The following is a 56,523-nucleotide window of genomic DNA, read 5'->3' on the forward strand; positions in this document are numbered from 1 at the left end:
GGTCCGTGACTGTACGTGTGAGCGTGGGTCGCTGATTCCACTCATAGGTTGGTTCGCGGGAGGCTCGTTTGATCACCCCCGCACCCCTCTCGGGGGTTCATAAACAGGACGGCGAAGCGTTCGGCAACGTATTTGACAGTTGCAACGTACTGTCCAGGTATCTCGGAATGGCTGTACTGGACGACCTCTCAGGGTTCGAGTTCGAGGACGTAATAGAGGATGTCTTCCGCAATCTCGGCTACGAGAACGTCCGTCAGGCCGACCGAACCGCCGACGAGGGTCGCGACGTTATTATGGAGGAGGTCGTCGACGGCACCCGGCGCGCGATCATCGTGGAGTGCAAGCACACGGGGACGGTCGGGCGGCCGGTCGTCCAGAAGCTCCACTCGGCGATCGCGACGTTCGACTTCGACGGTCCGAAACGCGGGATGGTCGTCACGACCGGCCGGTTCACGAACCCTGCTCAGGAGTACGCCGACCGCCTCCAGCAGAACGATGATCCCCATCCCATCGAGTTGCTTGACGGCGAGGACCTCCGGGAGATCGCCGACGAAATCGGCCTCGACCTCTACAACGGTCGCATCGAGATCCTCTGTGACGAGACACTACGGCCGTACGACCCGGCGGCGGATGTCGACGCGGCCGTCGAAGAGGCGTTCCGCGACATCGAGAACATCGAAGCCGCCGACCTCCCAGAACCGCACTCATCGGTGACGTTCCGCCCGGTGGTCGCGGTCACCGCGGACACGAACGCCGTCTTCGAGACGTCGGTGGGCGTCATCCACCGGATCAACGACCGGACCCGATTCGTCGCCCACGCCGAACGCGGGCAGCCGCAGGTCGTCGACGAGGACGTCGCGACGCTGGTCACTGAGAACCTCCACGCGACTGTCGACCTCGACGCCGAGCAGTTCGGAGAGGTGTTCGACGACGTCGAGGAGCGCCGGTTCGGGCAGACCCAAACGGAGTACAAGGAGTGGGCCGTCGACCGGCTCCAGCAGCATCACACGACGACGGTGACCTACACCGGCGACAACAACGTCACGTACAACAAGACCTGCGAGCCGAATCGTTCGGACATCTCCGTGCAGTCGATCGAACCAGTGTACCTTCCTGAGATTCGGCACACCACCGACATCCAGGAGTACACCTACCCCTACGAGTACTACGCAGCGGGGCCGTCCAGAGTAACCGCCGAGGACGGCATCCATCAGTGCGTCCACTGTGACACGAGTGGCGTCACCGAGACGTACACCTACTGTCCGAACTGCGGGGCCATCGCCTGCTCCAGCCACACCAAAACGGAGCGGCTGGAAGGCGAACCGGTCTGTACGGGCTGCGCGGTGACGGAACGGTTCGCGCTGAAGACGAAGTACTTCTACGACGAGGATAATCTTGAGGCGTTCCGCGAGGAGTACGCCGAAATGCCGCTTCACGAAAAGGCGATGGAAAACAAGTGGCTGGCCGGGGGAAGCGTTGTCGCGACGCTGCTGGTCGTCGTCGGACTACTCGTCATCGGCGGCATCATCTGAGCGGGCTCGGTGTTCACGCCGGCTCAGCGACCAGCTCTTCGAGCGCGTGCTCAAGCGGGCCGTGGAACTGCCAGCTGGCCCGCTCGAAGGCTTCCTTGGTCGGACCATCCCAGCGCGGGAAGGCGGAGTGACCACTCACCTTGACGGTCCACTCGGACGGCCCCTCGAACGGGTTCTCCGTCGGGAGTTCCACGACGTAGAGGTATTCCTCGTCGCCGTGGATGCCGTCGGCCGGATTCTCGACGCCGTGGCCCAGCAGGAACAGCGGCTGGTCGAGGTGCTCCATGTTGGATGGCTCGAGGAGATCCGCTGGCTGAGCCGCGTCGATCGTTCGCTCTGGATCGCCATCCAGGTAGAGGTCGACCGTCGAGAGCTTGTCGAGGAACACGAAGGTCGCCGCCGTGTAGCCCGGGCCACGCTCTGCACGGGTCGCATCGAGCAGCTCTTTCAGCTGTGTGAGATCTCGGAGGACGCTCCCCGGATAGCCGTCCGAATGCCGGTACACCTGCGCGACGCGGTCGGCGCTGCCATCTGTCTCATCGGTCTGTTCGACTCGTTGGACGAATCGGAGTTGACTCCGTGTCGACATCGGTACTCGCCGGCGCGTGTGCGCCGGCACCCATCGCCGGCGCTGAAACAACACCACACAGTCGTAGCGGGATTGCAATCCGTTACGCGAGATGTGACACCTCGTCTGGTTCCTCCACGTCGTCGAATTCACCACGCTCGACCGGCTCCCAATCCTCCCCAGGTGCTGGACTCCACCAGTCGACTTTGTAGGCCCCCGGTGCCCCGAGGATTTTCACCCGTGCCGAGCCGTCAGGCAGGTCGCGACGGAGCTTCTCGTCGACGTGAAGGTTCCACGTCGAGTCGGTATCGAAGCACGCGAGCACAGCCTCCTCGTAGCCACGGTTTTCTCGGGACTCTCGGAGGACGACTTGCGTGTTACAGTTCTTGCAGAACACTCCCTCGAAGGGAATGTGGGTGAACACTTCCTGCCCGCAGACGGGGCACCAGAGGAACTCGAACAGTGCCTCGCTGTGTCGGTCGAGTACTTCGAGACTCATTGTTGGACCGACCCGGTTCGACCGGGTCACTCTCTCCGCCCCGGCCGAAAAACACCCTGCGTGTGTACGTTCTCAGCGTTCAGGGCCGTAGACGATGCGCGATGGGGCTTCGTACCCACAGTCCGGGCAGTCGTACCAACGCTGTACCGTCGCTCCATCAGCTGTCTTCTCGCCGACGAGAACGTCATCGTTCGGACACTCCGGACAGCTCAGTTCGGGCGCTGGCCGCTCCCGAAGTGCATCTCGGAACGTCGTCGCCTCCTTCGTCTCGAAGCCTCGCGACCAGACCGGGTAGCCGTCGACGAGGATCGCCCCGCGCCACTTGTACCGGTATGAGTCCGGCGTCCGGTGTAGGACGGCGCGTGCTCCGGTCTCGGTGTTCCGATACGCGAGTGTTGGTGTACGACTCTCCCGGGACCAATTGGTGATTCTGGGCATTGTCAGTCAGAAGTGAACGTCTGCGGGGACGATCCAGAGCGTCTGGCTGTCCTCGTCTTCCTCGAGGACACGATCGAGCTGATCGCGGTGGCGAATCCCCATCGCGTGCTGGTCGTACATCGGGACTGATGGTCCCTCGTAGGCGCCGACCTGATGGAACGCATGTCGGGCGAGATCCTCGTCGCGCATGATCGCCTCGTCGCTGAGCTCGTCGAGCGCCTCCTTCACCCGGTCGAGATTCCGCTGAAACTCCTCTTTCGTGGCCTTCCAAGCCCGGTCGAGCAGTTCACCACCCTCCTCTGAGTTTATCGGTGCTGCCGTCGGCAGATCTCCCCAGCGAGCCTTCCCGGCGACCGTCGTATCCTCCTCGTCGAAAGTACAGTAGTAATCAAACACGGCGCAGCCGTGGGGATTCGCCCCGACGAGACGGTCGAAGACTGCTTTCCCTTCGACCAGAGCGTCGTGCCGTGTCGGTGCCTCGACTAACGCGTAGATGACCATATGCATCTTTGTTCACCTCGGAGCGCCGACTCACCGGGCGCTGCTCGGCTTTGTCTGCTCGGTGCGCCGGCACCCATCGCCGGCGCTCGAAAAACCTCGCTTCGGGAGACCGCGTTCAGGAATCGGCAGTCTGCTCGACGGTGATCGTCAGGTCGCCCGACTCGTAGTCGGCCTCGAAGTCGGTGCTGAACGCGTCGGAGTCGTAGGCGGCGTGGTAGGCACGGTGCAGTTCGAGCGACCCGGTCGCCTTGAAGTGGAAGAACGCGGCCGCCGTGTAGGGTTGGCTCTGGGTTTCGATCTGCGTCTCGACAGAGGCCGGGAGCGCGATTTGTGGTGTGTCCGTATCGATACTCGTAGCGAACGCCTTCGCTTCCTCGACGGTCGCCTGCGAATGTGCGGGTGTCTCGCCGGTGAGCACGTTTACCGGCGTCTCGGTATCGTCAGTGAACAGGACATCGTGGAAGGTGCGCGTCCCGAGGACTGCGTCGGGACTTAACTCGCAATCGTGGAGTGGATCGTCGTCTGGATTCTCGGGCATCAAATCAGAGCCTGCGGTGGGGCTCAGTCTCTACTGCCCCAGACAAACTGCAAATTGTCTCGATAGAGCGCAGGAAAGTCGCGAAAGAGGAGCGTCCTGCCCGCACTTCCCGCCGCAGAGTCAGGTGTCGGAGAACCGATCGGGCTCGATTCGCGACAACCGCATCGCGTTCCCGGTGACACCGAGGCTCATCCCCATATCACCGACAACGACCGCCAACGCAACGCTGACCAGCCCCAGTGGCACGCCCAGCGCGAGCAGGAACTTCACGCCGAGACTCGCCCAGATGTTCTGCCGGATCACCCCGTTGGCCGTATGCGACAGGTCGTACAGGTACGGGAGTTTCCCGACGTCGTCGCCCATCAACGCAATATCGGCCGTCTCGAGAGCGGTGTCGGTGCCGGCCGCGCCCATCGCGATGCCGACCTCCGCGGTGGCGAGCGCGGGCGCGTCGTTGATGCCGTCACCGACCATCGCGACATCACCGTACTCTGCCTGTAACTCCTCGACAGCGTCGACCTTCTCGTCGGGCAGGAGTTCTGCGCGATACTCGTCGACCCCGACCTGCTCGGCGATTGCGCGGGCGGTGCCCTCGTTGTCGCCGGTGAGCATCACCACGCGCTCGACGCCCAGCTCGTGCAGGCGTTCGACGGCCCGCTTCGAGGCCGGGCGAACCTCGTCGGCGATGGCGATCGCACCCAGCAGTTTCGACTCCGTCCCGACGATAACGACAGTCTTGCCCTCCCGCTCCAGCGCGGAGAGGGCATCCTCGGCGAACGCCCCGTTCTCGCCCTCGGTCGCCTCTTCCGTCATAACGCCGCCGTCCGTCTCGCGGCGTGCCCGAGCGAGGTCGAAGCCCAGTTCCTCGAAGAGCGCGGGCTTGCCCGCATAGTACGTCTCGCCGCCGATCTCGCCGCGGATGCCCTTCCCAGTGAGGCTCTCGAAACCCGTCGGGTCGGGCAGGTTGCCCACGCCCGCCTCCTCAGCACGGGCGAGAATCGCCGTAGCAATGGGATGCTCACTGCGCTGCTCCAGCCCAGCGGCGCGACGGAGCAGATCGTCCTCCGTAGTGTCACCCACCGGAACGACGTCGGTGACGGCGAGTTCGCCCTTGGTGAGCGTCCCGGTCTTGTCGACGGCGACGGCGTCGACCTCGCCCATCGCTTCCAGGTAATTTCCGCCCTTGATCAGGACGCCGTTCTTCGCGGCGCTCGTGATGCCCGACACCACCGAGACGGGTGTGGAGATGACGAACGCACACGGGCAGGCGATCACCAGCAGCGTGAGCCCACGGATGAACCACGTCTGCCAGTCGCCCGCGAAGGTGAACCCGTAACCGGCTAGGTCCACCGCCACCGGATCAGCGATAACCAGCGGCGGGATAGCGGCGGTCAGGATTGCCAGCACGACGACGAGGGGTGTGTAGTAGCCGGAGAAGCTGTCGACGAACTGCTCAGACTCGGTCTTCTTCGCCTGTGCGCCCTGTACCATTTCGATAATACGCGAGAGCGTCGAATCGCCAGCGGTCGAGGTGACCTCTACCTCGAGGTACCCCTCTTCGTTGATCGCGCCGGCGTACACCTCGTCGCCGGTGGTCTTGTCGACGGGGACGCTCTCGCCCGTGATCGGCGACTGGTCGACTGCACTCTCGCCTTCGATGACCGTCCCGTCGAGCGGAATCTTGTCGCCAGGGCGGACGACGACGGTCTCGCCAACGTCGACCTCCTCGACGGAAACGGTCACTTCCTCACCATCGCGACGGACGGTCGCCTCGTCGGGCGAGAGTTCCATCAGCTCGCGCAGAGAATCCCGTGCCCTGTCCATCGCATAGTCCTCGAGCAGTTCGGCGATGCTGAACAGGACGGCCAGCGTCGCGGCCTCGACGAAGTAGCCGATGCCGGTTGCGGCGATGATCGCTGTCCCCATCAGGAGGTCGATGTCGAGGCTTCGGTTCTTCGCGGAGTAGTACCCGCTGCGGACGACCGGGATGCCACTGGCCGCGACGGCACCGAGGAACAGGACATCTGCGATGTGTAGCGGGTAGTCGAGGATGCTCGCTATCGCGACGTTCTGGCCGGTGAGAAGGAACTCGAAGACTAGACCAAGGATGACGAACGCTGCGCCGAGCCACGTCTTCTTCGCGCGAGAACTCGTCCAGACCTCCGAAGGTGGCGCGATATCGACGCCGTCGGCAGACTCGTCGGTTTCGTCGTCTGCTCCGCCGATCACGTCATAGCCGGCGGCTTCGATCGCCGCGACGACGTCGGCTTTGGTAGTCCGGTCCGGATCGTACTTGATGGTAGCTGTCCCGGTGGTCGGCTGGAGCGTGGCCTCAACGACGCCGTCGACGCGCTGGAGGCTCTTGTCGACTTTTTGCGCACACGACGGACAGTCCATCTCGGGGACCGTGAGACGGGCAGTCAACTCCCGCTGCCCGCCGCCGTTCGGTGGTCCCGCTGTATCCACATCGGAATTCTCTGTCATCACCTCACGGTAGGAGCGGGAGTTCGATATGTCTTTGTTGGAATATTCCAACCGCGGTGTCAGTGCGATGCCAGCCGTTCTTCCGCTACCCGCTCGCCGGCGACGTGTTGCTTCGCCAAATGTTCTTCCGCCCGACGGAGCCGGTAGGTAAGTGTTGACCGAGGCACGTCGAGATGCTCGGCCAACTCGCCGACATCGACCTCGCGGGGCGACTCGTAGTAGCCGTGTTCGACGGCGGCTTGGAGGGCGGCTTCCTGCGCCGGGGGTAATCCGCTCGGTGTTTCGTCGCTTCCTCCAGCTGCTGTCGTCGTGTCCGCGGTGCGGAGCATCTCCATCTGAGCGCATTCTTCGACGGCAACCTCGAGGGAGTCGAAGAATGCCGCCACGTCGCCGTCGCCCGAGTGGATGAGTCGCCACGTGTAGTGGCGGCCCTCATGACGGGTCTCGAACAGCACGCCGTCCCCGAGATGGTCGCGGGCGATGTGGGGAACCGAGGCGCAGGTGGGGGTTCGCTCCCAGTCGGAGTAGAGGACGAGCGTGTCGTCCGTGCGGTCAAGGACGCGGGTGGTCTGGGTGGCGCCGCAGTCCTCGGTGGCGAGACAGTCGGCGTAGTAGTCGCTGTTTCGAAACGCGTCCTCGATGGCGTCGAGTGCGTCCGGAGTGCCGGTGGCATGGTCGACTCGCCAAAGTTGGTCGGCAGTCGCGTGCAACGAAAGCGAGCGGACACGGGCGTCGGGGTAGTCGGCAAGGGCATCCGCCACCCTATTGCACCCCGGCTCGTATTCGAGGGCGAAGACGAGTTCGCGCATACCCCGTCTACGGCCTCCTCCGACATAACCAATGGCACGGGACTACGTCTACTGGTGAGCATCAGATCACGTCGTTCGGGTCGTGGACCTCCTGCATTCGCTGCGCTTCGGCCGCGTATTGGTCCTGGAGATCGGGGTCATCAACCGTGCCGAGATTGCCGGGCCCCGCATCGACTGCCGCTGTCGTATCTCGAATATCGGTGAAGGACGTGAGTGCCCGCTCTTTCCGATAATACTGTTTGCCGTCGGGTGTCGCGTAGGTGAGGATGATTAGGTTCTGTTCATCATCGGAGTAGGTACGTTCGACGAGCCATACTCGCACCTCGTCATCAGCCCGATCTGACATATCCAGACGTTCGTGGGGACTCAGAAAGGGATTGGCGTTATAATCGGTCGACTGACGCAGTTTTCGACGGTGATTCACCACCAGGGATGCGCAGTTCCTGGCGCTCGCCGACCCACTCGCCGAGCTTCTGTGTGAGGTACTGGCGAGCGGTCGACTGGGTGAACACACCCTTGTCGAGCATATCGCCGACGACGTCTTTGAGGGCCGCGAACTGTCCCTGCAGGTGGCCGTCGCCGACCGGCTCGCCGTCGTACCAGCGCACCGTCGCGAGCGCGCCGTTCCCGACCGTCTCTCCCTGTTCGACTGTCTCCGAGTCGTACTGGAGGCCGAACCATAGTGTCCGGTAGGCGGCTACCTCGAATGTCGTCGACACCACGAAGAACGCCTCGTGGTGGAGATAGTCGAGATGGTCCGCGACGATCTCGTCGAGGGTAAGCCCGGTGGCGCAGGGCTTCGGCTCGACGACCGTCGACGGGCGATCTTCACCGGCGAGGTAGCCATCGACGGCATCTACCTCGAGGCCATCGGCCAGTTCCGCCAGCAGCTGTTTCGCCCACTTCGAGTCGGTGTCGTCGCCACCGAACGGTGTTTCAGCCGATATTCGGTGCTTGAGCTTGAGATTCGCTGCACCCCAATGAGAGTAATGGAGCGTGTACTGTCCGTCAGTTCGTTCGTACGCAACGAGTGCGCGGTGGCCCATTGAACAATCACCTCGGAGGACGACCCACGACTGGATCGCCCCGCACCCCTCCCGGGGGACGAACAACGCTACTCGTCGATCGGGTCGGGGAAACTGAGGTCCGCGTACAGGACCTCACCGTCGCGGATGATGTACCGTTTGGCCAGCACGGGAAAGCGGCACTTGGTAAATCCGGCTGTCTGGATGTCGAATTCTTCGTCCGGTTCGAGATATTCTGCGAGCGACCGGAGGAACTCGTGGGTGACGATGCCACCGTCGTAGTCAGGAAGCCCGTTCTCACGAGCCTCGTACACGTCGAAGCTGTCGTAGCCCCAGATGATCAGTTCGCCGTCGTCGTCCACCTCCCAGTTGAGCGTCCCGAAGCAGTGGTTCTCACAGAGTTCGCGGACTGCCTGTGGATCCGATACGAGCGCGCCGGTCGATGTCGTTGCGGCTTGGAGTGTTGCCATGGGTTGTTCTCGGGAGCGGTCTCGCGCCCCCGCACCCCTTCAAGGGGGCGAACAACCGCTCACGCTGTGACGGCCACAGGATACTGCGTTGCCGACGCGTCGTGCTGTCAGGATTCTTCTTTAGCGTCACCGTCCCTCGTCGTATTCGGTTGGGTGAGAACATCCACCTGCTCGAGGAGCGTCGTCGCGGTGCTAATTCGCTCTCGATCAGCGGGCCCCAATTGGTCGGCGTCGATACTGGAGAGGCTGCTAAGCGCGCGGTGGAGTCGATAGCCTGGGGTGTCTCGTGGGTCCATGTGTGCGCCTCCGCCAATTTACGGCGCGAAAAAACACCGGCGGGCAGTCAGCGGGGCGGTCCGGGAGTGATCTCGAACTAGTCTCCAATTAACCAACAGGACGAATCGATATCGGGATTAGTTGGTTAAACTGTCACCGTCTCTATTGACCGGCTTCGGGTTCGGGCCCATAGCGAGGTGTCCCGCACCGCTGACACTCCCACATGGGCTGCCCGGTCCACTCGTCGTCGGGGATAGCCTCGAATTCGCGAAATCGATGCTTAGTCTCCCGATCACACTCCCGACACTCGAGGTGAGTTCTGTTTGGGCGCTCGCGTCGTGGCTGTTCGGTATCGGTCTTGCCAACGGATTCCTGGAGCGCAATCGCCGGCACCAGCCAGAGGTCGTCGTCTGCGTCCTCACGTAGGCTTGCAAGACGATCTTCGGAGTGAACCCCACTCCCGGTTTCCTCGTAGAGGAACGTCGTGTGCTCGCCGTCGTGACAGGACTGCGTCGTCTCTGTCCACGCCGTCCGCTCACGAGCAGCCGCGAGCAGCTGATTACCACATTCAGACGTGACCCGTGTCGCCGAGGGGAGCGAGGGCCACTGATCGACAAGCTGTGGGGCCGGTTCTTCGTCGAGATCATAGATTAGCTTGCAGTCATCGACTACTGGGTCATCATCTGCCCTCGCGAGGAGGGTGGCCGCAGCAGATCCCTTCGCGACGGCGCCGTAGAACGTCGACGCCTCAACGAGCAGCTGGATGACGTGGAGGAGAGTCCGTTCGGCATTCGACGTGCCCTGCTCGTCGGCTGCTTCGAGATGGTTCGTGAGACAGAACCGGCACTTCGACTGGCCAGCGGGGATCGACGCTCCACAGGAATCGCACTCGGTCGCAGCTGCTGTCGGGTCGTCTGGATAGCCTGCGTCGACGCCACCAGAGCGTTGCCGCCGGAGCTCACCACTACTACTGGCGAGTTGGTCGTCGGGAACGTGGGTCGCTTCGCCGAGCGGTCGGAGGGCTTCGTAGTCGGCGTACTGGTCGGTCATAGAGTGATCTGGCCGTATCATGCTTCGTCTTCGGGTTTAAATAATGGCTCTCACATCAATCAGCCTACAGACATACAACCGAAAATCAGCAGTGTGGGCGTTAGACAGCCAGTTCGTCCAGCGCATCGCGGTGGGTCCGCACGGTGACCACCGAGACGTTCGCAACGTCAGCGACGTCTGACTGGGTGAGCCACATTCCGTCTTCGCGTCCGGCCTTGTACAGACAGGCTGCAGCGAATCCGGATGGCCGAACCCCCGTTGTTGCTCCGGTCGATTCGGATGCTTCCGCCAACTGCCGAGCCCGCTGCCGGATCTGATCGGAGACGTCGAGCTCCGAGGCCAACTGCGGAACGAACGCACTCGGCGTCACGGGCTGGGCTGGCAGGCCGAGTTCCGTATTCAGCGTCGTGTATGCGTTCGTCACCCGCGATTGCTCGACGCGCGCCGACTCGGTGATGTCGTCGAGCGTTCGCGGCCGCCCGTTGCACCGACACGCTCCGTAGACACTCGCGGCGGCCATCGCCTCGATTGAGCGGCCCTGCAGGAGATCCTCGTTCTGAGCGCTGCGGAATAGCTGGCAGGCCTGGTCACGGATCGTCTCGGATAGTTCGAGCGCACTACTGATCCGGCGGACTTCACTAAGCCCGTGTGCGAGGTTGCGTTCAGCTTTCGACTGAAACCGCCCACGGGTCTGTTCACGCCGCATCCGGAACAGTCGGCGTCGCTTCTGCTCGGAGAGGCTGTTCCCGTTCGCATCGGTCCCGCGGCCGATCTCCGTCGACAACCCTCGATCGTGTCGTGCCGCCGTCAACGGAGCGCCCGTGCGCTCCCGTTCGTCGTCGAACGCCCGCCACTCTGGCCCGTGGTCGATCCGCTGCTCGTCGATGACAAGGCCACAGTCCTCGCAGACGGTTTCGACTGTGTTGGTGGTGACCCGGCCGTCGCACTCGGGACATTGGTTAGGGTTCGACTCCGTCTGGACGTCCTCGTCGAAGTCAGTTTCGTAGATGTCTCTGATTGCCATCGTTCTCACCGTGTTCAGGATACTCGCCAGTACAGCGAGCCCCTCACCCATTGAGGGGATAATAGACTCTCACAAGGCCGAAGGATCTACGCCGAGAGTTGAGCTGATTGAATCGCACCGCCTTGTCTCTCTACAATCAATTGCACGTACTATATACGACATTTTTTGGACAGTATAGAACGACTCAGGGTGAATCCGAGATCATCCAAAAAATAGCCATTTAGCCATTCGATTCCTCAGGTGCTGTGACACCCCCCACGTCTACTAGCTCCGAATATCCTAGTTGAGACTGTTACTCGAACCTATTATCACGCGGTTCGAGGTTGTTCAACTCAGTGTAACGGTCACGTTCACCTGGCGGTGTGAATTCGTGGAAAATGAGGCGCCGAAACATCGTGAGCGCTGCCTCGAAATCAGTGAACAGGTCGTCGAACGGGACGTTCACGCGGTCATTATGCACAACAGCGTTCCGTGTTCCGACGTAAAAATACGCGTTATTCCACTCCGTTGACTCATCGAATCCGGTTGAGAATGATGCGAGGTCATCCACCGGGACACCGAGCTCGTCTGCTAGATTCGCAATCACCGCATCAGTGTCACCCTCAACATCTTCGTCGAAGGCAGCGTACCGCCGGGCGAGCGTTTCGATAGCAGACGCGATTGATGCGGTCTTCGCATTTACTGTCCGTTCCTGGAGTAACGCATCGAAGTACCACGACAGGCACTCACGGTACTTGTACTCTTCTACGCGGCCTACGAACCGGTCATATCCGTGGTCGAGGAACACGAACGGATCGTTCGCCCGTACAATATTCCGCCCAGTGAATGCCGAGCCCATGTCAGCCCGCCACGTTGAGAACCATTTCTCGAATTGCCATGCTGGTTCCTCGCCGTCGATAGCTGTAATAGTTGCTCGGATTGGGGCTGGCATGGTACCTTGCGTGAATCCGAGTAACCACGCAATCGGTTCGATTGTACAGGCCGCGTGATTGACTTGGTGTACTGGCGAACCGTTGACTTCCTGCGTGATCGTCAACGTCCCAGTGCGGAGCTGTCGATGCCATTCTTTAATTTTCCCGATCCGGTCTTCAGTATCCGGGAGTTCAGCTCCGTATACTTCGAACCTATCACGTTCGAGTAGCGGAGTGTCGTTACTACGCGGCAAATATGCACTCGGCGGATCGAAATTTAGCATATCGAACCGGATTGTCACGGAACTTCCAACGATCGCTTCGTCGTCCGGTGCGGTCGTCGTCGTAACAGTCCCGGCTCGGAATCCTATCTCATCATCCTGCTCGTGGTGCTGGTCGGGGATATTTGGTGTGATGAACCCATCCGTGATTTCGATTCGGCCACCGGTCTGTTGGTCGGTTCCGGTTGCATCATGCATTTCCAAGTCTGTCCCGTCTGCTCGGTGCTGTAGGAACAACTCCATCCCACGCTCTCCCCCGGCTGTGTCCGTGACTGCACCGGTTATACGCCCGTCTTCCGTGAGGACAACGCGCACCGTGTCGAAATAGTCGTGCTCGGCGATGTCAATCGTTCGCTCGTCGATTGCGTCGGTGAACATCCAACGTATCTACCGGATCTGAGGCCTGTATCGCTGTAAATATACGCGTCACCACTCTTGGAAGAACGTACCTGTCTTCGGACTCATACTGGCAGTGTTACCCGTTCTGTGGTTCGGTAAAGAACCCGACGTTAATCCCGTCGAACGCCCCCCACGGCTCTCGTTCTCCGAACTGAATTTTCACACCGATCCACGACGAAGCCTCACTCGAATCTAATTCCGGATCGCGGAGTTCGGTAACACCGTCAATCCCGTCGGATTCGATTGCTTCGATTGCTTCATCCACGGTAAACGTGGAGGGGGCTGGTGCGAACTCCCACGTTTCACCGTCATCACCTCGCCGTTGTTCGACTCCGTCCACATCAAGTTCGAGGCGTGCTCCGGAGAGCAGTAACCGTTCTTCTTGCTCCGGGTCTCGGTTAGCGTTTCCTCTGATGTTTTGTAACGGTGCTGCCCAGTTTCTCACGACAACTTGCATGTGCCCGGTTTCTTCACCGATACCGTGTAATTCGGCTAAGAATTCCTCGGCTGTGTTCCTGTCCAAATTCACGTCTTGGTACTCTTCGTAGAGGTGGTAATGCTCGTCTGTGTACAACGGGGGGAATGGGATACGAGTCTGCGTGGCTTTTTCGATTCTATGAATGTATTCGATGAACTCTCGGTCAGTCGGTTCAGGGACTTGGATCCCTTCGAACGGCGTGTCGACTGTTCCGGTTTCCACGTTGTCCGGCCCCGGTGGATCAACTTCGATTTCTGTGAACCCGTCAGATTCGCGGATTTCGAGTAAGTCAAGGTACTGCCCGACGCTCAGAAGTTCCGGTTCAACGCTGAAGTGGAAGTGACCGGTCCCGAGCTCACGGAATACGCGGTCGATTGTTTCCAATTCCCCGGTGACACGGATCGGGTGATCCTCGGTTGGTTCTGCAGCGAGAGCGAAATCGAATTTTACGGTGCCACTGGAGTGGGAAACTGAGCACACGAGTTCGACGGTCGCTCCGTCTTCTAATTCGAACTCTCGGATCGTGTCTGGGACCGCGTCGCTCGGAATAATGACGGTACTGTCCGGGTTCTGGATTAAGTAGTACTCGTCGTCGTTTGATCGTTGCTCGTCCGGATGCTTGTAAAACTCGGGTGGTGTTCCTTCACCAGTGCTGCTAGTTGTTGATTCGTACACGTGCTGGTAGAGTCGGTGGACACGATCGGCAATATCGAGTGACCAGCGTTCTAGAAATGATGCTGGGACGGTGAGGATGTACGGGTCACCGCCTTCATCGCCGGTGGTTTTGCAGAGAAATGAGATGTACGGGTCGTCAACGGAGACGTTTACTGGCGCAATCGCCGAATCATTCTCTCCGGGATCTTCCCTCTCACCGTCAGCGTCCCCGTCATGTTCTGAATTACTCGTTGGATCCGTGTCGACCGTACTGGCACTACCACACTCGGCATTGCCCTCATTATTTCCATCGTCACTGCCAGTGGCAGACCTCAGACTGGCTGTGTCGAACGTGGACGTGTCGCTGCCGTGCTCGGGCTGCATTGCGAAGACGGACGTGTCATTCACCATGACGCGGTTCCCGTGCTTCACAGCGTTATACGCTTCCCGGACGTTCAAATAGTACGTCGCTATCGCTTGAAGTTCAGATTCGATGAACGCTTCTGAATTCTGAATTAACGTGTTAAGGGTTTCATCGTCTAGAGTCTCCACATTCTTGGACTCTGCGTGGAGTGTCACGTCACCGGACTGGATCGGTTCATACCCGAACACCTCATCGATGAATGCAGCTGTATCTCCGTGGCCTTCCCCAGCGAGGTATGCGTCAAGTTCCCCGGCCCGGCAATTTTCGAAGAACGGTTCTAAATTCCCGGCGCTGGTTCGAATCAAGAGTTCTATGAAGTTCTCGTCGGATTTGATTTCTGAGTACATATACGTCCCGAACTCTTCGACGTACTGTACGGTCGCGCGGAATAGGTCAACCGTCGCATACGTGATTGCTTCGGCTTTTTTCTCATCCGGGATATTGTCCAGTCCGGCGTCGATTGAACCAGCGAGTTTCACGATGTGGTGATACGCGATTTCCGGGTTGTGGCGGTCACGAATTGCTTCTTCCGGTGACTGCCACTCACCGTCACTTCCGAACTCTGTCCGGTTGAAGTACCCTCTATCTGTCATTACTATGTTGATACGGGTTAACCTACAAAGACCTACGCCCGACCGCACCACTGTGTCTACTGCACGTGCAGTAGATAACACTGCCATTCACTCCAAATTCGACTGAAAGACAATCGACGGGGGATTGGCGATGAACCATCCATTTATGATCAAGGTCGTGGCTGCGCGCGCAGCGAAGCGAGCACGGAGCGGAGGGTGGGGCGGTGGGGTCCGGGTCGGTCCGGCACACACCAAAAAAAAGAACGGCGCTACGCTCGCCTACTCTTCCCACCAGCGGCCGCGCTCTGGGAATTCAATCCGACTCCAGCCCGTGATGGCGAGACTGCACCGTCCCTGGTACCAGTTTTTCTTGACCGCTCTGAACCTGACTGTCTGCCCTTCTCGAACCACCGTCTTCTTGCTCTTCTCCCAGATCGTGAATTTCGTACGCCCGGTTTCGTCTTCGATGAGTCCGACTTGGGCGATTGCTGGGGAACTGGGATCCCAGAGTTCGCTCACTGTGCCTTCGACCGTCACCTCACCGACCGGGACGTCCGGCACGTCCGCGATGGGCACGATCGCCCCCGGCGCCGCCTTCAGTTCTTCGAGGGTTTCCAGCACCGCCTTCGTCACGTCCTGGCCGCGCTGCACCTTCTCGGCCAGCTGCTTCGCGACGACTGCTCTCGACCAGCCGCCCTGCACTTCGTCGCTGATCCGCATCGCCTGCTTGTTCACCGCCGCGAGTTCCTCTTGCGTCAGCTTCTCTCGGGGATCCGTGCGCTCCGCCGGCGCCGGCTCGTCACGGCCACACTGCTCGCTGACGACCTCCCGCGTGCGCTGCTCGCGACCGTCCTGCTGACTGAGTTCCGCCTGGGCACTGATGTGCTCCAGCTCGGCCTCCCGGGCCTCGATGCGCTCCTCCTGTTCGAGAGTCTTCCCGAACATGTGATCCGGGCCTTCCTCGACCCGCGCATCTGGGTGGTTGGAATCGACTTTCGCCTGCACTTCCATGTCGACCGTCGCCCGGAACTCCGGGGTCTCGTCGACGACTTCGAATCCGTCCTCGTCGACCTCGGCTTCATCGTGTTTCTCGAAAGCCTGTTCATCGACCGAAACTACTTCACTGGAGACGTTCTTACTTGACATTGGAACTCACTGGTTCCTGAAGGCGCTCACGCGCCCGACACCGCGATGCTCCAACATCGCGGATTCCTCGAGACAACGACCGACAGAACCATCTGCGCGCTCTCGCTCGCGCCTTCGCGAGCGCCCTGTGGGCGCGAGCGAGAGCGCGCCCGAGGCGGACGACCATCCAGCACCGCGCGCCGACCCGCCCGGAGCGAGCGGCCAGCGGGATATGCCCGCTCGTGTCCGGCCCGATGTGCGGGTTCGTGTCCAGAGCGACTGTCGCCGAGAACGCGCGCCGCGGTGTGGCGCGCGACAGCGCAGGCGGCACCAAGCGCTGGAACGCGAAAGCCCGCAAGGGGCGCAACCGACGGGGATACCCGCTGGCGCCGAGGGCACATGCATTTTAGCCCGGAACGGGCGCGGGCGGTGCGGAGAGCGCCCGCACGCCCGGAATGGTCGGTCGCGAGCGACGCGGAGGGCGGCAGCGGCGAGCGGGGCGGGCCGTCACGTACACACCTGTCCAGCTGGCCGCGACACTCGGCGATCCAGCTACCGTCCTGGCGGACTCAGAAAGGGCGAGGCCGTCTCGGTCGTCCCCCGACCCCGCAAGCACCACAGGCACGAGGAGCGCAGCGGTGGTCGCGGGATGCCGAGCGGCCGAGGGCTTTCAGAAACTGTATTTCAATCGTCGTGCTGCGCGTTCAATTCTGTAAGGAACTGGCCGGCTGCTGTCCCGATACGAACACCGTCGACGTTACGCATCTCGAGGTCATGCGTGGCAGTCCGAAAGGGGTAGTGGTCGACGAGGATGCGATGGATAACGGTTCGGACGGGGTCGGTGCCGTACCTGTCGACGACAGTAGCCATCATCTCGTCGAGATGCGCGTCCCGGTGCTCCGTCCGGGGATGCTGTGCGCGTTCGAGTACGAGTTCGAATACATCGTCAACTGATGCGTGCTCGGGATTCTTCGTTCGTTCACGAACGTCGTAGAGAGCGTCGTTATCGGGCATTCCAAATCACTTCGAAGGATCCTCCACGGTGTTAGGGCTCTTCGAGCAACGAGCGAGCTCGCTGCACGTAACTGTTCGCGCCCCAGCTACGGGCGTCACTGATCGCATCGAGGAGCAGCCGCGCGTCGGCAGCTGATAGGTGTTCAGTTCGAACGAGCACCGAGAGTAGTGTCGGTGTCGTGACGAGCCGGGTATCAGCGAGTGAGGCGTGGATCAAGCCAAGTTGGTTGAACTCGTCACAGAGGAAGAGCGCAGCATCGAGATTATTCGCGAGCGTCACCGCCGCGTTCTCACCGTCATCGAGCGGGAACTCGGCATCGAGGTCGACCGACTGTGTCGTGAATGCATCCACCTGGTCAAGGACGGCGGACGCGGCGTGTCCATGGACGTCATCGTAGGAGGCGATCTCTCGGAGTTCATCGATGACCGCCGTTGGGACGACGACCTCGTACCGGGAGAGACAAAGTGCGAGTGGATCGGGATCGTCGTCAGTAACGATTCCGAGACTCACGAGGGCGGAGGCGTCTGCGATAAGCCGCGACATCTAAGCGTCGGCGACCTCGTCGATGAAGTCCTCGTCCAACTGCTGTTTCAACACTCGGAGATTTGCCGCCTCCTCGGCGCCGACGAGCGCTTTGAGTTGCTCGAAGGTGATCTCATCGTCGTAATAGGCGGCAGCGATCTCCTGGGTGAGTGCGTCGTCGTGAGCGGCGTCTTGGAGGTACTCCCGAAGCGCGGTCACGAGGATGTCTGTTCGGTCTTCCCCGAGGACTGCGGCCAGTGCGTCGGCCCGGTCGATGAGCCGATCGGGGGCCCGAAACTGCACGCGCTTCTTATCGGTGCTCATAATGTGTACATTGTGAGCCAACGCACTTAGCCGTTTTCGTGTGTACGATGTGAGCCTCACTCGGCCAAGCGTCACCCATCCATGAGATGCTCCTCGAGGTCACGCGTCCAGTACGTCGCGAGCCCACCAGGGCTACAGCGAGCACACAGTTGGAGCGGCCCCTCGAGATGGCCGAGTTCGACACGGAACCGGATAAGTGCCGCGAGGGCGTCGACGACCAGTCCGCACCCGTCGCAGGCGTGGTGGTCGCGCTCGTCGGGATCCGACCGCGTCTGGGTGGCGCAGTTGACACAGATTGGGTGCGTCACCCGTTCGTCTTTCCCCCACGTATGCGCCTCGCCCATCTCTGCACCGGGCGGTGAATCGCAGAACGCACACCCAGAAAGCGTCTGTTGCATCAGTTGTCCTCCGCGTCGACGTCGGTGGCGGCCTGCCAGCCACGATGGAACACGGCGAGCTGGGTGATCGACTCGAAGGGCTTGCCACTGGGCTCGTGGACGAGCACGCGCTGGTCAGGGATCGGCGTCACCACATCGTCCTCGACGAGTTCGCCAACGAGACGACGGGCAGTCGTCTCATCGATGTCCGCCGTCGCGACCCGGGACGCATCCCGGTCCTGTGCAACGAGTTCGGTTTCGAGCCGGTCGTAGTCGCCTGTCGTGTCGTCGAGGATATCAGGTCCAGTCATGGAAGCTCTCACTGGACGCGCTTCGAGCGCGCCTCGCCCCTTTGCGGGCGCGAACGACGATCACGTGCGGCCAGCTCGCCCGGCCGTTTGCGCCCTGCTCTTGCCGGGCACGTACGCCGAACCCGTTCCTCTCCTGCTGCTGATGGGCTAGCTCTCCACCGTCGATGGCACACTGCGTATTTCGGCGGATTGCAAGAGTCGATAGCGGGGAGGCTCTCTTCTTTCGGACTGTTAGAGTGCGATCACGAGGCCGGTCACGAGTATTACGAGTCCGAGTGCCAGCCACGTCGTTCGCGCTGCGAGACGCCGCCAGCACCGCTGCCCCAGCTGGCGGAGTTGATCACGGAGGGCTGCCCGCCGTTCTGTTTCGAGGACCGCGACTTCGTCGTAGTAATCGCGGCGATCTGCGGGAAGCGTCCGGAGTGTCGTCTGGCACTCGCTGCAGGTGTATTCGAACTCTGCCCGGACGTGCTGGCGGCGGAACTCTTGCTCGCCGCCCTCGTCGTAGCCTGTGATCTCGTACACGAGGAGTTTTGAGACGAAGCGACGGTTCCCACACTCCGGACATTGGTCCATCCTGAGCGTTGGTGTTCCATCCTCGCTGCTCGTATCGTCTGGCCAGGATCTCTGTGGCTCTGTGTCCTCGGTCTCTCGGGGTGGGCTCGTGTGGTTTGCTGACGGCGATGCACTCGCTGTCTCGGAGTTACTAAACGTAGACATGGATTCACCTGTGACTGCACTCAGCTGACTCCAGGCTGGACACCACGACGACTCTCCTGGTGGTGCCCATCGCGCTGAGCGCCGTCACCCTTGGTCGGCGCGATAAACGCCACTGCGGGGGCAGTCGCTTATTCGTTCCACAGTACTGCGATCCGGTCTTCAATCTCGTCGAGGACGAGTCGCAGGACATCACGATGATCGGTCGGCCAGGAGTCATCGTCACCGGGCGTCGGGGCGGTGGGCGGGGGATGGAAGTGGTCGCGCGTATTGTGGGGGTTCGGATGCCGATCCCATCGGCATTCCCAGGTGTGCTCCGAATGAGTCTCTCGATAGTGGATCTTGAAGTCGTCGTTCGTGTACCAGCGAATAGTCAGGGTTGCTTCGTCAACGGGCGCTGGGTAGTACGATGATGCAAAGACGACCTGAAGCTCGAGATGGCCACTTGCATCCGTGATGGCCGCTCGGGAGACTTGTCCGGTGGCTTGGAGCCGTGTCTGAAGGAACTCGAGGATGGGGCGATCGATGGGGGCGGGGCTCCCGCCATCGCCTGTCGGTGGCACCATCGAGCGGGTTACCCGGATGCCTGTTCGCGCTCGCCACCCGTGCGTTGCTGGCGTGCGCGTTCGTAGCGGTCACGCTCCTCGCGGGCGGTCGCCCAGTCGGCGAGGTCGCTGTACACGTCGTCGATGGTCCGCTCGTCGCTGGCCTCCGCGGCGTCGACGGCGTCGACTGCGGCCGGTGACGCGGCGTCGTACGTCGCTTCATACTCGGTGATGCGCGTCGTCAGCTCACGAACGCGATCCTGCAGGTCCTCGACGGAGTGGTCGGCTGCGAGCTGGTTGATGCGTCGCCACTCAAAATACGCGTCATTCCGTTCGTAGGTGGCCGGATGGCCATCGTGCCGGGTGACGATTCCCAAATCGTCGAACCAGCCGAGGTATTTCCGGGCGGTCTTGGGGTCACAGTCAGCGCTGTCGGCGATCGCGCTCGCCGTCGTCGGCTCGCGGGTCTGCAGGATAGTACCGTAGATGCGTTGTTCGACGTCATCGCTGCTGAACGCGTCCTCGAAGGGGGGCGGCCCATCGGTGGCGTCTGTTTCGGACATACTCGGAATTGCAGGGCGAAGGATATAGTTCTTACTTCAGGGAATAGTTTCCTGACCTGGGTGGGCTGGGATCCACAGGTTGACAACGCCTTAACCAACATCGGGTAACCGCTTGTCCAAGTGTTGGTTAAAACATCACTCCTGAAGTCGGAGCTCTCGAGCTGGTTTCACACAGAAGCTGTCTTGACCACCGTCAACGCCATTCTGACCTACCTCACCGCCCAGTGACGACTGGTGTGTGAGCCGGCTGACCAGCTCGTCACGAACCGTTTCACGACTGACAGTCGTTTCGTGCCGGCCGAGCCGCTCGTCGAAATACCGCTTCTGGAACCGTTGGCCGACGTCATCTATGGCGATGTACTGTGTCCGCTTCTCTCCCGCAACGCTCGTCGACACGAACTCGGCTCCGACGTCTTCGTGAGTGAGTTCGACGAGCGCGCACTCGACGAGTGAGACGATGGCAGTCGGACTTCTGTTGTGCGGGATCGTCAGTTCGAGATCTGTCCACGGTTCGTCGCTCGGTTGCTCAGTTTGCTCGCCGTGAAGTCGTGATCGCTGTTGCTCGTGTTCTGAAGACATGGTTGTTGAGTGGGCGCTTACGACAGCCCCTCGCCCCTCTCGGGGGCGACAAACTCCACCGCGAATCGCATCACTATTCATTGAGTGAATTCTGATATATCGGCTATAGACGATCGTCGTTTGATGGCCCTTCGGCCCGAGAGAGCCAGCGGCATTTGCACCGTTGTACCCTAGCCTTCCTTTGGACAAATCTGGAGGTACAGAATGGGATGAAACGAGTTTAGATTTAGCAAGAGGGCCGTCGGGCAGTTCTCAGCCGTTATTGATGTCCTCGACGAGTTCTAAGATACGATGATTGGTGGAATTGTGCTCGACGGGGTGGTGAGGACCTTGAATTCGAGAGAATCGGATTCACATTGTGATTGAGACTTGGCATAACTGACTGACGGCAAGTGATGGGCTACGTGATGTTGCTTCTAGTGACCCACCCGTTCTTGTCCAAATTGGTCGATACAAGGCCTGAAAAGTGGATGACGAGATTTTAATATCTGTCACACTTCCGTCTTCTGAATAATGGTGTGGTTCCTGATAATTGACTGTCTGCGTTAGAACTCGTTTCCCTTACCCTCGGTTTCACTTAGTCGATCGTACATCTCATCCGGGAAGGGGAGACTTCCCCAGATCGAGTATGGACACTCATCCTGTCCGATGCAGTACCGCTGCATATCGTCGTTGTCGCAGTTCATCGGAAGCGGGGTGTCGCCTCCAATCGTGTTCGAGAACTCGTAGTGAATCTGGTAGTCGGTGACCTGGTCGTCGTACCACGGCCACCGCGAGAAGACGTCCTTGAGATCTGTGACAATGGTCTCGAGGTCGCTGTCCTGATACTGTGGCAGCCACATCACCATTCGGGCGAAGTTGTACAGGTCCTTTCGGACTGGTTTCTTCTCGTGGAGGCGTTCGGCCATATTCGCCATGCAGGGGAGTTCAAACAGGTCCTCGATTGATTCGACGGTGAGGGGCTGGACGCCACGCGTAGATTCCTGAATCCGATAGCGGTTCGTATTTTCGTGCTGCCGAATGGTCAGGCTCCGGTGGTCGCGCTGGGATGCGAGAAGATTCCCGAGACTCCGTGGACTCGAGATGCGATTACACACGTCTCGCTTCCAGTCTGCTTCCGGATCGCACGCCTCCACAGCTTCAAACAGCTCCTTCGCTGAGTAAAAATTCCCCAGCGTAGTGACTTCGTCTGGAGCGTCTCGAATCGCATCCCGAAGCACACGGATGGTCCGTTCACCGGGGTTCCAGTCTCGCCAGATTCGTTCGTGGTGTCCCGTCTCGATGAAGCGGTCGATGCGCTCTGTGATGGCCGACTCATTCGTCGTTAGCCACGTCAGCTGGTCTTCGGAGAGGTTCTCCTCCTGAACTCGCAGGAGCTTCTTGAACGCGCGTCTGGCATACTCGCGATACTTCGTATCGAAATCGCCGACCGGCACGTAGAGACGGTTGTCCTTAACGTGAGTGAGCAGTTCTCCGGCCTCTCCTGTCTCGGTGTCGGCGTGGACGAGGCAATCTCTCGATGCCGCAGCCATTGGGATTTCGAGATACAACCCCTCACCGAACTCCGGCATCTCCTTGATCCCTGTACAAACGCGGCCGGGGTGCGGACCGTCCTCTCCGGGATCTTTCTCGTACAGTACCTCTGCGATATCCTGTTGGAGAGTCCCATCACCGAATTCTCGAAGGAGGGAAGCGAGATTGTTGACGTACAACTCCCGAATATTGTAGAGGACTTGCACCTTTCGCGGCGGAGCGTGTTCGAACTTCGGGTGTGCCTTGACGCAGATCGCGCTCAACGTCGCGAGGACGGCGAGTGTTCCCGGTTCGTCGACGAACGGTTCCTCCGCCGCGTTTGTCCTGATGTCTTCTTTGAACGCCGCCGTCCCGAACCGTTCGAGGTCGTTCAACAGGTCTTCTGGTTGGTCTTCACCGTCGACGATGTATCGATTGTAGCCCCGCGTGAACAGTTGGTTGATGCGGGTCTTGCCGTATTCGAGCGGGAGCGTCGCAACGCGATAGGCGGCACGCTCGTCCTCGACAGGCGTCGACTGACTCATGACTGGATGACCTCCGGTGTTGCAGACCGAACGTCGAAGCTCGGGCTCTCTATCGGCGTGACGATACTGCAGACGTCAGCGTGCAACGAGTAGGGGAGCCGAGCGACTCGACGACGGTCGGCGGTAACCACTGGGTCGATGGGAATATCATAGGTGTCTTGCAGAAGGTCGTTCAGCACCTCTCGACTTTTGGCGTCATATCGATGAGCAGGGTCGGTATCGAGGAGATAGACGTGAACGCCCTGGCCGCTATACACCACCATCGTCTCCTCGGCGTTGAAGTCGTCCTCGAAAATATCTCGCACCTCGAAACCGTACTCAATGGCCCGTTCGATATCCGCGAAAGAATACGGGTAGCCTACTGGGTCCGCTTCGAGAACTTCCACAGCATCGAGCAGCTCCTCGCTGTCCCCCGAAACATCTCCGTTGGATACCGTTCGAGTTGCTCGCTCTCGGGCTATCGTTTTCGCGTCGATATCGACGAGGAGCACCCACGGCCGTTCCCAATGATCGAGGGCGTAGTACACTGCATCGTGATGTGGATCTGGTTTGTCAAGCAGGTCGGGATCGGCGAGCGCGAAGTCACTCCGTCCGAGCGGGTCATTCCGTGCTGGGTGGCGGATGAACTCGAGGACATCGTCGAAGTCGTGGAACGCTGCTGAGGTCCGCTCTCCGGAGGTGTTCGTCTGCCAGGTGTCTCGTCGGATGAAGTCCTTGTCTGGGACTCCGTCTTTCCGTACCGGGTGGGGTTCTCGAAACGCGAGCGCGTACTGCTTTGGTCCCTTCGCGGTGATGAACGACGGGAATTCGTCGATGTACGAGGGGAACTCCTCCGTGTAGTACCTGTAAATCTCCTCGCGCGTAGCTTGGCGCCAACTCATGGATTGAACTCCTCATCGAGCTTGTTGAAGCTCCGAATCGTCGTCATCCCTTCTGCGTCAAACGATTCAATGGCTTCTCGAATATCCGAGAACCGACGGGCTGCACGCCCACTCACACTATTTTCTATCCGGTCGGCCTCTGCGAGTCGATCCAACACCTCAACGGCTGTCTCGCGTCTGTTGAACGCCCAGACAGCGTTTGCGTCCACCTCACTCTGCTTGTCGTAATCGTCGACAGGCGCGTGTTTGTTGTTGCTCGGGAATTCCGCTTCACCGACCCACACGAGTTCTCCGTCAGCGTCGAAGGCGGCGACGTCGAATACGGTCTCCTCATCGTACTCGTAATAGGATTCAACCTGCTCGACATCGTCGCGCGCTTCCAACCATAGTTCGAGCAGCTTCACACCGACCTTGTGCGGCGTTTTCTCGCCGATATCTCCCTGCCCAGGGCCGACCTTAAGCTTCTGGCCAAGCAGTTCACGCCCTGCCGGGAGGACGGTGTAGTACTTCCGACTGCAGGCTCGTCCTTCTTCCAGCAGATCCTGGTCGATGAGCCGCTGCACGTCCAGGTCATCAAAGTCGTCCTTGAACCTACTCATTGAATCCATGAATCCATGATTCGGTGCGTCCCTGTTCATCACGTCGAGGACGCGAGTCAAGAATCGGATGTCGTCGTGAGTGAGTCCGCGCCGTCGGAGTTCGTCATCGGAGACGGTCACGCCACCTGCCTGTACTGGCGAAGGTCCGTTTTCGTCGACGGCGTTCGTCTCCTCTTCTGTGGCCGACTCTTCTGACTCTACGGATCCCAGATTCCCAAACAGGGAATCAATGGTGTCCGCGTCTTTCTCCTTCTCTTCGTCGGCTACTGAACCACTGGTTGCCTGTCCGATGAACGACGACTCCGTCGAGTCTCCAGAGCTAGTCGATTCTGCAGATGCAGACTGTCCAGCGTTCGGTCTACTCCCCCATCCCTCATCGTCGGCTGTCTCCGATTCGCTTGGGGCCTCAGCAAGTCCGTACTGGGTCTGTGTACGCTCTGACAGCCGTGGAAGAGCTACGGACTCGAAGTGGTCCTCCTGCTCGACAGAGAGCGCCTCGTCGCTTTCTGGATGGCCCGCTGCTATCGGGAGCGGCTTCACCGAGAATGGAGCAGGCCCTGTCTTCCCAAATGAGGGGCTCGGGAGTTGAGCAATCCACTCTCCACTGGGGAGCGTATTAACCCGATTTCGAAGGTCAGTCGGACTCAGGTCTTCGTGGGCCAACGACTCGGCGAGGTCGCGCTCGATAGAGATGTTCCCAATGAGCTTCGTCTTGATGTTGTTGAGGAGCTCGTCGTAGGCGCGCTCGTTTCGATTTCGAACCTGGCCGGGGAACTGCATCACAAGTCCCATGCTCAGGCCGAATGACCGTCCCTGTGGAAGCAGTTGTTCGGAGACGAGTTTTGTCGAGGCCACGGGGGCGGCCTCCTCGATGATGAGATTGGTGAGGTTCTCGTAGTCTGTCTTTCCATCACGCCGGCGCACCTGGACGGCGTCCCAGAGGTTACTCAACAGGAGGAGTGTGATTGCCCGTTGTGCCTCGGGACGCAGATCGCCCAAGTCGAACAGAACCGTGGCGTCTTCGTCGAGGAACTCGCGGAAGTCGAAGCGATTGTCGACGTACTCGCCAGCGTCGTTCTGCTCGGGAACGTGACTGAAGATCCGTCGCAGGTGCGCGTCTTCTCTGAGTTTGTCCAGACGATTTCCGACGGCGTCCATCGACACCTGGAACCGGTGGTCGTCCTTCGCGAAGTGCCGCGTGAGTGACTCCTCGACGTTCCTGTTGTCCGCCGAAATCGGTGGGACAGTTCGCTCTCGTTGCATCCGGAGAGCTGCCGCGAAAAGGTCGTCCAGACCGAAGACGTCGCTCCCGTACTCCTCGTCGAAGAGTGCCTTGATGAGGTAGCTGAGGATCTCGTTCGCGACAAATGCCTGGCCGTACTGCTCGCGGCCCATAATCATCCGCAGGATGTCGTGGAAGTGGTCGACCTTGTCCTGAATCGCGTCCTCGCGGGGACGACCGGCTTCAAGTGCGGGACGAATGTCGAAGAAGGAGAACGCTGGGACAGTCTCTGGGACGCGGAACTGGTAGACGTCGTCCAATCCGTTGAAACGTTCGTAGTGGCAGCGAAGGTAGTTCGCACACATCCCATCGCCTTTCGGATCGACGATCACGACAGGTCCGCCGGTCGTCTCGCGGAGCGAGAGCGCGTCGTTGATGATCGCTTTCGATTTCCCGCCGCCAGTCGATGCGAACCGGCCGTAGTGCGTCGTCAGCAAATCCGGCGGAACCCGGATCGGGTCCGGTCGCGGCTCGCCATTCTCGTCGAGCGCGTAGCCGATAGCCATGCCCTCTTGGAACTGCTGAACCAAATCTGGATTGGGCCACGGAAGCGGGTTCCGGCTCTGCTGCTCAGCTCGAGTTCCTCGCGTCCCCTCAACGGTGAGTTGCTCGGAGGATGGCACGAGCACGAAGTTTGCGAGTTCCGTCCCACTGAGGACGAAATCCGGTCGGGTCTTCCCTCGGCCGGTCGTAATCTCTCGATCTAGCAACTGTCGGAGGGCTGTCTGGGCGTTCTTCTCTTTCGTCTTTTCACGAAAACCGTCTGCCCGGAGTCGTTTTCCTTCGACTTCGTAATAGGGCCCGTCCACTGGGTCGAACACAGGGCGAAGTGAGTCCATCTGGGCCGCGAGTTCGTCGCGAGCCTCATCCCCTGTCGGAACGCCGACTGCTCGGATGTTAGCAGTGAACGACCGCTTGGGATTCTTCGCGTCGATATACTCAATGCGTTTTTCGACTGACTCGCTGAGCTGCTTCTCGTCGTGATCGCTCCGCTGGTCTTCAACCTCGAGGAAGGACCCAACGACTTCCTGGAAGAAGGTGTCCCGCCCGTCGACGAGATCCTCTTTTCGGACCTCAGCGTCGGACTGCCAGCTCGCCCGTCGCTGGAACACAACCTGAAACGCCACAGGTGAAGCCGCCTCCATCAAGTGGTCGACGAGTGACGCGAGCGTCGCGCCGGGCTGGTCGACAGCCACTAAGGCGTCGTCGCCATCGCCAGAGGCGAAGGGCGTCAATGACGTCATCCAGTCGTTCTTCCGGGTGGTCGAACCGGACCAGCGCACGCCAACTGGCGAGATTGCGTCGATGGTTGGCCGAGCGAGTATCGTTCCCTCGTCCGTCTCGGTTGGCTTTTCGAGCGTCGTCAGTGGCTGCTCGTCCGGTATTTCGCTCGGTGGTGCCAGCTCAAGGGCGGTATCACCAACCTCAACGAAGTGACCAGCAGATGACTCGACCGCTGCGCCGCCATCTGCAAAGGGGGATGCTTCGGCCGCTGGTGTCTGGTCTTGGCTACGGTCTTCATCGACAAGCTCATGCTGTTCGTCAGGACCAAACTCGTACTGTAGTTGCCCCGCCTCGTAGTGTTCGAGGAACTCTGCTCGTGTGAATTCGACTGGCTGGATGAGCCGAGAGGCGACGTCGACGTCGACGCGTTCGATATCGAATGTCTCGGGATAGATCGAACGGAGCCGTTTTTCGAGTGTGTCGAGATGCCCGTCGGCGCCGTAAAAGAACTCGACAGGGTCGTCTGCTCCCTCACTCAGTGCGAGAAACTCGAATCGGAGCGGTGTGTCACTGTGGAGTGGGTTCAGCTTCTGTGCGAGTCCCGTTGACTCCGTGGTCGTCAGTTTATGTAGGCTTTCGAGGACTCGAGGAATTCCCTCGGGATCCAGGCCTTCGGATGTGGGCGTGACTCGGAGATACTCACGCATCGTCCTCTCCCTCCATCGACCCGCCGTCAGGTTTGGCAGAAACGGTTTCCGACTCTTTCGACTGTCCGTTCGTCACCTGCTCTTCCAGCTTCTCTCGGAACTCCTGGACGTCCGTATCAACTGCGTCTTCACCAGCTCCAGGGAGTGAGGATCGCCGTTGCTCGGTCGGGTCGAAGTCGATGACTTGCTTCTCCTTGGGCATTGCCTCGACCTTGATGCCGCGCCACTCGCCGTCGACGCCGACGAGCGCCTCAGAGAACCCAGCGTCCTCGTTGCCGGGGACCGCGTCCTGCACGTAGCGCATCTGGGCGTAGTTCAACCCGAACTCGTCGGCCCACTGGTCGTCCATTCCATCCAGGCGGTGGAACTGCTTGACGGCACACTGGTCAAGAATGGCTTCGGACTCGGCGTGCTCGAAGAACTCGTCGACGGTCTGGGTAACGAGACGAATCGAGAGATCGTGGTGACGGTGATGTCGGAATACCGTCTCGAGGAACGCTAGACTCGCAGCGTCCTGCATGATGTACCGCGCCTCGTCGATGACGAACACGACCTCCTTGTCCGTCTCTTTCGCCCGCTCGTAGACGAGCGAGATGAGCAACTGCATCGTCAGTGCCGTGCTGCTGTCGACGCTGCCCTCCTGTTGTGCGAGATCGAGGTAGATGACTTTCTCGTCGCGAATGTCGAACTCTGAGGACTTCCCGAGATTAGCGTGGCGACCCTCCTCCTCGAAGGGACGAAGCTGGTCCAGAAGCCACGTCGCGTCCTCGCGAATCTTCCCGGCCTCCTCGTCGGAACGAACGACGAACTCCTCGGGGTCGTCGACCATGTCTTCGAAGACGTCCATCATATCCCGGATAGTCGGGCTGGGGTTGCTGTGCGTCGAGATATCGTCGGTGATGTCGTTGCGCTTGTAGGCACGCTTGAGACCGAGTTCGAGCGTCGTCCGACGATCCCCGAGCGAGATGCCCCGCAGTGCGAAGAAGTTCGTCAGGAAGCTCATCGCGTCGTCGAGCTTCTCGTTGAACGGGCTCGCATCCTCACCCATCGCCCGCTGGACGTGGTCGGGTGTCTGACGGATCTCCAAAGGATTCAGACCGAGCGTCCCACCGACGGTGATGCGTTTCGCACCGAGCGCTTCGGCGACCCCCGCCCAGTTGTTGAGCGGTTCGAGGATGATGCCGATTCGGTCCTTACTCTGCTCGATAGAGCGGATGAAGTTCTGCTTCGAACTGAACGACTTCCCAGACCCAGTATCGCCGACGGTGAACATCGCATACCCGTTGTCACGGGCGAACGGGTCGATGACGACCGGGCTCTGGTTGTCCTTGTGAATCCCGAACTCGACGCCGCCCTCCTCGAGAATCGTCGCGTTGTGCGGCGAGGACAGCAACGCGCCGACGGCACCCCCAAGGGCGATCGACTCGCGACCGAATTCGTTGTCGCCAATGGGTGCGGCGGACTGGAGGGCAAGGTCTTGCCGACAAATAGCGGTCTTCGGCGTGAGGTTCGCTGGGTCGTCGCGGAGGGCGCTCTTGACCTTCTGGACTGAGTCCCTGAGGTCCTCCTTGTCGTCGGCGCGAACCGTGACGAACATCCCCTGGTCGAAGACGTTCGCTCCGCTCTCGACGGCCTTGTAGGTCGCAGCGGCCTCGTTTGCTCGCTCTTGGAGGTACGCACTGCGGACACTCTGTTCAAGATCGGCGTCGACCTGGAGGTCGTCAGCGATGTCCTGTAGTTCGTTCCGCGCTCGCTGCTGGTTCTTCGGGGTGATGTGCGCTGTGAGGTCGAACTCGACGTCGGTCAACTCGAAGAGATCGCTCAGATACCCGTCGTTCGGGTAATCGGCGTAGTCCGCGATGTACAGCGTCGTCGTCCACTGCTCGCCGACGCGTGCGGATCGTGTCTCCCACTCGATGGCTGCTGGCGCAGTCACCGTTTTGTGGGACTCAGAGATGTCGTCGAGGAGCTGGCCTTCCGCGTGACCCTCTTCGAGCGTCTCCTCGTCGAGGACGTCCGAGAAATCGACTTCGGGTTCGTCGTCGGCGGTGTGCCAGTCCCAGAGGAGTTTCCCGACGACGCCGAGGACTACAACCAACAGAAGGTAAATCGCCGCACCCTCGGGTGACGTTGGGTTCCGTAGCCACTCTGTGAGTTGGGTGAAGGTCCCGCCACCCGCCTGCAGGACAACGTTACGCATTGGTCTCATCCTCCCGGCGCGAGTGGCCGATGATCGGTTGCTCGCGAACAACACGCTCTGCCTCGTCGTAGTCGTGCTCGCGACCGTTCCAGAAGTCCATATTCAGAACGAACAGTTCGACCGTACTGAGCCGGCGAGCAGACCACCCGGACGCCTGCTGGATGAACTCGGCGCGAACGTCGTTGACGCGGCTGTCCAGCTTCTCGAACATCTGGGCGCGGCGCTCGACATCTGTGAGGTCCTCACGACGAGTCACGAATGGGTTGAACAGGAACCCAATGACGGGGAACTGCGTCAGTTTCTCGGCGGGTGTCCCTTCGTCTCGGTATCTATCGTAGACTTCGAGCGGCGTGACCTCGACGCCGATGTAGTAGCGCACCTGTTGGATGCCCCGGTCACGCATCTCTTTGGGACGCGTCTCGCGGTACTCCTCGAGGAGTTCCCGGAAGATCGGGTTCTGTTTGACGTCCTCGTCGTTGAGCCGCTCCTCGATTGTCTCGGTGATTTGCTCTACCGGAAATGATCGGGTTGTGGCGTGGAGTTTGAGCTTCGAATCAAGTTCCTTGTTGGCGAACTCTTCGCCCGCCTCCTGGAGCTGAGCCCAGTCGTCGGACATCGCGAAGTCCATGTTCCCCGGGTCAATCTCGATGAACGCTTCCATCGTGCCGTCCGCTCGTTGAATCGCTCCAGCACCAGGCCATGCTCGTTTGACGTTCGTGAGGTCCTGCGTTCGCTCGTCCGGTTTGAACGGCGTGTAGTTCGCGAGACCGCCTTCATTCCGCTCTGTCTCGTTCGTGGTACTGTCGGGCTCCTCTGGGGCACTGAACGTAACTCGCGGTCGCTTGGCGTATCGATAGACGTCCTTCGTCCACGTCCACGCGTTCAGGTGGTCAGGAGAGACGTAGATGACGGCAACGCCAAACCCGAATCCTCCTGCTACGAACGGGAGGGCGAGTGACTCGATACCAGTGAGGCCAGCGATGAACAGGCCCATGATCGGGAAGGCGATGAGCACACCGACGTCCCCCTCCTCGATGTTGAGGTAGGGGATGCGACTCTCTTCGCCGAACTGGTCCATGATGCGCCGTGCGGCTGCGTCTTGATCCATCGACATTGTTAGTGGATTCCTCGATCAAACTCCATTCCACGATCAGTGCTCGATGCCTCTGTCGTTGCTCCGCTTGGATCGTTCTCAGTCCGGCGATATGAAGGAGGATCGCTGTCCCCGCCGCTGTGGCCTCCTCGAGCAGCTGCTTTCTGTGCGACAGCGTGACCAGCAGCCGCTTTTGGCCCCCATCGTGCTGCCGTCGTCGCGACGCCAGCACCGCCGACATACGCACCGGCTGCGACACCGCCGACGAGGGCAGCTCCCTTCGTCGCACCACCTACGACCTTGGCAGTCAACGGAGTCGCGTACTTGAACGTCTTCCAGGTTATGTAGAGCGCAACCAGTGGTAGAGAAGCAGCAACTAGGAACTTGAGAAAGGCAGTCTCAGGAGTGAGCGTCCCGCCACCGTATATCAGGTCATAGCCTTTGAATACTATCGATGCTGGTAGTGGTAGGACGGCAAGGGGGACAAACCGCTTGCAGAACCCCATGGCGATATCAGAGACAATTGGTATATTTCCATACCCAAGGGCGATCGCAATCGGCATTCCGTAGAGATAGACATAGAGGAGAATCTCACGGATGTAAAACAGGGCCTCTAGTGCCCACATTGAGATGCCTCCGATCAGCGCAAACAACAGCGATAACCCAGGATTGGTCAGCGTCACGCTGAGGAATCCCAACATAGCGTTACGAAGCGAAGCCATACCGGGCATCAGAGCAATCGAGAATCCATCAACAATGTAGAGCGTGAGGACACCGACCCAATACCAGACAATAATCAGAAACGCACCAACCCACGCAGTTTTCTTTGTTTTCCTCGCTTCGTATGCACTACCGATATTGAATATTCGGATGGTATGACGCCCTTGTACGCTCATCACGAGCAGCAGCAACGCGATGAGCATTATTTCGCCACCGACGAGTGCATCCTGAATCGTTGACCAGGGTGCGTTCGTCGGTTCCCCGAAGACGAATGCTCCATCCGTCTGAGGAGTGGGGGTCCCAAACATCTCCTCGGTGAGCTTGTTGTATCCCGTCGTCAGGCCATCCATGAAGAGGCCGATAATCCAGTCAACGACGTCTTTGAACCCCTCTAAGACAACGTCGATTAGATCAACCATGATCAAGCCTCACTGATTGTGATTTCGCAGTTTTGCATTTCGTCAGAGTCAGTGTACTCTACATTGTACGATTTTGTGACTTCTTGGCCAATGACTCGAGTTTCTAACCCGACCGTGAACTTCCCACTGTTTCCATCAGTCGAACAGCCCATACCCTCGTCACCAATTTCCGAACCGAATGGGAATGAATCACTGAAGAGATCTACTGTCTCACCTGCTGGAATCACAACGCTGTCTTTTTCATAGATTCCACTTCCGCGGGGATCTTCGACAGGGTTAGGGACATCTCCAGTAAACCGGAGCTCAACGACCGCATCTGGTCCGTTCCCGGAGTTCTGAATAGTAACAAATGCCTCTCCATTCTTCTTCGAGTCAGTTTTGCTTTCACCGTAGACCTCATCCCATGGCTTGTCAGGATTGTTTCGGTAGAGTCCAACGTCTCGAATCTGGATTGCCGGTTCGATACTCCTCGTAATTTCTACGACTGTCTCCTCACCTTTCAGAGCGACCACGCGGTACTCTCCGGGCTCGTACGTGGTTCCGATCTCGTACGATACCTGTTGGGCCCCTGCGGCCACGTCACGCTTTCCGAACAGCTCTCCATTAGGTTGGATGAGGTTGACCTGGTCGACGTCGGCTTCGGGCGAGAGCTCGACGACGAGTGTCGTCCCGTCGACAGCGACTCGCTTGAGTGGCCCCTTGCTCTCTGAATCGGTTGTCCCGTCACCGGGAGTTCCGGAGCTATCACCGTTGTTCAGACAGCCAGCCACGCTCACAAGCGCGGCGCCTGCGACTGTTCGGAGGGCGTTTCGCCTACTGATGTGTGGGTAATTCTGTGTCATGGGCTATGGATCTTGTTGGAAGATGTCTTCTGGGCCGAGCATCCGGAGGAGACGGCGTCCCGCGTAGAACATTACGAAGAAGGGAATGAACTGCCAGCCGACCTCGAAGATGAACGCGAACCAGCCGTCGATGGTTCCGAGTGGATGCCACCGGGCGGTCGCCGTATCACTCACGTAGGCCGGATTGTGTCCGAGCCACGACCCTGGATGATACCGAGCGGTGTAGATACCGGGTTCAGTGATCGTCACGATGGCTACGCCAGAGGCGTTGGTCTCGACCTCCCGATTGGCGATGGTGATGTAGCCATCACGTGAGATGCCACCGATAGGATACCGGCGGGCGCTATCGTTGAGGACGATCGGTGCGCCAGTCTGGTTGTCACGTAGCTCAATCCGAAGCGTCGCCTGTGATTCGTTTTGCTGGAGAACCTCGACGGTGAGATTGCTACGACGAAGTTGCCGTTCAGAACCGGCATCGGGCTCGACGATAGACGCGTTCACACCGCGAACGATGCCTGCGACGTGGAGTGCTTCTCTGTCGACGTTCTCGGCGCGGACGGCGACACCGTACGTCGTCTCGTAGGACTGATTTACGATCTCGACGTTGACGTTCTCGCCGATAGTCTCCAGCGGGGAGGGGCGTTCCGTTCCCCAGGTGTCGATGATTTTGGGGCCGTCCCGGACGGGCTCAGCTCGTGGTCCGATTCGGGACGGATACGCGTGGACGTACACGGGGATCGCATCGGACTCGACTTCGGCGCTGTCGGTTCGGTTCGACCTGACGAGCGTATCCCAGTTGGTGTTGCGGGCCGTGTAAAACCGCCAGACACCGCGTACGCTCGCGTTCCCCTCGTCGGTGAGTGTGTACCCTTGCCACGGACGAGACTCAGTCGATCACATCGGGTTAGAGGAAGTGTCTGCTTTGGGAAGATGTGCAACAACCCGAAGCAGACAGCGAGATAGAGGAAGAGCACCTGCTTAATTTTGTCGTCAACAGTCTTGAAGAGGAGCTTTCGGTAGATCTCGGAGAAGACGTTGAGGTCTCTACGGAGACATTGTACGAGGTCCTCGCCGGCGCCAGCGCCGGCGGGACCTCGATCAATCACGTCTGCGAAACGACTGACGACTCACCACACGCTAATACCGTCCGTGGACATCTCACCGATCAGTTTGAACTGGATTCGGTTGAATCGGTTGGAGACACGCTGCTTCAGCGAGATACGCTTGAGACACTTCCAGATCGACCGGTGGAGGTCTGCGCAGACCTCCACCTCGATCCCTACTACGGTGATGAGGACGAAACCGAGGCTCTGTACTCCTCACAGGCCAAGCGTGGAACAACGACGTTTCACGCCTATGCGACGCTCTACGTACGTGTCCGCAACAAACGATACACGCTGGCGGTTCGCCAGCTTGTCGCTGGCGATACCACCAGCGATGTCCTCGCTGAGTTCCTCGAACTGCTCGACGGCCTTGACCTCGGCGTCAAGGCCGTCTACCTCGATCGTGGATTCTACAACAGTACCTGCCTCGGACTGCTGTCCAAGCACAACTACGCCTACGTCATGCCGATTGTCAAGTGGGGCGAGACGATTCAAGACGAACTCAACAGAGGCTGGAGCCGCGAGATCGAACACGATCTCGCCGGTGAGGTGACGTTCCCCGTGTTCATCGACTGCGTCTACCAGCAGGGACGATACGACGAACACGGGGTGGCGCGTCACGGCTACGCCGCTGACGCGCCGTTCATCGACACACCACGGGATGCCCGAGAACACTACAGCAAGCGCTTCGGCATCGAGTCGAGCTACCGATTAGCTAAGCAGAGCCTCGCTTTCACCAGTTCTCAGGACGCTGGGCTCCGGCTGATGATGTTTGTAGTGAGCCTACTGCTTCAGAACAGCTGGCGATATCTCCACTGGAAGTACGTGGCGGCGCCCCGCCGCGGGGGGCGCCGCCTCTTGCAGTGGTCGTTCACGGAGTTCTGCGAAATGACGCTTCGCGCAGCTTGGACAGCACTTGGTGTGCGTAGGTCTGTTCCAGCGAACCAGTCACTTGACGACCGGTTCTTCCGGTAGCTGTCCACCGGTCCGGACAGCGGTCGTGAGTGGCGACGCCGTCGCGTCGGCGGCAGTCCGCCGCCGACAGCGGCGATCCATCCCGAAAATCATGCTCACTAGCGGTTCGAAGATGCTCCACAGCTAGTTCGGTTTGGTTCACCGTGATCAAACGGGGTTACGCGGCTGTCGATGTGATCGACTGAGACTGGAAGATAGCCACGCCAGCATCGCCGTTGGGGTACTCGGCGTAGTAGGGGTACGCAGAGAGGTCGTATATCTCGACATCGACCGAGTCCGAAACGTTTCGCGTCTCCTCACGATAGACGACGTCGACGTTGGTTCCGCCGCCCACGTCGGTCCGTATCGTCTTCTTCAGCCGAACGTGGATCTCTGCTTCGAGAGTGAGGGTTGCACTCCAGTCGTCGGTGATCTGGTAGTTGATGGCCGGCGTGTGCGACCCATCAGTCCTCGCGATGGTCTCCCCGTCTTTCTGCAGCCGAACTTCCTCGATCTCGTGTTCCGTAAGCGACCACTCGATGGTCCTGTTCCCGGAGGAACTCCCATTTGGAACACGGACCCGGTAATCGACGAACCCACGCATCGTCCCATTCGGTGCGATGTAGAGTGGGGTATCACCGGACTCGAGGTGACCACGAGTCGACGGCTGAACCGCAAACACTGTCGCATGGGCGTCTTCGATGAAGACACCGTCTTCGAGGGATGCGTGAGGCGGATGAACTGACGTATCTGACCCACCGGCTTCGAGGTCGCCGAAATCGTTTCGAGTCCACGTTGCGGCGGTTGAAGGCGGCCGCTTGAACGTGATGTCTGTCCCATTCGCGAGCTGATGGACGGACGTGCGGTCCTCTCCGTAGCGCTGGCGGTACTCTTCTTGACTGATATAGTTATCCGCATCGCGAGACCAGAGCGTCGCTGACTCGTTCTCAGAAAGGCCGTTCCCCTCAGTACCCGGGCGTGGTGGATCGGCTGCGACGACACCCGTGACTAGGCTCGTCACGAACAGGGCGGCCATGAGCACGGAGAGCTCTCGTTGTTCCATGGGCTCGCGACGGGGATGGTAGAGTGACTTACCAGGGGACGAGGTCAACACACTGTGCCAGCGGCAGCCCCATCATCGACCCCGCAACGGTGTACAGCGGGCCGAGAACAACGAGGACGACGGCGGACTTCATCGCCGAGCGCTTGTGGCGCTTGAGGCCCTTCTTTTGCTCAGGGTTCAGGGTGAACATCTCGATGAGGGAGTCGGCCTGCCAGACCACGGCAAGGCCGACGATGCCGAGTCCAGTGGTCAGCTGGAAGAAGCCCTCAATCATACTCGGTAGGTTGTCCGCGCTGCAAACAGCGCTGGTCTGTGCTGCGACGGGCTGGACAGCGAACAGACTCAACAGCGCAACTGTAAGGACGGCTTGTCTGGAGACTTTGCTCACTGCCGTGGACTGACTGTCAGTGCGATTCTCAGGCGTCTCGGAGGGTGTACTGTCCTGTGACATTGCGGGTTATTCCTCTGCGTCTTCGACGAGTGTCTTCAGATCGGCGTACCGATTGGTCTCGTCGACGATTTCTTCTTTCGTGTGGCCCAGCTCGCGAGCCCGTTCGAGGAGGTCACGGAGGTCGTCGGGGTCGACGTCGCGGACTTCCATTTCCTCGCGGAGGGTGCGGCGATAGAGGGCGGAAGCGTTGATGTGGTCGTTCCACATCAGGTACAGGTCATCGATGTCTTCGATGGTAACTGACCGAGTTATCATACGTGCGAGTATGGGTATGCACCAACGGAGTCGTGGTACACATTATGGGAAAATTTGGTGAGGAATAAATATTTTCTGTATATGGAGAATGTTGCTAATCTATGAATGTCTCGGGGGTATTTGGCCCGAAGATAACATCGAACCATCTTAACCAACAGCACAGGTGAGATATTGGGTTTCGTTGGTTAATTCTTCGTGAGCGAACTTGTCATTCTAACTCTTTGATCTCACCATCTCTATCGACGACGAGTTCGCGGAGCTTCGCAAGTCGGTCTTGTCCCACTTGAAAAATCTCCTCTCCATCCGAGATCGAAATCTCACCGGTTTCCAGCTGCTCGATCAGCGTCTTGATTCGCTCGACGTCGTCCGCGATCTCTGTGTCGACCTCGCGAAATCCGGAGCTACAGGTCGCGGAGATGGACCGTCTTCCTGTCGTTCGATTCGGCACGCTCGGCGGCGTCATCGAGGAGATCGGCGACCTCCTCGTTGAGGGAGTTGTAGAAATCGGCCGAGACGTTGTGGTCCGACAGTGCATCCTTCACAGCTGCTTTGACGATCAGGTCTGACATTTTATGGTGAACTTTGCTTGTCCGCTATATATAGGTTCGAAGTTTTTCATGCAGGATTCCGGCCCTTGTACTGCCGGAACGCCTTTAGACATCAGAGAGATGGTATTCAACCCTCAAGCAAGGAAACAAACGGATACACGATCTAACCGAATTCTAGCGAGACACCATTGATAATTGACACTCCAAGTAACACAGATGAAGAAAATTATAAATTTAGCCATGTCTAATTCTTTTCCAATGTTGAGCGCGATCATGGAGGACTATCTCAAAGCGATCTATTCTCTTCAGAACGAAACAGACGGCCGGGTACGAACTTCGGTGCTCGCTGAGTATATCGACGTAGAGCAATCGACGGTTACCAGTATGATGAAAAAATTATCAGAGCGTGATTTCGTGCAGTACGAGCCCTACAAGGGAGTTGAGCTCACTGATACTGGGGTTCCTATTGCTCTCGAAATCATTCGCCATCACCGACTGTTAGAACGATATCTGACGGACCACCTCGAGTATGATTGGGCAGAGGTACACGACGAAGCAGATCGCCTCGAACACCACATCAGCAGTAAGTTTGCCGACCGGATTGCAGAGCAGCTAGGACAACCAGCGGTTGACCCGCATGGCGACCCAATTCCCACCGCGGATCTGGATGTATCGGGAGCAAAGGATGGTGAACGTCTTGCTGATCATCAAGTGGGTGACAGCGTTCAGATCGTACGGGTTCCGGACACCGATCCAGATCTCCTCCGGTACCTGTCCAAACATGGGATTCATCCCGGAACTGTCGTAGATGTTGTCGAGATTGCGCCATTCGGAATGGTCACACTTGACCCTGATAACGGAGATGGTCCGGTTGCGCTACCCGAAGAAGTCGCACGTTCCATATCCACCCAATCTCTCACACAGAGTTCTCACTGAGAAGCTCGGAAGTCTGCTAGTCCATTTTTAGTTTAGATCTACTCAAAGTTTAGATGGGTCTAATTTATATATTGGGATCATCCACTATCACATATGGGTATCCGAATAGTCAACCCGTCGAGGAGATCATGCCCTCGATAGATTACGAGAGTGCGGCAGATGTCACCAAACGACTCGAACAGCGTTTGGTTGAATCACTCACCGGTGAAACGAGCGTCAGTCGTCGCACGGTACTCGGCAGTCTTGGTGTCGCGGGAAGTGCCGCCGTTGGACTCGGGAGTTCACGTGCAAGTGCGTCACCCGGCCACGAGGGCGATGATACACACGGTAACTTCGGTGCGGTGGGCGAATACCGAGATTTGGACTTCGATCCGCACGAGTTCCTCACCGCGTTCAATACCGGAGACAGCGGGCAGGATAACGTTCCGCAGCAGGTCTACGAGGAGGATGGTCGAACCGTACGGGAGTTCGAATTCACCGCGGTCGACACAACGATCACCATCGCGCCGGGCGTCGAGTTCCAAGCGTGGGCATTCAACGGTCAGGTGCCGGGCCCCACGATCCGTGCTGTTGAGGGCGACCTAATTCGCGTCAAATTCACGAACCTCGGACGGCACGCTCACACGATCCATCCGCATCTGAAGAACCTTAACCCGCGAATGGATGGGATCCCCCAGAACGGGCCGGGTGTGCTCGATACGGGAGAATCATTCACCTACGAGTGGATTGCCCAACCAGCCGGTACGCACTTCTATCACTGCCACTCGCTCCCGCTGAAAGAACACATCCACCGCGGACTCTACGGCACGATCATCGTCGATCCGGACCCCGAACGCGTCAGGGAGAATCCACGCGATTACGTCAATTATCCCGGCCCGATTACCGACGACATGCGGACGCGGTTCGTCGAAGAGGCGAAGAGCCGGAACCACGAGTACGCCGAAAACGACGCCGTCAACGAGATGGTCATGGTGATGAACTCGTTCGACACCAACTTCGACGGCGGGAACGAGGTCTACGCGGCGAACACACGGGCGTTCGCATACGGGGTCGGTAGTACCGACGGCACCGGCAACTGGACAGCCGGCGAGACGAAGCGTCCCATCCAGATCGACAAGAACGAACGGCAACGCGTGTACCTCTCCAATGCGACTGAGTTCGACCTCATCAACTCGTTCCACACGCACTCGCAGTTCTTCGATTACTATGATCACGGGACGACGCTGACACCGACGCGCAAGACCGTGGACACGATCATGCAGACGCAGGCGCAGCGCGGTATCATCGAGCTCGACTACTCGGACCACGAACCCGGGCTGTACATGTTCCACGCCCACCAGTCCGAGTTCGCCGAACTCGGCTGGATGAGCTTTTTCGAGGTGGTCTAACATGCCGGATAAGACACAGAAACCGACGGCGGACAGTGGTGTATCTACTGAAAACGAGGTCACACAGCCGCTCGGACTACCGCGATGGGTCAGCGCGATACTTCCGATCGTATTGCTCGTGCTCGTCTTGGGTGTGTTCGCGTTTACGTCACCACTCGCCAGTATTCAGAGCGAGAGCGGTGAACCGCTTCCCGACGTGACGATCACACACACAACGCTTCCGAGCGACGGAACGGTCGTGTTACACGTAACGAACAACGGGCCCGATTCCGTGACGATAGCACAGGTCCTCGTCGATGAGGCCTACTGGAATTTTCAGGTCGAAGGAGCCGGTGGCGACCAAACGCTCGCCCCGATGGAAAGCGCACAGATCGTGATCCCGTATCACTGGAATCCGGGATGGGATCTCAACGTCGCCCTCGTACTCTCTGACGGGGCGACATTCGAGAATACGATCGTCGCTCCGAATCAGGCACCCGGATTTAGCCTCAGTCTGCTCTGGACGCTTGCAGTCATCGGGCTGTTCGTCGGCGTGATCCCGGTCGCATTAGGGATGCTCTGGTTCCCCTACATCAAGACGATGAGCGATCGGTGGCTGCACGCCGTGCTCTTGTTCGCGGCTGGCGTCCTCGGCTTCTTGGCGTTCGACGCCGGGTTCGAGGCGTTCGAACTTGCTCAACGGGTTCCGGGCGCGTACGAGGGCAACCTCTTGGTCGTCTTCGGGATCCTCGGCGCACTCACTCTCGTTCAGGCAATCAGCGCGTGGCGCAAGGGCCGTGTCGCCGCCGGTGACAGTCGGGCGAGTAGCGGTCTCTGGATCGCCTATCTGGTCGCGGTCGGGATCGGCCTGCACAACCTCGCGGAAGGGCTGGCGATCGGGAGTTCGTTCGCACTCGGGCGTGTGTCGCTCGGCGCGTTCCTCGTGATCGGGTTCATGCTCCACAACGTGACGGAAGGCCCGGCCGTCGTTGCACCGGTCGCCCGCGGAGAGCGCCCGTCGTTCAGGCACTTCGCCGCGCTCGGTGTCATCGCCGGTGCCCCCGTCATCCTCGGCGGGTGGATCGGTAGTCTCGCGTACTCACCGACGATCGGCGCCTTCTTCCTCGCGATCGGGGTTGGTGCAATCTTACAGGTCAACTGGGAGATCGCGGGAATGGTTCGGGATGCAGGCGGTCGCGTGGCCAGCGCCACGAACCTGCTCGCGTTCCTGCTCGGCCTCGGCGTGATGTACGTGACCGACCTCTTCGTGGCGCTCTGATAGGCACCACTCATCTCTGTTCCAATGACACTCAAATTCCACAATCGACGGACGGTGTTGCGACTCAGTACTGCCGCCTTGGCGACGCTCAGCACCGCCGGATGTTTGAACGGACAGTCACCGTCGACCCTGACCGTCACGATGCCCGACGATCACACGTTTGAGCCGAAGACTGCGACGATCGAAACCGGTGGGACAGTGATGTGGACGAACGAGAGCGACATCCAGCACACGGTCACAGCGTACGAAGGCGGGATTCCGGCCGAGGCCGTGTACTTCGCAAGTGGTGGCTTCGAGTCAGAGCGTGCTGCGAGGAACCGGGTTACTGAGGGACTCATCGCCCCGGGAGAGAACTACGAGCACACGTTCGATCAACCCGGAACGTACGGGTACTGTTGTATTCCGCATGAAAGTTCTGGAATGGTTGGGACAATTCGGGTAGAATAAATGGCAATAGCGGGCTCAGAACCATGTTAGTATTTCGATGACGAAATATTCCTATTCATGTCAACTAGAGTTTAGATTTTCAAATTCCAAGCGAAACCGAAACCATAGAAAAGAATCACTCTCTACCGCTGGCGTTACCCGGTGTTGTCTCACTACTGATCCTCACCGGTGAAGATCGAGACGGCCAGTCGTTAGAAACGGATGCCCAAATTAGTCTGAGGTATCTTCTGGCGATCCACTCCGTGGCACGGCTGCTCCTTCGTATTCCATTCGATCAGAACTGTTAGTAGGTGGTGACGCGCTCAAAACAGAGATGGTGCTGGTGTAGTTCTCGAATCATCTTCGTGTTCGATCGTGCTATGAAGTACCTGATACATAGAGGTAGTCAATCAAAATAGGTTCACTAACGAGGTGCGAATCCGGGAGAGAATTCCCTCAGACTGTTGTTGAACAGTATGCTGGTCTGAGGAAGTATTGGGTGTATCGGTGGTTTTGGGCACTGACGTCTCACTTTCCTCATCGGAGTGTTCTTCTCCATAGGCGTTACAGTAAATACACATAGTACAAAGAAGGTGTCCAATCATATAAATATATTTGGTGATAGTATAAAATACATCTGGACAGCTTGATCAAGTCGCGAGAGAACTATTACAATACCAAGAAGTACAACGAATCCCAAACTACCGTGTCTTGTTGGCGCGCTTCTCTGATAGGGTTTCGTTCGGAAGAATACCCGTCCTAAAATGTCGACAGCCGAGACATCGGAAACAACCTGTGATTGAGTTTGAGTAACAAACTGGAGAAGGAATTCAATACAACGAAAACGGTGATCACGTTCGTGGCCCTGCTCGCCATCATTATTGATGAGACGATTATGTATCCGATGACCACCAGTATAGTCATGATGGCGAGTGTCGGCCTCATCGTGTTCGGAGTCCTTACACCTCTTCTCGGGACCAAACACGGTGAGTATCGAGCAAACCGTACCTAGGTCTGCGTTTGAGATGGGGGAAACACAGAGTTCAACTTTGTATGTATATTAAACATTGGTAGTGAATGAGCGATTTATAGCAGCCGAGTTAATAAACTTGTAGCGGCTAGTGATGATCTCACCTGACGACGATTCCCACGACAGGAAGTGGTGAATCAATAGATCATACCCCTGAACACGAAGAGGGGTCTCACGAGCCTAGTCACAGGCATGACCACGACCATGCCGATCCGAGCACGCTCAACACGCAGAACGGGGCGTCAAAAACGGTTTCCCACCGCTCGAACATGGGGACGCTGACCCCGCGCGTCCTCGATCTCATCGAAGCCATCCGTCGGGAAGAGCCATCCAGCATCAACGAGACCGCACGGGTTGTCAACCGGGACGTGAAGAACGTCCACGAGGAACTCAGTCGGCTCGCCCAGTTGGGCATCATCTTCTTTGAAGAAGACGGCCAGAGTAAACGTCCGGTCGTCTGGTTTGACGAACTCGTCATCAACCTCCCGTTTGATCCGGAAGCCGGTGACACCGCAACCGTCGCACCGTAAGGCCCGGCGAGTTTATACCATATCGAAAGTTGCAATTTGAAATTCGAATAACCCTTATATCGGCTTCGTTGAAACATGCTGCGAGTAATACTGTTGACCCACTCGCGGCCATTACAGTCACGCTCTATATACGAAGGGAGGACACGAGTATATGTATCAGTGGCGGCGAAAGTCACCTACCAGAAGATGATGGCAGGCAGTCAGAATTCAAACAGACTAGATATGCGGCATACGGTATGGAAGACCGTATGCTACAGCAAGTGACGCGGATCTACGACAACCGATCACGGAACAAGACGAGCTACGAGAATTTCCGGGACGTATGTGCTCTGACAACGACGCCACCGATGCCAATTCGCTGGTCTACGTCGGCGTTTTCTGCGTGAGTATGACCTCGGTTTTGTTCATGCGCTACACCAGCGCAGAGAGCGGCGAAATGTTCGGATTCGTGGTTCCGTTCATCAGCGTGATCGTCTTCCTCTCGCTCAGCGAACAGGATCGGCGAATTGTCGAAGAGGACGAGTGAGATGCACGAACCGGCGGCTCAACTCTCTCGCTACCCGAGCAGGAACACGAGCAGCGCGACACCAGCCGCGAGCGTCAAGAAGAGGACGCTCCGACCGATGCCCGCCCGGATCTCGACGTCGGCGCCGAGCGCCGAGACGGCCGCTCGCGGGTGCGTCGCGGTCCGCTTGACGCCGGCGACCAGCCGCATCACGACGCGGTCGACGGCAGCCCACAGCTCCGTGACGCCCCAGACTGTTCCCCGGCTCAGGTAGAATGCGGCCGGGTACGTCACCGCGTCGACGTCGCGCATATGGTGGGCGAGCCAGCCGAGCGGGCGCTTCAGCGCGAAGAAGCCGACGAAGCCGGTCACGAGTAGCGCCGCGCTCTCCGTCAGGTGGCTCGCGCTGTACGGGTGCAGTTCCGGCGCGACCGCGGCAGTGAACGGCATCAGTTCGACGAGGTAACCGTAGGTGAGCGGCGTGCCGAAGAAGACACAGGCGCCGCCCGCCAGGAGCATCCCCGCCGTCTGGAACGGCGTCGCGTCTTTCGGCGATAGCGTCGCCGACCCGTGAAAGAACATATAGTAGCCGAGCTTGATGAACGACATGAACGTCCCCACGCCGCCGAGGATCAGCAGCCACCACAGCAGCCCTTGGCCGAACAGCAGCTCGAAGTTGTGGACCTCGTGGGCGGAGGAGATCACCATCCCCTTCGAAATGAACCCGTTGAACCCCGGAACGGCGGTAATCGAGGCCGCACCCACGAGGTAGACGAGAAAGGTGATCGGCATCTCCCGCCAGAGTCCGCCCATGTCCCTGATGTCCTCGACGCCGGTACGGTAGACGACGACACCGACTGCCATGAACAGGAGGCTCTTGTAGAGGACGTTGTTGAACAGGTGCGCGAACCCGCCGGTGACGGCGAACTCGCCGACAGCAGTCGCGAGCCCGAGTCCGGCGAGCATGTAGCCGACCTGCGCCTGGATGTGGTACGACAGCAGGCGACGCGGATCGTACTGCAGCAGCGCGAAGAACGCGCCGTAGACGGCCATGAACCCGCCGAGATACGCGAGCCACATCCCGCCCTCCGGGAACGCACGGTACATCACGTACACCGCGGTCTTCGTCGTGAACACCGAGAGGAACACCGACGCCGCGACGTGCGGGCGCGGGTAGGTGTCCGGCAGCCACGTGTGCAGGAAGATGAACCCGCAGTTGACGCCGATCCCGATCGCGGCGAGTAGCGTCGCGGAGGCGTGGATCCCGGTCGTCGACGAGAACAGGAATATCTCGCCGGCCGGCACGCTCCCGAGCATCGCCGCGCCGTGGACGACGACCGCGCCGAGGAAGAATGTCCCGCCGATGCCGTGGAACAGCGCGTAGCGGTAGCCGGCCCGCACCGCTTCCCCGCCGTACTGCCACACCAGCAGCGTCGAGGTGACGGCCATCAGCTCCCAGAAGAAGATCAGGGTGAGCCAGTCGCCGGCGTAGATCGTCCCGATCGTCGAGGCGACGTAGATGAGCGCGAACGCAGTCACCCACGTGGGCGCCTCGGTGCCGTACGCGTACAGCACCGCCGCGGTCGCGAGGAAGCCGACGACGACCCCCATCAAAAGCGAGAACTGATCGACGTTGAAGAAGACCACGTCGAAGCCGAGGAACTGTGTCGCGAGGTACGTCCCCGCGCCGCCGTCGCCGAGCAGGACGGCCTGCGCGAAGGTGAACGCCGTCGCCAGCGCGGCCACTGCGTGACCGGACCGGCGCGGGAGCGCGAGCACGGCGAGGGCGGCGAAGGCGAGCAGCACGTACGGAGGCACCGAGGTGAGAATCGGGTTCACGGCCGCATCATCCCCTCGGGGAGTCGCGTGTCGACGATGAGCTCGATCAGCTCCAGGAAGCCCATCTCGTAGGGTATCACGCCGAGCAGCACCGCGAGGCTCATCGCGGTGAGGATCGGCCCGAGTGTGAACCACGTGGACTCGCCCCCGCAGAGGGCGTCGAGCCCCGCGATGTGCTCCCAGTCGCTCGCGGGCGGCCCGCCCGCGTGGCCGTGGTTGTCGTGGTCTGCGTGATCGTCATGGCTCGTGTCGTGGGCATCATGCCCTGTCTCATCGCCTCCGTCATCGCCGTCGCCGCGCCCCACGCCAAACGGAACGTCGGCGTCGGAGGGGCGCTGGTCGACCGCGTAATCGCCGGTGTCGACGCGCTCTGCGGGCTCGGAGAAGTCCCGGTCGCTCGTGTCGAAGTCCGGGCATACCACGCCGTCTTCGTCGGTCGGGAGGTCGTCCATCTCCGCGTCGGGGATGTCCGAGTCGTCCGGGACATCGGCGTCGTCGCCCGTGGACTCCGCTCCCTCGGCATCGATTGCCGAGTCGCCCTCGGCACTCTCGACGACCTCGTCGACGTCGGGGTCGTCGTCGTTACAAGCGTCAACGTCGTCGTCGGCATCCTTCGGACGGCCCCCATCGGTCGCCGGCAGCGTCGACCGCGTCTCGCCGCCCATCCGGAAGTCGACGAGCGGCTTCGCGTCGTGGGCGTCCTCCGCCTCGAAGAAGGCCGTGTAGATCACCGGCCAGAAGTACGCGATGTTGAGCACGCCGGAGAGCAGCAGCGCGCCGACGAGGTAGTAGGCGACCGGGGTCAGCCGAGCGCCCATCCGAATCCCGCCGATCAGCATGTAGTACTTGCTGACGAACCCGGCCAGCAGCGGGATTCCGGCCATCCCGAGCGAGGCGACCGTAAAGGCCCCCATCGTCAGGGGCATCCGCTTGCCGATCCCCGCCATCTCGGAGATGTAATCGGTGTGCGTCGAGACGTGGAGGTTCCCGGCACAGAAGAACAGGGTGAGCTTCATGAACGCGTGCGCCGGGATGTGCAGCAGCGCGCCGACGAGCCCGTACCAGCCGTACAGGCCGAGTCCGAGGATGATGTAGCTCAGCTGGCTCACCGTCGAGTAGGCGAGCCGCTGTTTCAGGTGGTCCTTCCGCAGGGCGATGATCGAGGCCGCCGTCAGCGTGATCGCTCCGATGGTCGAGAGGACGAGTCCGGCCGAGAAGCCGAACGGGAGCGAGAGGTCGAAGACGAGTTCTGGGCCGAACACGTCGAGGACGACCCGCGAGACGCCGAACGCCCCGGACTTGACGACCGCGACCGCATGCAGCAGCCCGGAAACGGGCGTCGGTGCGACCATCGCCTCGGGGAGCCACTGGTGGAGCGGCATGATCCCGGCCTTCACGCCGAACCCGATCGCGAGCAGGAAGAAGGCGAGCATCGCGAGGCCGGGGTCGGCGTTCGCCAGTTCCTCGATGCCGCCGGCCGTGAACGAGACGTTGCCGGCGATGAGGTAGACGAGGGCGGTCCCGGCGAGGACGAGCACGCCGCCGCCGAACATCGTGTACGCGAGGTACTTCCGGCCGGCCGCGCGGGCCTCGTCGGTCTCGTCGTGGGCGACGAGCGGGTACGTCGCGATCGAGAGGAGCTCGTAGAAGACGAAGATCGTCACGAGGTTGCCCGCGAACGCGATCCCCATCGTCGCCGACAGCGACACCGCGAACGCGGCGAAGTACCGGGTCTGGTTCACCTCGTCGTTCCCGCGCATGTAGCCGATGCTGTAGAAGGAGGTGACGATCCACAGCCCGCTCGCGAGGAACGCGAATAGCATCCCGAGCGCGTCGGCGCGCAGGACGAACTCGATGCCGCCGGGCAGGAACGCGCCGAGCGACCACTCGAACACCGCGCCGTCGAGGACCGCCGGCAGCATCGAGGCGACGATCGCGAACTTCGTGACCGCCGCCGCGATCGTCCACCCCTCGCGGACGTTCGGGGAGCGGTGCGACGCGGCGATGAAGAACGCCGCGACGAACGAGACGAGGACGGCCAGTAGGGGGCGTAGATCGGTTATGGGTACGTCAGTCATGCGAACACCTCCATGAGGACCGGGTCGAACCACTTGAACAGCGCGTAGCCGCCGAAGCCGAGCGCGACCGCGACGAGGAACATCGCCAGTAACGCGGGCGGCACCCGATAGAGAACCAGCGAGGGACGCGGCGTGCCCTCACGGGCGCGACGGGGGACGTCGCCGTCGGCTTCACTTCCTTCGACGACAGCCTCCACGATGTGCACGACTGTCGCACGGAGGGTCGGCAACGGCTCGACGGGGACGACGATCGTCAATCGCGGATCCGAGCCGGCGTCACCGGTAGCGTTCGTGACGGGCTCGTCTGCGTCGTCGGTGTCAGTCACCCACACACCTCCGACGGGTTTAGGATCCACCGTCTCTGTGTACATGGGTATCCCTACTCGGATACTTTTCCTACCGTCCCTAAACGGTTTGTATCCCAGTCGATACGAACAGAACGACGAAAGCGCCGTCACTGATGTCGCAGCCGAGACAAGGATCCTACGCCTCCTCCACTCGCTCGAACGATACCACGAATCGGTCGGCAATCTGCCCGGCGGTGCAGTCCTTCGAGCCGGCCGCCTCCTCCGGAAGTATGCACTCATCTGCAAGCGAAGCTCGTGATCCTCGTCGTGACGCTTCTGATCTCGTACTGGTTGGCATACAAACGACGCCAATCGAGTCGCACCAATCGTCATATTGGCCGTAACTGAAGAGTGATTCATTACAATCGAACGACTGAACACCGATCTTCTGCTTAAATATCAAAGGTCACGCGGAGCATGTCCCGCGTGCCCGAACCGAGCCCCAAGGCCAACACGGTAATCAGAAGCATCAACGTGTTTCGAACCGCCTTCATTTCGATCGTCACCGGCAATCAGTTGATGGACTGGTTCTCGGAGGCGATCCTGTTTGTGTTCGGCGAAACCGACCCTCATCGGATGTCGTTTCTGATCTCCGACCGCATCATCAGCCAACTCGGGGCGGTCGTCGCGCTCATGGCGATCACCTACCTCGTCGTCCGCGAGCTCCCGGAACCGTTGACCATCCTAGAGGATATACTCTACTTGCTCACAGGTGAGGATCATGACCTCCAAGCCACTCTCGATCTCCCGCGTGAGCCCGCGGTCGAACAGCCAGAAGCGGCGACGAAAAGTGACTGAGATCCTCCCAATCACCCACGATCCGGGATGTATGATCGCATTGCTGCCACGACCTTATCGGTGACCACAGCCGTAATCGTTTCCTGCTTGCCAACGATGTGAAGACTATTTTCAGTATTGCCACCGTCTACGGGATTAATATTGGACGTTAGCCGGAGATCTGTGATCGGCACCATCGATCCTTAACCCTGCGCCAGTCTCCTAGTGCAACGTACATAGAATCTATCAAATCCCATATTTCTGGAGTTGCCACGGTTTTTTTACTTGTGTGACTCGATATCTAAACTCGTGGCGAATCCGATTGATCAACGAGTCGAGACGCTGTTGACCTCGTACACAGTTATTATTGTTGCCGCTCTTCTGATCGGTGCTGCGGTCGGTCCGACAGCCTCATTGGCGTTGTTTGAGGACGACGATCGTGGGACCGTCGCAGTGGTAACGATTGAAGGGCCGATCAGCGGCAATTCCGCGGACGATGTGACTCACGAACTACGTACAGTCCGGCAGAACAGCTCGATTGATCCAGTCGTGTTGCCCATCAACAGCGGCGGTGGGCCGTCGCGGCAAGCGAATCACAGTACCGGGCGGTCAAGCGACTTGCCCGCGTGAAGCCAGTCATTACCAGCGTCCGCAGCATCGCAGCCTCGGGAGGTTACTACACGGTGCTGCCGAGCGACGAGATCTACGTGACACCTGGAAGCCTCGTCGGGAGCGTCGGCGTACGCGCGCTAGTCCCCCAACCTGACGGAGTACCCTTGCCTATGGCGATCGGTCCTGATAAAGTCGGTGGCCTCACTAGTGACGACATCCGGGCCTAAGTAGAGACGCTCAAGCGCTCGTTCATCGATAGCGTGTACGCAGAGCGTGGCTCTCGGCTCTCACTGTCTCGAACTGATCTGAGCAACGCGAAGGTCTACTCTGGTGCTGCCGCCGTCGAGAACAGCTTGGCTGACGGGATCGGAGATAGGGAGACGGCTATAGCTGCCGCGGCAGAGGCGGCAGAGCTCGACGAATATTCGGTTGCTTACCGCTCGACGACGCCAAACCTGCGCTTCATCCCCCCAACTGGTGAATGTTAATAACCAATAAAGCTAATTACTCGTTCAGTAACGAATCTGGCTTGATTCTGGAGAGCCGCATCGCGTTGCCGGTGACACCAAGAGTCATACCAGCATCGCCGATAAGGACAGCTGCCCAGATCGGGACGAGTCCGAAGGGCACACCGAGTGCGAGGAGTCCTTTCGCACCCAGACTCGTCCAGATGTTCTGCCGGATGACGCTGTTCGCGTCGTGCGAGAGTTCGTAGAGGTACGGTAGCTTCGATAGGTCGTCGCTCATCAGTGCGATGTCTGCTGTTTCGAGAGCAGTATCCGTTCCAGCGGCACCCATCGCAATACCCACGGTCGCCGTCGCAAGCGCGGGTGCGTCGTTAACGCCGTCGCCGATCATAGCGACCCCGTCGTACTGTTCGTCGAGCTCTTTGATCGCCTCGACCTTCTCGTCGGGCAGGAGTTCTGCGCGGAACTCGTCGACGCCGACCTCCTCGGCAATCGCCCGGGCCGTACGTTCGTTGTCACCGGTAAGCATAACGATGTGCTCAACGCCGAGATCGTGGAGCCGCTGGATCGCTGCCTTCGCTCCGGGTCGAATCTCGTCGGCCACGGCGATCACGCCCTCAATCTCGTCCTCAGTCCCGACTAAGACGACAGTCTTCCCTTGTGATTGGAGTTCGGGGACCGTCCCCTCAAGAAGGTCGAGACAGTTGTTGCGCTCACACATCTGCTGACTCTTCGTCGTGACGACACCGCCGTCGGTCGTCGCGTGGACGTGTTCGAGATTGAACCCGAGTTCCTCGAAGAATCCCGGTTTCCCTGCGTAGTGTTTCTTGCCGTCGAGAGAGGCTTCGACGCCTTTCCCGGTGATACTATCGAAATCATCGACTGTCGGCGCTCCGATATCACTCTCCTCGGCGAATTCGATGATTGCATCGCCGATGGGGTGTTCCGACCGTGATTCCAGCCCGCGGGCACAGCGGAGAACATCGTCCTCACTGTTGTCGTTCAACGGGACGACGTCGGTGACGGTGAGTTCGCCTTTGGTGATCGTGCCGGTCTTGTCCATTGCAATGGCGTCCACCGCGCCCATCGCCTCGAGATGGTTGCCGCCCTTGATGAGGACACCATTCTTCGCGGCGCTGGTGATCCCCGACACCACCGAGACGGGTGTGGAAATAACGAACGCACAGGGACATGCAAGCACAAGCAGCGTGAGGCCGTAGACGATGAACGTCGGCCACGATGCCCCGAATAGGAGCGGCGGGACAACTGCAACCAGGACCGCAAAGCCGACGACGACGGGGGTGTAGTATGATGAGAACCGCTCGACGAACTGCTCGCGTTCGGTTTTGTTGGACTGTGCGTCTTCGACCATCTGGACGATGCGCGAGAGTGTGTTATCGCCCGCTTCGGAGGTGACCTCGATTTCGAGATAGCCCTGTTCGTTGATTGTGCCAGCGTACACCTCGTCACCCGGTGTCTTGTCCACTGGCACGCTCTCGCCTGTGATGGGGGCCTGGTTGACAGCACTCTCTCCGTCAAGAACCTCGCCGTCCATCGGGATTTTTTCACCCGGACGCACGACGACGACATCGCCGACAGCCACGTTATCGACAGGAACGGTTACCTCTTCGCCATCGCGTTTTACGGTCGCCTCGTCCGGCGATAGATCCATCAACTCTTGGAGTGAGTTCCGGGCGCGATCCATCGAATAGCGTTCAAGCAGCTCTGCAATACTGAACAGGAACGTGAGTGTGGCGGCCTCAAAGTAGAGCGCTTCCCCGAAGACGAGGCTGGCGATGATGGCGCCGCTGATGGCAATACTCATCAACAGGTCGATGTCGAGATTCCGGTTCAACGCAGAGTAGTAGCCGTTGCGGAAAATGATCTGGCCAGCGATCCCAACCGCGCCGAGGAACAGGATGTCGGCGACAAGTAACTCGCGCCCGACGAGCTCGGCCACAAGGACGTTCTGGCCCGTAAGGAAGAACTCAAAGAGGAGCCCAAGTGCGACGAGCCCCCCGCTAATCCACGTTTTTATCGCCCGCGAACTTGTCCAAACGTTCTCCCGTTCGTCAGTCGAACTCTCGGCAGTGTTTGCGTCGTTCGCAGTCGAGTCGGTCACTTCGTAGCCAGCACTCTCGATCGCATCAGTGATCTTCGATGGCGAAGTGGAGTCGTCATCGTAGGTCGTCACTACTTTCCCAGTAGTCGGTTGTGTCTCGTAACTCGAGAGCCCCGGGAGATCATCAAGGGCGTTCTCAATTTTTCCCGCACAGGATGGACAGTCCATTTCGGGGACAGTGAACGCCGCGGTTGTCTCGCCCTGGTACTCAACCGTATAGCCCGCTTTTTTGACGCGGTCGGCGATTTCGTCCGGAGATGTTTGGCTTCTCTCATAAGAAACAGAGAGTGTTCCAGTCGTCACCTGTGGGTCAACAGTGGTAATACCATCAAGTTTTCTGACACTATTTTTCACCTTCCCCGCACAAGATGGGCAATCCATCTCGGGCACCGAGAACTGGGCAACATCGTCCCGATTTGACGAGGTCGAGGATACGCTATCAGTGTCCTGTCCGTTAGTGTCATGGTCGTGTTCGTGGTCGTGACCACCTTCTTCTGGTGGTGATGTCATTATGTGAAACGAATGCTCTCAAACTTATTAACCTGGCTGCTATAATACCCCCCAATATTAACAATTCTTATTAAATTCTGTAGTGTAGAATAATAAAAGCGGATGATTTACAGCCAGCCAAGGGACGCACTCGGAGACTTGATTCGAACCTACTCATTGGTGCCTACACTAACAGTAGTCTATCTGATATATGCTCATCCACTATCGGTAGTTCCCATCGTTCCTAATTACGGACTCTGCTTCTGGGAGAAAATGAGATCGACGTCAGAGATCCGTTTGTATATATGATCTGAATTCATATACAGGAATATAACCATGACGTTACTCAAACAGGCGCTTGCGAGGGTCTATGAGTATCGGATGTACTTCCTCGGCGTCTCGGGGTTCGTCATCGCTGGGCTCGCCGTTACCTACGGCGTCCAGACCGAAGACACGGTGGCGGCACTCGGTGCACTCCTGTTTCTGCCGAATGCGGTTGTCCTCCTCGGCATCGGGCTCCGAGAACAAGGATTGATCGGCAATCTATCGCCATCGGGATCCAACCCGGAGTAACGCCCTTCCGACACATTTCTCTTAGTTCGTTTTGACAAGCGTGAGCCGCTGCTGTATCATCTGATCGACGTTGTACAGGAGCACGCTGACCGAGGCGAGGACGGTTCCCAGATAGACGATCAATCCGGGTGGTCCGGAAACCGTTCCACCGAGGGCCGCGCCACCGAGTCCAACAACGATGAGCTCAGCCCACGTCAGCAGAATGCGCGACAATAGCCACGTTCGGTCGGCATCAATCGATTGCTCGTCCGACGCGACGGTGAGCCCTTCCCCGTCGTCAGGAACGTTGGCGTCGACCACTGTCAGTAAGCCTCCTCGGGGGATATGGGACCACTGAACGCCGAGTAGAGCACGACAAAGTAGCTTGCCACCAGCGGCAACAACAGTGCGGCGGCTATTGACATCAGATTCAGCGGGAGCGTCGAGACAATGGTTTCGCTGATCGTTGCTCCAGTTGCTGGGTCGATGGCAGGATACATAATAATCCCCACAACGGCGATCAGCCCGTACGTGAGGACCGCTGCCGCCCCGAGTGCCAGTAGACTCTCACCGCGCCGCATGGCGACGATGTATCCCGCGGTGAGGCCGATCGAAGTCACCACTAACACGACGATGGCCGGATGTAGCAGTGTCAACAGCCCACTGGGCAGTCGCACGGCGAGGATCGCTAGCGTTGCCACCACCGCCACCAAGTAGCCGACGACCGCGAACTGACCGTACGTCGACACCCGCTCGGGCAGATCGAGTGGCGCTTTCAGCCGGAGGAACGCCGCCCCGGAGACGACCGTCAGCAGCGTCAGCGTGAAGCCGACGACGACGCCGATGAGCGAGACGGAGCTCTCGTTGCCGACGAGCCAGTTGCCGGCGAAGACACCGAGCAGGAACGGCGCGAGGACGCTCCCAGCAACGAAGGCGACACTCCACGCCCGCTGCCAGCGCTCGTCATGACGCTGTTCGTACATCTCAGGCGCCAGCCCACGAAGGATGAGCGCACCCAAAATCCCGAACATCAGCAGGTAGTGCCGGCTGAACAGGTTCGCGTAGGCCGCGGGAAAGGCGGCAAAGAGTGTGCCGCCAAAGACGACCAGCCAGACCTCGTTGCCGTCCCAGAACGGACCGACGGCAGCGAGGACAGCCTCATGTTCCCGGTCGGTGTTGAGCAGACCGTAAATCGCCCCTGCCCCGAAATCGAACCCATCGAGAAACAGGAACGTCGCTAGCAGCGTGAAGATGAGACCGAACCACATCTCAGAGAGCGGGAGGCCGAACAGCGGTCCAGCACTGAGCGACTCGACGCTAATCATTGATGATACCTCTCGGCTGTCCGCTAGCAGTATCAATCTGCGTCGACCTCCCCATGACCGTCGGCACGTCAGTCATCGTCGGTACCTCCCGCGGCCGACGTGTCTAGCATAGGTGTGCGGTCGGGACGCTCGCGAAGCTGTTCGCGACCGGGCGGGCCGTTGCGGATGACCCGAGTGATAACGTAGGTATACAGCCCGAGCAACGCAAGGTACACCACGGCGAAGCCAACGAGTGAGATCGTCGCTTCAGTTCCCGTTAACCCGGGTGAGACCGCTTCACTGGTCTTCATCACATCCTGAATGACCCACGGCTGTCTGCCGACCTCGGTGACGATCCAGCCGAGTTCGACCGCGAGGATGCCCAGCAGTGACGAGCCCATCAGTGCCTTGTGTAACAGACCATCATTCAGTAGCTGGCCCTTGTACCATCGGTAGCCACCCCAGAACGATAACAGGATGAACCAAAATCCCAGACCGACCATCGCACGGAAAGCCCAGAAGACGATGGCGACCGGCGGCGCCTGGCTCTCAAAGGTGTTCAATCCACGTATCTCGGCGGTCGGATCACCCCCGCTGGCGAGCCACGACGCGCCACCGGGTATCCCGATGCCGAACAGTTCCTTCGCCCGTGGGTCGGTGATCGAATCGAGGTTCGTCGGGACGGCGATAAGATACTCAGGCACGTAGGAGTCGGTCTCCCAGACGGCCTCCATTGCGGCAAACTTCTGCGGTTGGGTTTCGGCGACCGAGCGGGCGTACATGTCGCCCTGATAGACTTGAAACGGGGCCGTGATCAGCAGAGCGACGAGGGCGATCTTCAGGGTCATCTCCCAGAAATTCACGTTGTCGACATCGATCCCACGAACGTGGTGTTTGAACACGTAGTAGGCGGCGATGCCGGCCATGAAGAGCGCGACCGATTCGACGGCCGCGTTCTGCATGTGGACAAACATGTAGCCGAATCGGGGGTTAAAATACGCTGCAAGCGGATCGACGAGCTTAACGACCGTCTGGCCGCCCTCGGTGACTAGTTCATAGCCACGCGGGGTTTGCATCCATGAGTTCGCGATGAGAATCCACACGGCTGAGAGCCACGTGCCAAGACCGACAGCGACGCTTGAAATGAAGTAGAGCGTGTCATCGACGCGCTCACGGCCGAAAACGAAGATCCCGAGGAACGTCGCCTCTAGCATGAACGCCATCATCCCCTCAACGGCTAGCGGGCCACCAAACAGTTCGCCGGCGGCAATCGAAAACGCCGCGAAGTTCGTCCCGAACTCGAATTCGAGGACGATTCCAGTAACGGTGCCGACAACAAAGGAGATGGCGAAGATCTTGGTCCAGAAGCGACGCAACTGTTCGTACACCGGCTCGCCAGTTCGAATGTCCTTCCATGTAAAATAGATAAGAAACGGGGCTAACCCCATGCTCATCACCGGAAAGATGATATGGACGATTGTGGTGAGGGCGAACTGGAGCCGGCTAGCGATAAGTGGATCGACCATGGCTGAAGGAGTGGCTAACAGCCGATTCTAAAGAACATATCATGTTAAACATATCCGCACCTCCTTCTCGCCGGGAAGCGGCGAACCGTTTATTATGTCGACCGATAACGCCGCCGTATGGATACCCGGCGTGTCGTTCTTGTGCTCGTCTGTCTGGTGACGGCGATCATGGCTATCAGAGGGTTTGTCGCGCTCCAGAACGTGGAGTTCGGCACGGTCGGGCGACAGCTCGGTGTGGGGGCGATCGTCTTCATCTTCGGGATCGCACTTGTCCGTCGATGGGATGAGATCGGGTAATAATTGACGTAGCGTTCGGTGATTCATCAACACTCAACACGGTCCACAATCGGCAGGTCACATCGAGTTAGCGGAGAGCCACAACGGATAGAATTATTAAGATATCAGGGTAATCCTCCGTTGACGTACGAAATCCAGGTTGATAACGGAATAGTTACTGTGACGAGGTGTTCTCTGTCCAAGGATCTAGTCTTTCATATCCGTCCTCCAGGCTCTTCTCCTTCTACAGATGATGCACTGGAGTGTTTCCTTCGTACGGCAGAACCCAAACCTGTGTGTTTAATCTACTAGATTAAGAATCACAATGTAGGTGATTTCGTTTGGGAACTACTCAGAGCCACGACAGCGGACACGGCCATGATAGTGGCGAACGGAGCATCCGGAAATTGGGCGTGGTCGCCCTGATCAACCTCGTCGGCTTCGTGATCGAACTTGCTGGTGGTCTCCTCTTCGGTTCCGTAGCCCTGATCGGCGACGCCTTCCACATGCTGTTCGACGCGCTCGCGTACGTTCTCGCCTTCGGTGCCGCCTACGTCTCACGACGTACTGAACCAGGCGAGTACTGGTCATACGGACTGGACCGTGTCGAGCCGTTCACTGCGTTTCTGAACGGTGTCCTCCTCGTTCCGAT

56 protein-coding genes and 4 pseudogenes (2 of these 60 only partly in view) are annotated in these 56,523 nt (G+C 59.4%); 14 read left to right on the top strand and 46 right to left on the bottom strand.

The genetic code is table 11. From position 1 onward, the window contains the following. On the bottom strand, window positions 1-45 hold the beginning of the coding sequence (locus ACOZ35_RS00550) for a DUF6166 domain-containing protein (RefSeq protein ID WP_128904648.1). It extends 360 nt beyond the left edge of the window; 45 of the gene's 405 nt are visible here — the first part of the coding sequence; it begins with the start codon at window positions 43-45; its stop codon lies off the left edge, out of view. A gap of 122 nt (window positions 46-167) precedes the next feature. On the opposite strand from ACOZ35_RS00550, the gene ACOZ35_RS00555 reads away from it, so the two are divergent. Beyond that, entirely contained in the window at window positions 168-1,532 is a 1,365-nt protein-coding gene (locus tag ACOZ35_RS00555) for a restriction endonuclease (protein ID WP_424013248.1), read from the top strand. Between the two features lie 13 nt (window positions 1,533-1,545). Here the strand turns inward: ACOZ35_RS00555 and ACOZ35_RS00560 are convergent, their stop codons facing one another. From ACOZ35_RS00560 to ACOZ35_RS00720, 33 genes and pseudogenes are all read right to left on the bottom strand, one after another. Beyond that, window positions 1,546-2,121: a hypothetical protein gene (locus tag ACOZ35_RS00560; RefSeq protein WP_424013249.1), complete on the bottom strand. Its 576-nt coding sequence runs from the start codon at window positions 2,119-2,121 to the stop codon at window positions 1,546-1,548. Between the two features lie 82 nt (window positions 2,122-2,203). Then, window positions 2,204-2,599, bottom strand: a complete 396-nt coding sequence (locus tag ACOZ35_RS00565; protein WP_424013250.1) for a DUF7567 family protein — start codon at window positions 2,597-2,599, stop codon at window positions 2,204-2,206. 72 nt (window positions 2,600-2,671) lie between these two features. Further along, window positions 2,672-3,037: a DUF7568 family protein gene (locus ACOZ35_RS00570; protein WP_210113830.1), complete on the bottom strand. Its 366-nt coding sequence runs from the start codon at window positions 3,035-3,037 to the stop codon at window positions 2,672-2,674. A gap of 6 nt (window positions 3,038-3,043) precedes the next feature. After that, window positions 3,044-3,544, bottom strand: coding sequence for a hypothetical protein (locus ACOZ35_RS00575; RefSeq protein WP_424013251.1), 501 nt, complete (start codon window positions 3,542-3,544; stop codon window positions 3,044-3,046). A 109-nt stretch (window positions 3,545-3,653) separates the two neighbouring features. Further along, window positions 3,654-4,076 carry a hypothetical protein gene (locus ACOZ35_RS00580; protein ID WP_011222452.1) on the bottom strand — a complete coding sequence of 141 codons (423 nt, stop codon included), beginning with the start codon at window positions 4,074-4,076 and terminating at the stop codon, window positions 3,654-3,656. Window positions 4,077-4,196: 120 nt separating this feature from the next. Continuing rightward, complete coding sequence (locus ACOZ35_RS00585; protein ID WP_011222451.1) at window positions 4,197-6,560, bottom strand: heavy metal translocating P-type ATPase; 2,364 nt, start codon at window positions 6,558-6,560, stop codon at window positions 4,197-4,199. A 59-nt stretch (window positions 6,561-6,619) separates the two neighbouring features. Continuing rightward, complete coding sequence (locus tag ACOZ35_RS00590) at window positions 6,620-7,369, bottom strand: helix-turn-helix domain-containing protein (RefSeq protein WP_004594502.1); 750 nt, start codon at window positions 7,367-7,369, stop codon at window positions 6,620-6,622. Between the two features lie 61 nt (window positions 7,370-7,430). Continuing rightward, complete coding sequence (locus ACOZ35_RS00595) at window positions 7,431-7,715, bottom strand: hypothetical protein (protein ID WP_004594503.1); 285 nt, start codon at window positions 7,713-7,715, stop codon at window positions 7,431-7,433. Between the two features lie 37 nt (window positions 7,716-7,752). After that, window positions 7,753-8,415: a DUF6735 family protein gene (locus tag ACOZ35_RS00600; protein WP_210113832.1), complete on the bottom strand. Its 663-nt coding sequence runs from the start codon at window positions 8,413-8,415 to the stop codon at window positions 7,753-7,755. A gap of 68 nt (window positions 8,416-8,483) precedes the next feature. After that, the gene (locus ACOZ35_RS00605) at window positions 8,484-8,864 is read right to left on the bottom strand and encodes a hypothetical protein (protein ID WP_210113833.1); all 381 of its coding nucleotides are present in this window, start codon (window positions 8,862-8,864) and stop codon (window positions 8,484-8,486) included. A gap of 107 nt (window positions 8,865-8,971) precedes the next feature. Then, entirely contained in the window at window positions 8,972-9,160 is a 189-nt protein-coding gene (locus tag ACOZ35_RS00610) for a hypothetical protein (protein WP_233340876.1), read from the bottom strand. 142 nt (window positions 9,161-9,302) lie between these two features. Next, entirely contained in the window at window positions 9,303-10,190 is an 888-nt protein-coding gene (locus ACOZ35_RS00615; protein ID WP_210113834.1) for a hypothetical protein, read from the bottom strand. A 100-nt stretch (window positions 10,191-10,290) separates the two neighbouring features. Further along, entirely contained in the window at window positions 10,291-11,214 is a 924-nt protein-coding gene (locus tag ACOZ35_RS00620; RefSeq protein ID WP_379771283.1) for a transcription initiation factor IIB, read from the bottom strand. Between the two features lie 292 nt (window positions 11,215-11,506). After that, complete coding sequence (locus ACOZ35_RS00625) at window positions 11,507-12,784, bottom strand: hypothetical protein (RefSeq protein WP_379771281.1); 1,278 nt, start codon at window positions 12,782-12,784, stop codon at window positions 11,507-11,509. A 97-nt stretch (window positions 12,785-12,881) separates the two neighbouring features. Next, entirely contained in the window at window positions 12,882-14,954 is a 2,073-nt protein-coding gene (locus ACOZ35_RS00630; protein WP_379771279.1) for a hypothetical protein, read from the bottom strand. A gap of 258 nt (window positions 14,955-15,212) precedes the next feature. Continuing rightward, window positions 15,213-16,079, bottom strand: a complete 867-nt coding sequence (locus ACOZ35_RS00635) for a DNA-binding protein (protein ID WP_379771276.1) — start codon at window positions 16,077-16,079, stop codon at window positions 15,213-15,215. Window positions 16,080-16,742: 663 nt separating this feature from the next. Then, complete coding sequence (locus ACOZ35_RS00640) at window positions 16,743-17,072, bottom strand: hypothetical protein (RefSeq protein ID WP_424013252.1); 330 nt, start codon at window positions 17,070-17,072, stop codon at window positions 16,743-16,745. 31 nt (window positions 17,073-17,103) lie between these two features. Then, entirely contained in the window at window positions 17,104-17,616 is a 513-nt protein-coding gene (locus ACOZ35_RS00645; RefSeq protein ID WP_058365797.1) for a hypothetical protein, read from the bottom strand. After that, entirely contained in the window at window positions 17,617-17,919 is a 303-nt protein-coding gene (locus ACOZ35_RS00650) for a hypothetical protein (protein WP_058365798.1), read from the bottom strand. 71 nt (window positions 17,920-17,990) lie between these two features. Further along, window positions 17,991-18,317 (bottom strand): DUF7558 family protein, encoded by a 327-nt coding sequence (locus ACOZ35_RS00655; RefSeq protein WP_424013253.1) that lies wholly within the window; start codon window positions 18,315-18,317, stop codon window positions 17,991-17,993. After that, complete coding sequence (locus tag ACOZ35_RS00660; RefSeq protein WP_424013254.1) at window positions 18,317-18,607, bottom strand: hypothetical protein; 291 nt, start codon at window positions 18,605-18,607, stop codon at window positions 18,317-18,319. The genes ACOZ35_RS00655 and ACOZ35_RS00660 overlap by 1 nt, the downstream gene beginning before the upstream one ends. 231 nt (window positions 18,608-18,838) lie before the next feature. Then, complete coding sequence (locus tag ACOZ35_RS00665) at window positions 18,839-19,183, bottom strand: hypothetical protein (RefSeq protein ID WP_006184783.1); 345 nt, start codon at window positions 19,181-19,183, stop codon at window positions 18,839-18,841. A 272-nt stretch (window positions 19,184-19,455) separates the two neighbouring features. Beyond that, window positions 19,456-19,890 (bottom strand): hypothetical protein, encoded by a 435-nt coding sequence (locus ACOZ35_RS00670; protein ID WP_343771684.1) that lies wholly within the window; start codon window positions 19,888-19,890, stop codon window positions 19,456-19,458. 8 nt (window positions 19,891-19,898) lie between these two features. Next, window positions 19,899-20,432 carry a DUF7342 family protein gene (locus tag ACOZ35_RS00675; protein WP_058365597.1) on the bottom strand — a complete coding sequence of 178 codons (534 nt, stop codon included), beginning with the start codon at window positions 20,430-20,432 and terminating at the stop codon, window positions 19,899-19,901. A gap of 135 nt (window positions 20,433-20,567) precedes the next feature. Next, window positions 20,568-21,011 (bottom strand): hypothetical protein, encoded by a 444-nt coding sequence (locus ACOZ35_RS00680; protein ID WP_080508344.1) that lies wholly within the window; start codon window positions 21,009-21,011, stop codon window positions 20,568-20,570. 545 nt (window positions 21,012-21,556) lie between these two features. Further along, window positions 21,557-23,068 (bottom strand): primase-associated protein, encoded by a 1,512-nt coding sequence (locus ACOZ35_RS00685; RefSeq protein WP_058365595.1) that lies wholly within the window; start codon window positions 23,066-23,068, stop codon window positions 21,557-21,559. After that, window positions 23,065-23,949: a hypothetical protein gene (locus ACOZ35_RS00690; protein WP_058365594.1), complete on the bottom strand. Its 885-nt coding sequence runs from the start codon at window positions 23,947-23,949 to the stop codon at window positions 23,065-23,067. Before ACOZ35_RS00690 ends, ACOZ35_RS00685 begins: the two co-directional genes overlap by 4 nt. Beyond that, window positions 23,946-27,761, bottom strand: a complete 3,816-nt coding sequence (locus ACOZ35_RS00695) for an ATP-binding protein (RefSeq protein WP_058365593.1) — start codon at window positions 27,759-27,761, stop codon at window positions 23,946-23,948. The genes ACOZ35_RS00690 and ACOZ35_RS00695 overlap by 4 nt, the downstream gene beginning before the upstream one ends. Next, the gene (locus ACOZ35_RS00700; protein ID WP_186311049.1) at window positions 27,754-29,970 is read right to left on the bottom strand and encodes a VirB4 family type IV secretion system protein; all 2,217 of its coding nucleotides are present in this window, start codon (window positions 29,968-29,970) and stop codon (window positions 27,754-27,756) included. Before ACOZ35_RS00700 ends, ACOZ35_RS00695 begins: the two co-directional genes overlap by 8 nt. Beyond that, window positions 29,954-31,075, bottom strand: coding sequence for a hypothetical protein (locus ACOZ35_RS00705; RefSeq protein ID WP_144800179.1), 1,122 nt, complete (start codon window positions 31,073-31,075; stop codon window positions 29,954-29,956). Before ACOZ35_RS00705 ends, ACOZ35_RS00700 begins: the two co-directional genes overlap by 17 nt. A 2-nt stretch (window positions 31,076-31,077) precedes the next feature. After that, window positions 31,078-32,193: a hypothetical protein gene (locus ACOZ35_RS00710; protein ID WP_058365372.1), complete on the bottom strand. Its 1,116-nt coding sequence runs from the start codon at window positions 32,191-32,193 to the stop codon at window positions 31,078-31,080. A gap of 2 nt (window positions 32,194-32,195) precedes the next feature. Then, on the bottom strand, window positions 32,196-33,035 hold the full coding sequence (locus ACOZ35_RS00715) for a hypothetical protein (protein ID WP_144800180.1): 840 nt from the start codon (window positions 33,033-33,035) through the stop codon (window positions 32,196-32,198). A gap of 3 nt (window positions 33,036-33,038) precedes the next feature. After that, window positions 33,039-33,923, bottom strand: a pseudogene (locus ACOZ35_RS00720) (hypothetical protein); the annotation flags it as partial. A 44-nt stretch (window positions 33,924-33,967) separates the two neighbouring features. Between ACOZ35_RS00720 and ACOZ35_RS00725 the strand changes: the two are divergent. Next, complete coding sequence (locus tag ACOZ35_RS00725) at window positions 33,968-35,113, top strand: ISH3 family transposase (RefSeq protein ID WP_424013255.1); 1,146 nt, start codon at window positions 33,968-33,970, stop codon at window positions 35,111-35,113. A gap of 181 nt (window positions 35,114-35,294) precedes the next feature. On the opposite strand, the pseudogene ACOZ35_RS00730 reads toward ACOZ35_RS00725, so the two are convergent. The 5 genes and pseudogenes from ACOZ35_RS00730 to ACOZ35_RS00750 all read right to left on the bottom strand — a co-directional run. Beyond that, window positions 35,295-36,155, bottom strand: a pseudogene (locus tag ACOZ35_RS00730) (hypothetical protein); the annotation flags it as partial. A gap of 28 nt (window positions 36,156-36,183) precedes the next feature. Continuing rightward, window positions 36,184-36,606 carry a hypothetical protein gene (locus tag ACOZ35_RS00735; RefSeq protein WP_058365973.1) on the bottom strand — a complete coding sequence of 141 codons (423 nt, stop codon included), beginning with the start codon at window positions 36,604-36,606 and terminating at the stop codon, window positions 36,184-36,186. A gap of 6 nt (window positions 36,607-36,612) precedes the next feature. Next, entirely contained in the window at window positions 36,613-36,861 is a 249-nt protein-coding gene (locus ACOZ35_RS00740) for a hypothetical protein (RefSeq protein ID WP_058365972.1), read from the bottom strand. A gap of 208 nt (window positions 36,862-37,069) precedes the next feature. Beyond that, the gene (locus ACOZ35_RS00745; protein WP_125919991.1) at window positions 37,070-37,324 is read right to left on the bottom strand and encodes a hypothetical protein; all 255 of its coding nucleotides are present in this window, start codon (window positions 37,322-37,324) and stop codon (window positions 37,070-37,072) included. After that, a complete protein-coding gene (locus tag ACOZ35_RS00750; RefSeq protein WP_058365971.1) occupies window positions 37,263-37,430 on the bottom strand; it encodes a hypothetical protein in 168 nt (55 codons plus the stop codon). Before ACOZ35_RS00750 ends, ACOZ35_RS00745 begins: the two co-directional genes overlap by 62 nt. Window positions 37,431-37,682: 252 nt before the next feature. Between ACOZ35_RS00750 and ACOZ35_RS00755 the strand changes: the two genes are divergently transcribed. The 7 genes and pseudogenes from ACOZ35_RS00755 to ACOZ35_RS00785 all read left to right on the top strand — a co-directional run bounded on the left by ACOZ35_RS00755 (window position 37,683) and on the right by ACOZ35_RS00785 (window position 43,503). Next, entirely contained in the window at window positions 37,683-38,345 is a 663-nt protein-coding gene (locus ACOZ35_RS00755; protein ID WP_424013256.1) for a metal-dependent transcriptional regulator, read from the top strand. A 128-nt stretch (window positions 38,346-38,473) separates the two neighbouring features. Next, entirely contained in the window at window positions 38,474-39,733 is a 1,260-nt protein-coding gene (locus ACOZ35_RS00760; protein WP_058365976.1) for a multicopper oxidase domain-containing protein, read from the top strand. A 271-nt stretch (window positions 39,734-40,004) separates the two neighbouring features. Further along, window positions 40,005-40,991 carry a ZIP family metal transporter gene (locus ACOZ35_RS00765; RefSeq protein WP_241659246.1) on the top strand — a complete coding sequence of 329 codons (987 nt, stop codon included), beginning with the start codon at window positions 40,005-40,007 and terminating at the stop codon, window positions 40,989-40,991. 141 nt (window positions 40,992-41,132) lie between these two features. After that, window positions 41,133-41,438, top strand: coding sequence for a cupredoxin domain-containing protein (locus ACOZ35_RS00770; RefSeq protein ID WP_241659245.1), 306 nt, complete (start codon window positions 41,133-41,135; stop codon window positions 41,436-41,438). 838 nt (window positions 41,439-42,276) lie between these two features. Beyond that, a complete protein-coding gene (locus ACOZ35_RS00775; protein ID WP_424013257.1) occupies window positions 42,277-42,429 on the top strand; it encodes a DUF7333 family protein in 153 nt (50 codons plus the stop codon). Window positions 42,430-42,716: 287 nt separating this feature from the next. Continuing rightward, a pseudogene (locus tag ACOZ35_RS00780) lies at window positions 42,717-42,977 on the top strand (hypothetical protein); the annotation flags it as partial. A gap of 322 nt (window positions 42,978-43,299) precedes the next feature. Next, window positions 43,300-43,503, top strand: coding sequence for a hypothetical protein (locus ACOZ35_RS00785; RefSeq protein WP_058365968.1), 204 nt, complete (start codon window positions 43,300-43,302; stop codon window positions 43,501-43,503). A 30-nt stretch (window positions 43,504-43,533) separates the two neighbouring features. Here the strand turns inward: ACOZ35_RS00785 and ACOZ35_RS00790 are convergent, their stop codons facing one another. Genes ACOZ35_RS00790 through ACOZ35_RS00800 form a run of 3 tightly spaced genes read right to left on the bottom strand, consistent with a single transcriptional unit; the run spans window position 43,534 to window position 47,770 of the window. Continuing rightward, window positions 43,534-45,321 (bottom strand): Na(+)/H(+) antiporter subunit D, encoded by a 1,788-nt coding sequence (locus tag ACOZ35_RS00790; RefSeq protein ID WP_058365967.1) that lies wholly within the window; start codon window positions 45,319-45,321, stop codon window positions 43,534-43,536. Continuing rightward, complete coding sequence (locus ACOZ35_RS00795; protein WP_144800181.1) at window positions 45,318-47,399, bottom strand: cation:proton antiporter; 2,082 nt, start codon at window positions 47,397-47,399, stop codon at window positions 45,318-45,320. The genes ACOZ35_RS00790 and ACOZ35_RS00795 overlap by 4 nt, the downstream gene beginning before the upstream one ends. Further along, complete coding sequence (locus tag ACOZ35_RS00800; RefSeq protein WP_144800182.1) at window positions 47,396-47,770, bottom strand: hypothetical protein; 375 nt, start codon at window positions 47,768-47,770, stop codon at window positions 47,396-47,398. Before ACOZ35_RS00800 ends, ACOZ35_RS00795 begins: the two co-directional genes overlap by 4 nt. A 450-nt stretch (window positions 47,771-48,220) precedes the next feature. Here ACOZ35_RS00800 and artA point away from each other — a divergent pair, with 450 nt between their 5' ends. Together artA and ACOZ35_RS00810 are read left to right on the top strand one after the other, a co-directional pair. Then, window positions 48,221-48,544, top strand: coding sequence for an archaeosortase A (artA, locus tag ACOZ35_RS00805; protein ID WP_241659218.1), 324 nt, complete (start codon window positions 48,221-48,223; stop codon window positions 48,542-48,544). A gap of 605 nt (window positions 48,545-49,149) precedes the next feature. Beyond that, window positions 49,150-49,623: pseudogene (locus tag ACOZ35_RS00810) on the top strand (S49 family peptidase). 16 nt (window positions 49,624-49,639) lie between these two features. Here ACOZ35_RS00810 and ACOZ35_RS00815 read toward each other — a convergent pair. Next, the gene (locus tag ACOZ35_RS00815) at window positions 49,640-52,234 is read right to left on the bottom strand and encodes a heavy metal translocating P-type ATPase (protein ID WP_058365396.1); all 2,595 of its coding nucleotides are present in this window, start codon (window positions 52,232-52,234) and stop codon (window positions 49,640-49,642) included. 315 nt (window positions 52,235-52,549) lie between these two features. On the opposite strand from ACOZ35_RS00815, the gene ACOZ35_RS00820 reads away from it, so the two are divergent. Further along, on the top strand, window positions 52,550-52,786 hold the full coding sequence (locus tag ACOZ35_RS00820) for a hypothetical protein (RefSeq protein WP_058365397.1): 237 nt from the start codon (window positions 52,550-52,552) through the stop codon (window positions 52,784-52,786). A gap of 21 nt (window positions 52,787-52,807) precedes the next feature. On the opposite strand, the gene ACOZ35_RS00825 is transcribed toward ACOZ35_RS00820, so the two are convergent. The 3 genes from ACOZ35_RS00825 to ACOZ35_RS00835 all read right to left on the bottom strand — a co-directional run bounded on the left by ACOZ35_RS00825 (window position 52,808) and on the right by ACOZ35_RS00835 (window position 55,595). Continuing rightward, window positions 52,808-53,086: a hypothetical protein gene (locus ACOZ35_RS00825; RefSeq protein ID WP_241659219.1), complete on the bottom strand. Its 279-nt coding sequence runs from the start codon at window positions 53,084-53,086 to the stop codon at window positions 52,808-52,810. A 2-nt stretch (window positions 53,087-53,088) separates the two neighbouring features. Continuing rightward, window positions 53,089-54,090, bottom strand: coding sequence for a cytochrome d ubiquinol oxidase subunit II (locus tag ACOZ35_RS00830; protein ID WP_144800184.1), 1,002 nt, complete (start codon window positions 54,088-54,090; stop codon window positions 53,089-53,091). A 68-nt stretch (window positions 54,091-54,158) separates the two neighbouring features. Beyond that, window positions 54,159-55,595 carry a cytochrome ubiquinol oxidase subunit I gene (locus ACOZ35_RS00835; RefSeq protein ID WP_144800185.1) on the bottom strand — a complete coding sequence of 479 codons (1,437 nt, stop codon included), beginning with the start codon at window positions 55,593-55,595 and terminating at the stop codon, window positions 54,159-54,161. Window positions 55,596-55,712: 117 nt separating this feature from the next. Here ACOZ35_RS00835 and ACOZ35_RS00840 point away from each other — a divergent pair, with 117 nt between their 5' ends. Next, window positions 55,713-55,892: a hypothetical protein gene (locus tag ACOZ35_RS00840; RefSeq protein ID WP_058365068.1), complete on the top strand. Its 180-nt coding sequence runs from the start codon at window positions 55,713-55,715 to the stop codon at window positions 55,890-55,892. A 386-nt stretch (window positions 55,893-56,278) separates the two neighbouring features. Beyond that, on the top strand, window positions 56,279-56,523 hold the 5' portion of the coding sequence (locus ACOZ35_RS00845) for a cation diffusion facilitator family transporter (RefSeq protein WP_280921423.1). The gene runs 604 nt beyond the window's last position; the window shows 245 of its 849 coding nt (coding positions 1-245); the start codon lies at window positions 56,279-56,281; the stop codon falls past the right edge of the window.

The sequence above is a fragment of the Halorubrum xinjiangense genome (genome assembly GCF_049604745.1).
Taxonomy (GTDB): Archaea; Halobacteriota; Halobacteria; order Halobacteriales; family Haloferacaceae; genus Halorubrum; species Halorubrum xinjiangense_A.

What these genes read in the sequence shown, in the direction of transcription:
- ACOZ35_RS00555 (WP_424013248.1), top strand. Translation starts at nt 168, where the DNA reads ATGGCTGTACTGGACGACCTCTCAGGGTTCGAGTTCGAGGACGTAATA.
- ACOZ35_RS00560 (WP_424013249.1), bottom strand. Translation starts at nt 2,121, where the DNA reads ATGTCGACACGGAGTCAACTCCGATTCGTCCAACGAGTCGAACAGACC.
- ACOZ35_RS00565 (WP_424013250.1), bottom strand. Translation starts at nt 2,599, where the DNA reads ATGAGTCTCGAAGTACTCGACCGACACAGCGAGGCACTGTTCGAGTTC.
- ACOZ35_RS00570 (WP_210113830.1), bottom strand. Translation starts at nt 3,037, where the DNA reads ATGCCCAGAATCACCAATTGGTCCCGGGAGAGTCGTACACCAACACTC.
- ACOZ35_RS00575 (WP_424013251.1), bottom strand. Translation starts at nt 3,544, where the DNA reads ATGCATATGGTCATCTACGCGTTAGTCGAGGCACCGACACGGCACGAC.
- ACOZ35_RS00580 (WP_011222452.1), bottom strand. Translation starts at nt 4,076, where the DNA reads ATGCCCGAGAATCCAGACGACGATCCACTCCACGATTGCGAGTTAAGT.
- ACOZ35_RS00585 (WP_011222451.1), bottom strand. Translation starts at nt 6,560, where the DNA reads ATGACAGAGAATTCCGATGTGGATACAGCGGGACCACCGAACGGCGGC.
- ACOZ35_RS00590 (WP_004594502.1), bottom strand. Translation starts at nt 7,369, where the DNA reads ATGCGCGAACTCGTCTTCGCCCTCGAATACGAGCCGGGGTGCAATAGG.
- ACOZ35_RS00595 (WP_004594503.1), bottom strand. Translation starts at nt 7,715, where the DNA reads ATGTCAGATCGGGCTGATGACGAGGTGCGAGTATGGCTCGTCGAACGT.
- ACOZ35_RS00600 (WP_210113832.1), bottom strand. Translation starts at nt 8,415, where the DNA reads ATGGGCCACCGCGCACTCGTTGCGTACGAACGAACTGACGGACAGTAC.
- ACOZ35_RS00605 (WP_210113833.1), bottom strand. Translation starts at nt 8,864, where the DNA reads ATGGCAACACTCCAAGCCGCAACGACATCGACCGGCGCGCTCGTATCG.
- ACOZ35_RS00610 (WP_233340876.1), bottom strand. Translation starts at nt 9,160, where the DNA reads ATGGACCCACGAGACACCCCAGGCTATCGACTCCACCGCGCGCTTAGC.
- ACOZ35_RS00615 (WP_210113834.1), bottom strand. Translation starts at nt 10,190, where the DNA reads ATGACCGACCAGTACGCCGACTACGAAGCCCTCCGACCGCTCGGCGAA.
- ACOZ35_RS00620 (WP_379771283.1), bottom strand. Translation starts at nt 11,214, where the DNA reads ATGGCAATCAGAGACATCTACGAAACTGACTTCGACGAGGACGTCCAG.
- ACOZ35_RS00625 (WP_379771281.1), bottom strand. Translation starts at nt 12,784, where the DNA reads ATGTTCACCGACGCAATCGACGAGCGAACGATTGACATCGCCGAGCAC.
- ACOZ35_RS00630 (WP_379771279.1), bottom strand. Translation starts at nt 14,954, where the DNA reads ATGACAGATAGAGGGTACTTCAACCGGACAGAGTTCGGAAGTGACGGT.
- ACOZ35_RS00635 (WP_379771276.1), bottom strand. Translation starts at nt 16,079, where the DNA reads ATGTCAAGTAAGAACGTCTCCAGTGAAGTAGTTTCGGTCGATGAACAG.
- ACOZ35_RS00640 (WP_424013252.1), bottom strand. Translation starts at nt 17,072, where the DNA reads ATGCCCGATAACGACGCTCTCTACGACGTTCGTGAACGAACGAAGAAT.
- ACOZ35_RS00645 (WP_058365797.1), bottom strand. Translation starts at nt 17,616, where the DNA reads ATGTCGCGGCTTATCGCAGACGCCTCCGCCCTCGTGAGTCTCGGAATC.
- ACOZ35_RS00650 (WP_058365798.1), bottom strand. Translation starts at nt 17,919, where the DNA reads ATGAGCACCGATAAGAAGCGCGTGCAGTTTCGGGCCCCCGATCGGCTC.
- ACOZ35_RS00655 (WP_424013253.1), bottom strand. Translation starts at nt 18,317, where the DNA reads ATGCAACAGACGCTTTCTGGGTGTGCGTTCTGCGATTCACCGCCCGGT.
- ACOZ35_RS00660 (WP_424013254.1), bottom strand. Translation starts at nt 18,607, where the DNA reads ATGACTGGACCTGATATCCTCGACGACACGACAGGCGACTACGACCGG.
- ACOZ35_RS00665 (WP_006184783.1), bottom strand. Translation starts at nt 19,183, where the DNA reads ATGGACCAATGTCCGGAGTGTGGGAACCGTCGCTTCGTCTCAAAACTC.
- ACOZ35_RS00670 (WP_343771684.1), bottom strand. Translation starts at nt 19,890, where the DNA reads ATGGTGCCACCGACAGGCGATGGCGGGAGCCCCGCCCCCATCGATCGC.
- ACOZ35_RS00675 (WP_058365597.1), bottom strand. Translation starts at nt 20,432, where the DNA reads ATGTCCGAAACAGACGCCACCGATGGGCCGCCCCCCTTCGAGGACGCG.
- ACOZ35_RS00680 (WP_080508344.1), bottom strand. Translation starts at nt 21,011, where the DNA reads ATGTCTTCAGAACACGAGCAACAGCGATCACGACTTCACGGCGAGCAA.
- ACOZ35_RS00685 (WP_058365595.1), bottom strand. Translation starts at nt 23,068, where the DNA reads ATGAGTCAGTCGACGCCTGTCGAGGACGAGCGTGCCGCCTATCGCGTT.
- ACOZ35_RS00690 (WP_058365594.1), bottom strand. Translation starts at nt 23,949, where the DNA reads ATGAGTTGGCGCCAAGCTACGCGCGAGGAGATTTACAGGTACTACACG.
- ACOZ35_RS00695 (WP_058365593.1), bottom strand. Translation starts at nt 27,761, where the DNA reads ATGCGTGAGTATCTCCGAGTCACGCCCACATCCGAAGGCCTGGATCCC.
- ACOZ35_RS00700 (WP_186311049.1), bottom strand. Translation starts at nt 29,970, where the DNA reads ATGAGACCAATGCGTAACGTTGTCCTGCAGGCGGGTGGCGGGACCTTC.
- ACOZ35_RS00705 (WP_144800179.1), bottom strand. Translation starts at nt 31,075, where the DNA reads ATGTCGATGGATCAAGACGCAGCCGCACGGCGCATCATGGACCAGTTC.
- ACOZ35_RS00710 (WP_058365372.1), bottom strand. Translation starts at nt 32,193, where the DNA reads ATGGTTGATCTAATCGACGTTGTCTTAGAGGGGTTCAAAGACGTCGTT.
- ACOZ35_RS00715 (WP_144800180.1), bottom strand. Translation starts at nt 33,035, where the DNA reads ATGACACAGAATTACCCACACATCAGTAGGCGAAACGCCCTCCGAACA.
- ACOZ35_RS00735 (WP_058365973.1), bottom strand. Translation starts at nt 36,606, where the DNA reads ATGTCACAGGACAGTACACCCTCCGAGACGCCTGAGAATCGCACTGAC.
- ACOZ35_RS00740 (WP_058365972.1), bottom strand. Translation starts at nt 36,861, where the DNA reads ATGATAACTCGGTCAGTTACCATCGAAGACATCGATGACCTGTACCTG.
- ACOZ35_RS00745 (WP_125919991.1), bottom strand. Translation starts at nt 37,324, where the DNA reads ATGACGCCGCCGAGCGTGCCGAATCGAACGACAGGAAGACGGTCCATC.
- ACOZ35_RS00750 (WP_058365971.1), bottom strand. Translation starts at nt 37,430, where the DNA reads ATGTCAGACCTGATCGTCAAAGCAGCTGTGAAGGATGCACTGTCGGAC.
- ACOZ35_RS00755 (WP_424013256.1), top strand. Translation starts at nt 37,683, where the DNA reads ATGGAGGACTATCTCAAAGCGATCTATTCTCTTCAGAACGAAACAGAC.
- ACOZ35_RS00760 (WP_058365976.1), top strand. Translation starts at nt 38,474, where the DNA reads ATGCCCTCGATAGATTACGAGAGTGCGGCAGATGTCACCAAACGACTC.
- ACOZ35_RS00770 (WP_241659245.1), top strand. Translation starts at nt 41,133, where the DNA reads ATGCCCGACGATCACACGTTTGAGCCGAAGACTGCGACGATCGAAACC.
- ACOZ35_RS00785 (WP_058365968.1), top strand. Translation starts at nt 43,300, where the DNA reads ATGTGCTCTGACAACGACGCCACCGATGCCAATTCGCTGGTCTACGTC.
- ACOZ35_RS00795 (WP_144800181.1), bottom strand. Translation starts at nt 47,399, where the DNA reads ATGACTGACGTACCCATAACCGATCTACGCCCCCTACTGGCCGTCCTC.
- ACOZ35_RS00800 (WP_144800182.1), bottom strand. Translation starts at nt 47,770, where the DNA reads ATGTACACAGAGACGGTGGATCCTAAACCCGTCGGAGGTGTGTGGGTG.
- ACOZ35_RS00815 (WP_058365396.1), bottom strand. Translation starts at nt 52,234, where the DNA reads ATGACATCACCACCAGAAGAAGGTGGTCACGACCACGAACACGACCAT.
- ACOZ35_RS00820 (WP_058365397.1), top strand. Translation starts at nt 52,550, where the DNA reads ATGACGTTACTCAAACAGGCGCTTGCGAGGGTCTATGAGTATCGGATG.
- ACOZ35_RS00830 (WP_144800184.1), bottom strand. Translation starts at nt 54,090, where the DNA reads ATGATTAGCGTCGAGTCGCTCAGTGCTGGACCGCTGTTCGGCCTCCCG.
- ACOZ35_RS00835 (WP_144800185.1), bottom strand. Translation starts at nt 55,595, where the DNA reads ATGGTCGATCCACTTATCGCTAGCCGGCTCCAGTTCGCCCTCACCACA.
- ACOZ35_RS00840 (WP_058365068.1), top strand. Translation starts at nt 55,713, where the DNA reads ATGGATACCCGGCGTGTCGTTCTTGTGCTCGTCTGTCTGGTGACGGCG.